We start from the raw sequence: 53106 nt of genomic DNA, 5'->3' as shown, positions 1-53106 counted from the left end.
GTTCACAGTTCACAGTTCACAGTTCACAGTTCACAGTTCACAGTTCACAGTTCACAGTTCACAGTTCACAGTTCACAACAATTTTATAGCTTCTACTGTTCCTTTATTACATTTTATCTAGTCTGTTAAAAAATATCTAGTCATTATTATTCCTAATCCTATAATAATCGTTATATATACATAAATCAAAAATAATTCAGCTTTTCCCATTACAAAACTTACATCTTGAATGTCGTCTCCCAAGATCCTGTAACTGTCAGTAATGTCTGCACCATCTGATTTATACATTGAAGTAGATATAAGGAATTTGTTATCTCTAACTTGCGACATTGATTTCTCTAGGAGCCCTTCCAATTCTTTTGTCTCATAAATTTCTAAAAATTGTTGGTTTTTTACTTCAATTTTCAAAGATTCTATTATTCTATCCTCTGAAAGACTATCATTACTTGAATAGGTAGCAAAGTCCAATCCATAGTACTTAATATCATCAGAAAGATTATAAGCACTAATAGCAGTATATTGTTTATCTTTAATCTCAATGGGATAAAACTGTACGACAGAAGAATATTCAGAAGACTCAACATTTGCTTCAACTATTCTATATTTTTGATTAAAGCCTTTTAGAAACTTAGCAATTCCATTTATATTTCCATAGGTTTGATCCTTAAATGATACCAAAAGTACACCATCGACTTCTTTAGTCTCCAAGGCGTATGCATCTATGTCATTATCATCAAAAGCCATAAATTCTGTGATAGCACTGGACAAGTCAGCTTTATCTGAAGAATATTTATATTCCATATCATATATAATATAAGATAAAAGCAATGATAAAATCACACATAATGCCGCTGCTAGTAACCTAGTTCTTTTTACTTTTTTCAAAAACTTAAGCTCTATTACTGGCGCCTTCACAGTTTCTATAATTTCTGTATTCATATTGTTATATATGTTTTGACAATCCACACAATTATTTAAATGATTTTCAATAGCTTGATTTGTATCATTACTAGTGAGCTTTTCGATATAACTAGGAAGTAAATCCTGAACAATACTACATTCTAATTCTTTTTTCATCTCTATTCCTCCTCCACTAATTTTTGTTTAGCACGGTAAAAAGTAACACGCGCCCAAGTCTCATTTCTTTTTAATATTTCACCGATTTCTCTAAAACTTAACTCTCCCGTGAGTCTTAAATACATAACTTCTCGCGACTTTTCATCTAGTTTTTGAATTTTTTGATACAATGCAATTTTAGAGTCACTTTCCAAAATCGTCTGTTCAACATTTTCTCTTGCTGGTAGATTATCTGAAATCTCATTCATTGAATCCGATGCATGTCTATTTCTTTTCTTAAATTCTTTATACCATAGGTGCTTTGCAATCTGACAAAGCCAAACGGATACTTTACAATCCCCTCGGAAGTTCTTATATGTTTTCAAAGCTTGATAAAAAGTCTCCTGAGTCAACTCTTCCGATAAATCTGCATCATGAGTCATGCAGAACAAATACTTGAATACTGTTTGAAAATGGTCATTATAAAGCTTTTCTATATCCCGCACTCACTCTCTCACCTCCTACTAATAAGTACTGAAAAAATACTATTCGTTACAAAAAACGAGAAGTTTTTTTAATTTCCTCAAAAGTACAATTTATTCTTATATATCCCTAATCAAATATAAACAAATTATCAATGCTTAATATTTAAAATTAAAATATTATACCCTATGCAAAATTTCCTTCAAAACATTTGGTATATTAGCCTTACTCTTAGTGATAAAATCCACTCTTAAAACACATTTCTAGTGTAATATTAAAAATATTTAAAGTCAAAAAGGCACTAACTAAATTTATATTAGTTATGTGCCTTTTTATTATAAATAGTATTTTCACAACGTATTCTTACCACTAACTCTACATGTGTTGTATAAACAACCATAACCTACTGCATCTCACCGACTTCGTTAAGATTGTACGGAGTAGCCTGATAAACATAATAATTCAACCAATTAGCAAAAATAAGGTTTGCCCCACTCTTCCATCTAACTATTGGTTTTTGCTCTGGATCATTATTCTTAAAATAATTTTTCGGTATTTCTATATCAAGTCCCCTATTATAATCTCTAAGATATTCATACTTCAAAGTGTCCTCATCATACTCTGAATGCCCCGTAACGAATATTTGCTTTCCATCTTGTGCTATAACAATATAAGGTCCTGCTTCATCCGATACTGCTAACAATTCTAAATCAGGATGACTAAGAATATCTTTAGAATCTATTCCTGTATGCCTTGAATGTGGTGCATAGAACTCATCATCAAAACCTCTCATCAATTCACATTTTCCATTCTTCACTTCATGTTTAAATACACCAAACATTTTTTTAGGAAGAAGATGCTTATCAACACCATAATGATAGTATAATCCTGCTTGAGCTCCCCAACAAATATGAAGTGTTGATGTTACATTTTTCTTTGAATAATCCATTATTTCTTTTAATTCTTCCCAGTAATCCACATCTTCAAAATCCATTTTTTCAACAGGAGCTCCAGTAATAATCATACCATCAAATTTTTCATTTTTAATTTCATCAAAAGTACTATAAAACATCTTTAAATGTTCATAGGATGTATTCATTGATTTATGTGTCTTGGTATTTATAAGTACCATTTCAATTTGTAATGGAGTGTTACCTATCAATCTAACTAATTGTGTTTCAGTATCAATTTTTGTAGGCATTAAGTTTAATATTAATATTCTTAAAGGTCTTATATCTTGATGAATAGCCCTTTCATAATCCATTACAAATATATTTTCTTTTCTTAAGGTATCTATAGCCGGTAATTTTTTAGGTACTACAATTGACATATATCCAATCCTTTCTAAATATTATTTAACGCTTGATCAAGGTCAAGAATTATATCATCTATATCTTCTATACCAACAGATACCCTAATCATATCAGGTAAAACTCCCGCTGCTATTTGTTGTTCTTCACTTAATTGTCTATGTGTTGTACTTGCTGGATGAAGCACTGAAGTTCTAGCATCTCCAAGATGTACAACCAATGCTGCTATTTTAAGATTTTTTGTGAATGTCTTTGCAGCTTCAACTCCACCTTTAATACCGAAAGACAAAATTCCACTACCACCAAGTGGCAAGTATTTTTTAGCAAGATCATAACTATTATGACCTTCTAACAATGGATAGCTAACCCAATTTACATTAGGGTGCTTTTCTAAAAATTCAGCAACCTTAAGAGCATTAGAGCTATGTCTTTCCATTCTTAAATGAAGTGTTTCTGTTCCTAAATGCATTAAAAATGCATTAAATGGACTTAAACAACATCCTAAATCTCTTAATAATTGAACTCTTGCCTTAGTTATATAAGCGGCTTCTTTAAAAGTCTCCACATATTTAACTCCATGATAGCTCTCATCTGGTTCTGTTAATTCTGGATACTTACCATTATCCCAATTAAAGTTTCCCCCATCTACTATTATTCCACCTAAAGATGTAGCATGACCGTCAATATATTTAGTAGCAGAGTGAATAACTATATTTGCGCCATATTTAAATGGATTGCATAGAATTGGTGTTGCAAGTGTGTTATCTACAACGAATGGTACATCCATTTCTTTTGCTAGTTTGCTAAACTTATCAAAATCTAATATATTCAGACCAGGATTACCTATAGTTTCACCAAATAGAAGTCTAGTATTATCTTTAAAGGCTTTTTTAAGTTCCTCGTAATCTGTATCTGGGTTAACAAATGTTACATCTATACCTAATTTTTTAAGTGTAAACCCTAATAAATTTAATGTTCCACCATATATTGTAGAAGCTGCAACAATATGCTGCCCTGCACTACAAATATTAAGAACAGCAAGTAAACTAGCTGATTGACCTGCTGATACTGCAAGTGCACCAACTCCACCTTCAAGCATATTTATCTTATCTTCAAGAGCTCCTACAGTAGGATTACTAATTCTTGAATACATATGTCCCTCTGCCTTTAAGTCAAATAAATCTGCAACTTCATCAGGATCATTATATTTGTAAGTAGTACTCTGATATAATGGCAGTACTCTTGGTTCACCTGATTTAGGTCTGTAATTTCCTTGTATACATATAGTCCCTTTTTTAAAATCCTTTTGCATTATAAATGCCCCCTTTTTTTGTTGTTTCTTATTTGTGATTATTGTTTGTGTATAAAGTTTGCTTGTATTAATAGTTTTGTTTCATATTAATGTGAAGTTTGCAGAGTGCAGAGTGCAGTTAAAACCTTTAAAGATAATGTTCAATTTGAAGTATCCCATTATTTATAATTATATCCATATATCTAAGATTTCTTTAATTAATTTAAGATTTTCAGAAGAATGAAGAAAATCATCCATCACCGAACTCTGCACATTGCACTCTGCACACTTTACTTAGAACAAAAATTAAAAACATAATTAAAACTTTAATATTAAAATATTTTAAAACAAATAAAATTAAAGCTGCTTCTTAGATAAGAAGCAGCTTAGTAATCATGGATATTTTTTGATAAAAAATATATTCCACGTTTCTATTTCTGTTCTTATCTATCAGAAAATTAATTCTGCAGGATTTGACACCGTGCATCGAATGAGATGCTGGTTGTCGGGTTTCATTGGGCCAGTCCCTCCACCACTCTTGATAAGTTAGGATATTATTTGCTTTTTTGATTAGTTTATATTCTACAACTATAATTAAATTTTTGCAAGCACTTTTTTATATAGTTTTAAATTTAACTATTCTTTTTCGTAAGGCCAATTCTCTATTCCACCTAAATTGTAAATATTTTTATATCCAAGTTTATATAGCATTTTTGTAGCTTTCTTGCTCCTCTTACCTTTTTGACAATACACAATAATTTTAGTTCCTTTATCTTGAATAACTTCATTTGCTTTTTGATTAATTGAATCTATAGGCAAATTCACCGCATTAGTTATATGTTCTTTTTCGTACTCTTCTTCAGATCTAACATCTAACAATATAACGGTTGAATCTTCTTCCATCGCCTTTTTTGCCTCTTCTGCACTAATTTCAAAGCAACCATTACTTTGAAATATTTCCGTAACATCACCACTAGTATCACTATGTTTATTTTTATCTGGTTGATTCGTTTGTGCAAATACTGTACTTACATTTAACAATAATGCCATAGCTAATAAACATAAAACATTCTTAAATCTTTTATTCATAAATATTCCTCCTCATAAGTATAAAGTTTTCAAAAACTTATTTTATTTTATTCAAGCAATATTTATTCTACGCAAAAGTATTGTAATTATTCTTATTAATGATTATTTACTCTGAAATTACAATTTTAAAAATAGGCTATGTTTTAGAATATTGTTGATATTCATATTATTGTTTTTGAGATAAAGTTATTTACTTTACTAATAATGTGAAGAGTGAAATGTGAATTGTGAAGTTTTTGAAACATAGTTACAAAAAAGATAAAAGCGACAGATAGCCTCTGCCGCTTTTATAAATTAATCATTTTTAATTAATTTTGAATTCTCTAAAACTTTTAACAAAGGATATCCTAACACATAGCATGCAATTAGCTCCCCAAAAGCAACCCATAAAATTGTTGGAATTAATGGAAAATTAGCAACATAATGTAGCATAGTTCCAACTATTAATCCATTAACAATAATTGGTGGTATCGGAGCTAAAGCTTTACTCTTCATTTTTGATGTAATTACCGCTGCAATAAGTGTAGCAAGTGTACCAAAAATAATATCTGCAAGTCCATATCCTCCTACAATATTTGCTAGTAAACATCCTACAGCTAGTCCAGGAATAGCTGCCGGCATAAAGAACGGTAATACCGTCAATGCCTCTGAAACTCTAACTTGAAGTGGCCCATAACTAATGGGTGCTAGTACAATTGTTAACACCGCATAGATTGCGGCTATTAGCGACGCTTGCACCAAAAATCTAACACTTTTATTCATTTTTTTCTACCTCCGTAGTTTTATTTATAGTCAGGATATTGCGAACTGACTCCAATGATTTTAGCATATTTATTGCTATAAATCAAATAATATTCATTATTTTGATTTTGGTAATTTTTTAAATAACCACTTCACTACATTAAGCGTTTTCTTTATTCCATACCCATTGCATTTAATTTAACTCATTTATTAATAAATAGTTATTTTTTATTGTAAAACAATAATTTTGTATTGATTTTCATCTATTGGAATGTTAATATTTAATTAATCAATTTTATTCTAAATTACATTATTTAAAAGGAGATTAATTATGGATAATGCAAAAGGTAATGCAAAAATTATTGAATCAGAAACCAATCAAAAGAAGAAAAAACTAACTTACTGGCAATCGCGTGAAAGGTTTTTATATGAATCTAATAGAGAGAAAGATTTCATCAATGAAAATATTCCTACATATAAAAAAATGATTTCTCTATTACTAATACTTATACTATCAACAATCTTTGATATTTTCTTCATTGGTAACTCAATGGGAATTTCAGTTTTTATTTATGAATTACTAATTATTTCTGTATTTTTTTATATCCCTAAAAAAAAGTTGAAATTTAATTTCAATCTAGGCTGGTATCTTATGCTAGTAAGTTTGTTGTTATCTTTAAGGTATTCAATATTTTCAAACCCTATTTTTCATGCTATCAATGTAATAATCATTCCTATACTATTAATACTTTCTTTGTTATTAATTTTTTACGATGAAAACAAAGAAAACATTACCAATTATTTTGATGCTTTTTTTCAGCAAATACTTCCGAGATCTTTCGATGGATTTAATAAACCATTTCAATTTCTTCATGAATTTATAAAAGTTTCTGAAAAAAAAGAATCTAAAAATGAAATAAATAAAAATATATTAAAGGGAATTATAATTTCTATACCTATAGTTTTTGTACTAGTTCTATTGCTATCAAGTGCCGATAAAATGTTCCAATATTATCTTTTAAATGCTTTTAGTTTTGGCAATTGGGATCCATCAACTGCTATTGGTCATTTTATTTTTATATTAATATTTTTCTTTTATCTTTTCGGCTTTATATGGAGTTTTAATTATCCTTTTAAGAATTTTTCATATAAGCAAAAGGAAAAAACTCAATTAGATGGCACTATTGTTGTAACCTTACTAATTATTATTGATTTACTTTACGCTTTATTCTGTATAATTCAAACTAAATATCTATATGTAAACAAGAATAAAGTTTTGCCAGAGGGAATTTCCTATTCAAGTTATGCTCGAGAAGGTTTTTTTCAATTAGTAGCAGTTACAATAATCAACCTACTGATAATTCTAATTATTATTAAAATAACTAGATACAAAAGTAATAAGCTAGAGCTCTTTACAAAAATACTAATGAATATAACTTTAATATTCACATTAATGATGCTGTATGCTTCACATTATAAGTTATCACTATATGAAAATGAGTACGGACTTACCTATCTTCGCTTTTTTGTCCACTATTCAATACTTGGGATATTATTATTAATATTAATATTTTCAATAGGATTATGGATTAAAAAAATAAACTTAAAAAAATACAGTATAGTTCTACTTATGACAATGTACTTGCTTATAAATTTCTTCAATGTAGATAAATTTATAGCCAAAAGTAACTTCCAAAGATACGAAAAATCAACTAAGATTGATGCTTCCTATATTTGTCAACTAAGTCCCGATGCTTTTTCATACATTTATTCTAATAAAGATAATTTTAATTATGAGTTAGATATTAGAAACAACATAGAATATTACCTTGGCAATTGCAAAACATATGCAGAAACTACCGACAAATGGTATGAATTTAATTATAATAAGCATATTATTGAGAAAACAATACAATAGATACAATTCACAATGCACAATGCACAATGCACAATTATGGATGATTTTCTTCCCTTTGGTCAGAAAATCTTAATTTAAATATAAAAGCTTATAATACATCATGTAGCTAATATATAATATGTTAAAAAACAAGTATATTTTCAAGGGGTGAATAGATATGGAGCAAAAACAGAAAAAGCATCTAGTAACAATATTCATTATTATGGCTATTATTATTGGTGGAGTAGCTTACACTATTAACTGGGCATTTTTTGATATACAAAGAATTGATGGACAAGATTATCTTAAGGAATCTACTTCACCAAATGGAGCATATACCGTAACCTCTTATTTAAATAATGGTGGAGCAACAACTGGTTATGCAGTTTTATGTACATTAAAGAATAATAACAATGGTAAAATCAAAAATATTTATTGGCAATATCATTGTGAAGAAGCCAATATTCAATGGTTAGATGATGAGATTATAAAAATAAACGGTGTGGAATTAAATGTTAATAAAGAAATCTACGATTATAGAAGAGAATAAATATAATGTATAAAGGACTGATTACATGAAATCAATAACAACTTTATATGATTTGATAAAAAAAATAAGTTTGATATTGGGTTGTTTATTTTTAATTAGTCCACTATTCATATACTATTTAATACACGGAAATCAGGAACGATATGTAAGAATTATAAATGGGTCTCCCCCTTTTGATAAATTTGGTGGAGGTCCCTTTCAACTATATATGTATTTAGGCTTGCTTATAATAAGCATTATATTTTTTATAATTTATTATATTATGAACAAATTAAAATCTTAGGAGATTACTAAAATGAAAAACAAATACCTTATAAGTCTTTTAGCTATATTAATATTTTTGCTCAGTGGCTGTGAAAATTATAAGTACCCACCAGGTAGAGATACTCGTGACTATTGGGGATGCGATGCTGAATATCAAATAATTTACGAAGGTCTATGTAATAATAAAGATGATAGTATAATAGAACCTGTAATTCATAAATACTATACAAGTGGCTATTATGTATATATTACTGGTTCAAAAGGATATACCATTCTAAACTGGAAAACTGGTGAAATAAAACAAAATTTTGATTTGAACCTCTTTACTGACGGAGAAAAAGAAATATTTAGCAATAATTCTGCAACAATAATAACTGAAGAAGAGTATTTAGAATTTAAATTAGATAATTTTACTAATAAAAATGGATTTCAATTTACTGAAATAGTTATATGTTTAGGTTACTCACCTGAAGATACTAAAACAAAAGATTTCTTATTAACTAATAAAGATGAGATAATCAACAAAACAATTTATGAATGGTTTGATAATAATTATGATGCAACAAAACTTGATGATACCCCTGAATATCTCCAAGGACAATTAGCCGATTATTTAATGATAGAAATACCCGATATAAGTATCCAAAAAACAATTATGAGATACGGTATTAGTTGGTCATAATAATTCCCCCTTTTATTGGTAATATTTTTCTTATTAGTATATAATATTTTATAATAAATGAGTTTTCTTTTAAAAGTTATTTGTATGAGGAAAATTTGTTTTTATGAAATATTCTTTTGTTTATTGTAAAAATTACAAATTACAATGTTATTTTAAAATATAACCTATAAATAAAGAAAAAGGAGTTTGATTATTAATGATTAACATTAAAATTTCTGAAGAATTAAAAAATGTATGCCCTCAAATGGCCTTAGGATGCATTCAAGCAAAAGTTACAGTTCAACCTGGAAATGATGCTTTATGGGAAGAAATAAATAACTATTGTGAAATAGTTAAGAAAGAAATACCTATAGACAAACTTGCTTATTGTCCTCAAATAAAGGATGGAAGAGAAATATATAAGAAACTAGGAAAAGCCCCTAGTAAATATAGAATTTCATCTGAAGCACTTGTAAGAAGAGTCCTTCAAAACAAGGGCGTTTACAAAGTTAATAATGTAGTAGATGTAAATAATCTTATTTCTATGAAGTCTTTATATTCTCTAGGTTCTTATGATATAGATAAAATAAAAGGATCAATTGTACTCGGTATTGGTAAGGAAGGTGCTTCCTACAAGGGAATCGGAAAAGGTATTATCAATGTTGAAAACATTCCTGTTTTTTCTGATGATGCAGGTTTATTTGGAAGCCCAACAAGTGATTCCGAAGTAGCTATGATTAGAAATGAAACTAAAAATATAGTAATGAACATAATTTCCTTCAGTGGAACTTCTGAGCTAAATAAGTATATGGAAATGGCAAAAGAAAAGTTAGAAAAGTATGCTTATGCAGAAGAAGTGGAGTTTCTTATTGTTGAGTAATTCTTTAGAATGCACAATCTACAATTAAAGATGATTTTGATGCGCAAAATTATCTTTAATTTATGTTTAAAACATAGGAGGTGAACTATGGAGCTTACAATTATTGCATTTTTATTGATTATTATATCATTACTTATTACAACTGTTTCTTCATTGAAAAATGAAATTACTAAAATGAACTTAACAATAAATAAAATAGCAAAAGAAGTAGGTGTAACTAATCCTTCTATAGACTTTGATAATGTAAATATTGAAGTTCTAGAATTAATAAGAGAAGGTAAAAAAATAAAAGCCATAAAAAAATACAGAGAACTCACAGGTATTGGTCTTAAAGAAGCTAAAGAATATATTGATAATTTATCTGAAAATCAGATTAACTTATAATCAAAATTTCCAGTAATATTGTAATAGAAAGATTATTAATTACACAAAACTATCTAGAGCCCCGTCTTCTGATGTGGTTTATTATTTCTAATATAAAAAGGGATTTTTTAGCTCCGCTAAAAAATCCCTTCCTTAATTGTGCATTGTGCATTGTGCATTAATATTTTATTATTTGTGCATTGTGCATTGTGCATTGTGCATTGTGCATTGTGCATTGTGCATTGTGCATTAATATTTTATTATTTAAGCATTGTCACATCCATATGAGGATACGGAATATTAATCCCTTCTTTATCAAAAGCAATCTTAACTTCTTCCATCATATAGAAGTGAACTTCCCAATAATCTTCTGTTTTGCACCAAACTCTTGTTGTAAAATTAATTGAACTATCTCCATGTTCAGATAGTCTTACAAAGGGAGCTGGCTCGTCCATTATTTTTTCATTTCTTGAAATTACTTCATTAATTACTTCTTTTACTTTTTTAATATCCGCCTCATATCCAACTCCAAAAGTAAAATCTACTCTTCTTGTATCATTAGCATTATAATTGACACAGCTTCCATTTGATAATGGACCATTTGGAATTACTATTCTTTTGTTATCTACAGTGTTAAGTATTGTGTAAAATATTGATATATCTTGCACTGTACCAGTATACCCTTGTGCCTCTATAAAATCACCAACCTTGAAAGGTTTTAATAATAATATAAGAACTCCACCTGCAAAATTTGACAAACTTCCCTGTAGCGCTAACCCAACTGCTAATCCAGCACTCCCTATTAAAGCAACAAATGAAGTTGTTGGAATTCCTACCATTGTAACTAATGATATAATCAAAAATATTTTCAAAGTCACATTAGTAATAGTAATTAAATACTTAAATAAAGTTTCATCAATATCCACTTTACCCAAGCTTTTTCTCATTAAATTCGTTATCATTTTAATAACTTTAAAACCTATAAACAAAATTACTAAAGCTACTAACACATTCAATGCATTTGCATAAATCAATCCTAAAATATTATCAATATATTGATTCATATTGAACCTCCTCTAAATTATTTATCCGCTAGTTTATATATCTCTAGTTTCTATTATAAAATAATACTTTATATTAGTAAAGAACTTATATTATCTCCCATTTCCACAAATAAATCTTTATTTTAAAGAACTATTAATTTTATTTACTATTATTAAGTGGAACTTGGAATTCTACAAAAATATAAAAAATAAAACTTGACACTAGCCCCTTATTACTGTACTATGTCATTAGTACAGTAATGGTAATGTTATGCATGATTTTTCTACTATCTACATTGAAAATTTTGTAATATTTATGTAATAATTACACAAAAAAAACTGTGCTATAATTAATTGTTCTTAAATTATACTATTAAGGAGGTACATATGAATTTTTTTAAAAAATTATCCTTTTTTGCAATTATATTTCTAATGATTTTTTCTTTTAATGCATTTGCAATGGATGGTCTATCTATGTCAATTGCAAGTACCGCAACGGGACAACTTCCTATAACATCGAATATGGATTCTAATATTGAATCTGCATCATCAACAGCACCAAATTTTAAAATTTATATCGATAAAGTATCTACTGATCCTGAAAATATTAATCCAGGTAGTGAATTTAAAATTAAAATCACTTTAAAAAACATTGGGAGTAAAGACTTAGAAAACGTAGTACTAAAAATGGATTCTGTTGAAGGAAAAAATATTCTTGAAGGTTTTTCTCCTATAAATACAACAAATGAAATCCTATATGGTGATATTAAAAAAGGCGAATCTACAGAAAAAGAAATATCGTTTCTTGCAGCACCAAATGTCAATGTTGGGCTTTACAATTTAAATGTTAAATTATTCTACAAGGAAAAATATGGAGATGAATATGAAGAATCTAGATTAATAGGTGTACTTATAAAAAATAATTCTTCTCTTTCTGTAACAAATTTCACAACAAATACTGGTTTTACAGAAGAAGATTCTTCTGATGATACTGATTTTTCCGAATGGAATAGAGGCTTAAATGTGGAATTTGTTAATTCAGGAAAAGGCGAATTAAGAAATTTAATGTTCACAGTAAAAACTGATAATTATGAATACACAAAATATTATGGTTCATTAGAACAAGGCGAAGAAGATTACATAGATTTAGAATTATCATATCCTGAAGAAATATCAGGTGCGCTAACAATAAGCTATGAAGATGAACTAGGTAATACAGATGAAATAGAGAAAACTTTTACTTTAGACGCATTATCACAGGAAATCACTGCTGCCCCCGAAGAGAACAAAGGTATACTAGGTAAAATAGGTTCTTTCTTCAAATCTTTATTTGGGCTAAACTAGTGGAATGAGGTACTAATATGGCATTAATTAATGTAGATAACATATGGAAAATCTATAAAATGGGTAAGCTGAAAGTTACAGTGTTAAAGAATATCTCTTTCGAAATCAATAAAGGAGAATTTATTGCTATCGTTGGAGAATCTGGTTCGGGTAAATCTACACTTTTAAGTATTATAGGTGGTCTTATGCCTCCAAATAAAGGTCAAATAACTATTGAAGATAACAAAATTGTTGGCTTAAGTGAAAATAAACTTGCACTTTTCAGACGCAAGCACATAGGTTATGTATTTCAATCCTATAACCTTTTACCTCAACTAACGGCTGTTGAAAATGTAGAAATGCCTCTAATTTTTAGTGGTGTACCTAAGAAAGAAAGAAGAAAAATTGCCCTAGAAATGATTGAAAAGGTAGGTTTAAAGGATAGAGCAAATCACAAACCTTCTGAGCTCTCTGGAGGACAACAGCAAAGAGTATCTATTGCAAGAGCCTTAGTTAACGACCCTGCAATAGTTCTAGCAGATGAACCAACGGGTAATCTTGATAGTAAAACTAGCAAAGAAATAATGGATATAATGTACAAGTTAAATAAAGAAACTGATAAAACCTTTGTTATTGTTACTCACTCTTCTAATGTTACAGAATACGCAGATAGAGTAATCAATATGGTAGATGGCGAAATTGTATCAAAATAATAATAGGAGGTGTACCCCTTGAAAAAAATATTAACCATCCTCGTTGCAGTAATTTTATTCTCCGGAATAACATATATATCAACTTCTGCAAAAGGCTATAAACTAATTATTGAAGGAGTTTCAATAGAACCCGCTTCAATTCAACCCGGTGAACAGTTTGAATTGACATTAAAATTAAAGAACAACTCTGATAGAGATCTTGAAAACATCTCAATACTCTTAAATAATATAGAGGGAAAAGAGACCCTAACAGGATTTTCTCCTGTAGGAACTTCAAATGAACTTTATGTTGGTACAATAAAAAAGGGAGAAACAATCGATAAATCAATTAGCTTAATTTCTGACCCTAATTTATCTGTAGGTACATATAATCTTGTTTTGAATTCTTTCTACAAAGAAAAAAATAGATCTACACTTCATCAAGAAAGCAGTACTATTGGATTATTACTTCAAAACAAATCTCGCTTTATTATCACAAATATAGAAACACCAAAAACAGATGAAGAATTTAACGAAGAAATTTCTGATCAAATTGAGGTAGGCTTTGTTAATGCTGGTAGAGACACTATTTATAATTTAAAATTTAAGTTAACAACAGAAAATGGAACTTTAGAACAATTTTATGGAGAGCTTGGACCTGAAGAAGAAGATACTATTGAATTTGAAAACGAACAAACTCTAAATGAAAATACTGAAGAAACTGAAGAAACTATAGATACTAAAGAAATTCACGGTAAATTAGAAATCACATTTACCAATTGGTTAAATAAAGAAGAAAAAATCCTTAAAGAATTTTAGGTGATAAAAATGAATTTTAAAGATATGTTAGAAATAATTTGGAACAATATGTGGCGAAGAAGAGCTCGAACTATATTTACAATGATTGGTGTTATAATTGGTAGTATTGCAATTTTTGTAATTGTTTCTATTGGAAATGGATTCGAACAATATTTAACCAGTGAGCTTTCATCTATAGGTGATATCAATACCATCACTATTTACTCTTATTCCGACCCCGATAGATCAAATTCAACTGCAACAGAAATGAATTTTGCTTTAAATGGTGCTTCAGAAATGGACCCATTAAATGAAAAACACATAAAAGCTCTTGAAAAATATTCATTTGTTAAACATGTAAACCCAATACTTAACTCCACCGTTTCCATTGAATATAAAGATTATGTAAGTGACTATCAATCTATTTTAGGTGTCAATGTTAAAAACATGGAAAATAGCTTTGTTAGTTTAGGCAGACTACCTTCTGCTGGTAAAAACGAAATTCTATTGGGAAAATATATTGCTCAAACAATTATTGACCCTGAAAATCCAATGGATGTTAACGATAAAGATTTAGAAAAACTCCTTAGAAAAAAAATCAAAATTAAAGTACCAGATCAACAATCACAAAACTCTAATATAATCCTTGATCAAGACAATGACGATGAAAGCCAAACTACATATTTTAATTATAATTTTAAAATTGTAGGAATTTCTACAGATAATTATACTTATAGTTACACCACTACTGTACCTGTAGATATACTAGAAGATATAATCGTAAAAAGCTCAGGTAATAGTAAATATATAAAAGAAAGTGGTTATTCATCTATAGATCTAGTTGTTAAAGAAGAGAGTAGTGATGAAGCAGAAGAAACTTTGAGAGATTCGGGATACATGTTTCAATCTTTCAAAGAAATACAAGAAGGCATAAGCAAAACATTAAATGGTGTTAAATTAATTCTCGGAGCACTAGGAGGTATTTCCTTACTTGTAGCTGCTTTTGGAATTGTAAACACTATGAATATGGCTATTTATGAAAGAAAAAAAGAAATTGGTGTCATGAAAGTTATAGGAGCCAGTATCGGTAATATTAAAACAATCTTTCTAGGTGAAGCCAGTGCTATAGGCTTCCTTGGTGGGCTAATTGGATTATTAATTGGTTATCTAATCAATACAATAATCAATGCAGTAATTAGCGCAAAGCTAGCTTCGAGCGGCTCAGATGAAAACATTAAAATCGCCGTAGTAAGTGTTAGTCTTGTGGCTTTTGTAATGATATTTTCTACTTTAATAGGATTTTTATCAGGATTATATCCCGCTAACAAAGCTGCAAAAATCGATGTAATTAGTGCTATAAAAAATGAATAGGAGGCTATTATGGACGAAAATAAGAAAAATGAAGAAATTGAAAAAGAATTATTTGACGAATATGACGAATTTGAAGAAGATGAAAAATTAAGTTTAGGTGAAAAATTGAAGTGTTTTTTTATAAACCCTACAAGATTATTTAGACCATATATTTCAAACCCCAAATTTGCTATCAATCTTATTATTTTAGGGGCTATTAGTGTTGTTTTCTCCTTAATACAGGCAAATTTACAAAAACCATATACTGATGAAGTATTACGGAACTCATTACAAGGAGCAGACCCTGCCACAATGGCGCAATTAGAGAAAATGACTGGAATTTTTCAATCACCACTACTACAAGCTCCATTAAAATTAGTAGGTTTTATTATTGGAGTATTCTTTATGGCTCTAGTATATTTTTTAATAGTTAAACTATTTAGAGGAAAAGGAACTTATTCACAAATGGTTTCTGTATATTTACAAGCAACTTATGCTACAGCTATAGGTTACATTGTAAAAATAATATTTATGTTAATAAGTGGAGAACCAACAGGATTAAGTCTTATTCAAAATCCTAGTGTGCAAACAGCTTTAATTAATTATATCGACATATTTAAATTGTGGTATCTATTCTTATTAGGTCTTGGAATATCTGTAGTTTTTAAAATATCAAAAATAAAAAGTTACGGTATACTAATTGTGTTATTCTTAATAGGTTTATTTATTTCAATATCACCTTACTTACTAACATCAACAATAGGCTAATTCAGTATAATATTTAAATTTAAAATGGGCAGCACTCTTTTATAGTGTACTGCCCATTTTAAAATATTATATAATAATTTCTTAATTATTTATCCTCAAAATCCTTTATCTCATGATGTAAATTCTCATTTTTCAAATCATCCACTATAGATATAAAGGCTTCTACAATAATTGCGTCAAATTGCTTTCCTTTTTCAGACTTAATTATTGCAATTGCTTTTTCAACTGTCATGCCTTTTCTGTACACCCTATCAGAAGTAATAGCATCAAAAGTATCTGCAACAGCAAGTATTCTTCCTCCAACAGGTATTTCATTTCCTAAGAGTCCCACTGGGTAACCTTTTCCATCGAATCTTTCATGATGACTAATTACTATTTCTTTTAAATCTTTAAAAGCTTCATAATCTCCAAGAATATTTGCCGCAATACTAGGATGCTTTTTAATTTCATTGTACTCTTCCTCACTAAGACTACCAGGTTTATTTAATATGTCTTCATTAACTCCTATTTTACCAATATCATGAAGGAGAGCCGCTTGTTTTAACTTTTCTATATATAACTCATCCATATTCATTTTTTTTGCAATCATCATCGAATACTCTGCAACCCTTACAGAATGGCCTTTAGTATAAGGATCCTTAGCTTCTAATGATGAAGTTAATACATTAATAGTAGTCAAAGTACTCTCTTCTAAATAATTAATTCTACCCTCAACTTCATCTACAAGTTTATTAATCATTTTACTTGTCCTATCAAATTCAATATATCCAGACATAGGAATTCTTTTATGATAATTTCCTTGTGAGATATCATACAGACTACTGGAAATATTTAAAGTTAGTTCTTTCATTTTTCGTATTAATTTCGAAAATACTAATACTATAACAATTAAAGATAATAATACTATAACTATGGTTAATGGTACTATTTTTTTTATAAAACTAAATTTTTTATCATTCTGTGATTTTAGTATAATTTCTGCAATTAATTCATTCTTATTATTTAATATTTTTTTCTCCATAATTACATTTTGATTATCAATATTCTCTAATTCTTCTTCTAATGTATAAAACTCTATTAAATAATCTTGCAAAAATGGATATTTACCAGTTGCTAACAAATCAAAATGTGATATTTTTTTACCAATGCCAATAACTCCAATCTTAGAATTTGTATTTGATTCTAATAAAATTGGGTTGGTAACAATAATATATACATCATCATTAATTTTTTCAAAACTCGAGCTATTTGAACTATCACCAAAAGATGTGGCAATAAAATTATTTTTTTTGAGTTCATTAGCTATATCTAATTTACTATAATATATTTCAAAATCTACATTATCTTTTTTTATATAAATAAAATCAGCTATATCTTTAAAATGGTTATCTAAATCTCTAAGTATTATATTTTTATCCTCATCACAAAGGTTATTATACATATTATAGGATGTAGAATAATTTAATAAAATATCTTGTAAATTATTATTCATTAAGTTGAAACTATGGTCTATATTTTTTTCATATGATTGCCCTATCAAGCTATTTATTTCTTTTTCTTTTTCCTTAGAAATATAAAATATAAGAAAACTAATTGAGCAAATACTAACTAATATTACAGCGGTTGTTGTCAAAATAACTTTATTAGTTATTTTCATAATAATCACCTACATATCTAATTATTCTATTGAACAAACTCATTATACCATATTTTTTCAAAATATTCTTTGCCTTACTATAACTTTATTGTTTTAAAATAATTTTTGATTATATAATTTAAATATATTAAATTTATTTTAAGAATTTTATTAAATCTAATTTACTCTAGGTAATCTCCTTTTACTAATAATTTTTTTATATACATAATTATATTTAAAAAAGGTTATACTATTTTTGTAAAGGATTGAATATTGTTGAGCTAAGAGTGATATATGATTTATTATATAAGTTGTATATCATTCGAACAAAGATATACTTGAGATCTATGGTTGAGGTTTCATTTATGTCGGCGATAAGATTTGCATATGTTTTTAAGAGTTGTATAAGTGCCCAACTGTATTTATACTATTTCAATAGATGTATGTTAGTCGAGTCAAGATTGTAATATGTTCCGCAGGTTTTAAATGCTTCTTAAAATTAGCATTTAAAATTGGGTGGGGTATTGTGTCGAGAGATATTATATTTCTTCTAAGGGATGTATTGCAATCGGGCAAAGATTAATATAGGTTACGTAATGCTTTTTCATAGTCGAAAGATTGTGTCTAGGTGTGTAGTTATTTGTATTGGTCGGAGTTAAAATAATTTTCAGTTCTTAAATCCTTATAGGAGCAAAAAAAGGTAGGCTAGAACCCTACCTTTTCCAATTAAATTCTATCTTCTAAGTCAATATCGTCGATGTCACTTTTACTAATTGATATATTATCAAAGCTAGGAATTAGTGTATTTGTTTCCATATCCACTAAATTATTCTTATTATTTTCTATTTTATTCATTTCCATAACCTTATCATTCTTCTTTACTTTGCTTGTTCTAACTTCTACATCTAAATCCATCATATACCTAATATCTAATAATGTTTCATCAATATCTCTCTGCCCTTCAAAAATAAGTCCTTTCAAAATCAGATCTTTTATTCTAGCACTTCTATCACCTTCAATATATTTAGATAATTCATTATTCACAATCCTATCCTTTTTACGCTTAGTTCCTATATAAAGAGATATCTGCATCATACACACTCCTTTCAGATGTTTTTTTACATTTTAATTTGCTTTTCTTTTCCATTTTCTAATGCCTTGTTTATATAAACCTGAAGGATTATTTGTACGACTTAAAAACATTGCCTTTTTATATTCCTGTTCTAAATAAGGTCTTAGTGCAGCTGAACCTCCACCTGTAAATATTAAATTATCTATAAAAGGAAAAGCATCCCCCCAAATAGTTTGGATTTCTAATATTATTCTACTAGCAAGAGTTCTGTAAGCTTTTTTAATTACAGGAGTTAAATCATATCCCTTAATTTGTCCTGCAGCAACTATATGTGGCATTTGTCCATCAGCAACTTGAAGATGAAGTTCTCTCTCTAAATAATCCTTAATCCAATTATACGCAGTATACATTCCACTATTTTTTGTATCACAAAAATCTGATAACGGTTCAAGAGTATCTACTAAATATAAATTATGTGTTTTCCCACCAATATCAGAAATAGCATTTACTTTCCTTGCTAAATCTTTATTTGTAATATCTCCCTTACTATTTAATATTAAATCACATAGAGTTCCATGCGGTTGTGCTTTTACTATTAAATCTTCAACTTTGATTATCTTATTCTCAAAATCTTTATCCTGATGCAATTTTAGTGCAATTTCATGTTGTCTTACAACTTTTGCCCTCATTTTATCTACTCTTTCTCTATCCAAACTAGCCTTTACTGGTAATCCCATCACTAACTTAACACGACTCATTGGTGTTTTTGCCATTAAGCTAAGATGTGTTTTCAATAATACATCAAAAGAAGTATCATTATGCTTGTCCAACGCTCCATTCCATTGAAGTGACCTATCTTGCTTTACAGCACACTCTCCAACCAAGTATTTTGTACCATTTACTTCAGCCTCTATTCGAGTAAGAGAACTCTTTTCTGGCTCCTTGAGATCACTGTCCTTATCATAAAATGGTCTCCAAGAGGTTACATAAGATGGTGTGATAAACATATCTGAATCCTCTGACTTCGATTTTGTATCAGCATATCCATCATCAATGACCTGTACATTAAAATTATCTACAACTGGGTTTTTAGTAGTGTTCATCAAAAATTCCTCCTCATACTATAAACATAAATATAATGCAATATATTATATTTCTTTTTAACATTTTATTACATTATATTATAATTTACAATTTATGTAAAGTAATATTTTACAAAATAAAAAAATACATTGGTTTCCCAATGTATTTTTTATTTTAAAACAAAAGTGCAATTTGCAGAGTCCAGAGTGCAGTTAAAAACTTGAAACCTTAGAAATTAACATCTTTAATCTTTTTATTATTTAAAGATTTTGCTCCGCAAAATCATCCTCAATTGTGCATTATGCATTGTGCATTGCTTTAAAATTATACATTTATCATAATATATTTATGCTTCACTTTTTTTATTATCTCTTGTAATATAAACACCATATAATACAATAATTCCGCCAAATATCTGGCCTATTCTAAAGGTTTCTCCTAAAATAAAGTATCCACTAATTATAGAAATAACTGGTTGTAAGTTTGTAAATAATGAAGTTTTTGAACTACCTATTCTATTGACAGCCCATACCCATATAACATTACCTACGAACATAGCAAAAATTCCTGATCCTACTATACTAAGCCAAGCTATTAATGGCAACCCACTCCAATCTATATTACTAATTTCTTTTAAAGAGGCGAAAGAGTAAAATATAGTAGTGAATAAAATTACCATAAAAATAACTTGATAATTTGAATATTTCTTTACTAATGTTTTTGAGAAAACTGTATAAATAGCGTAAGCAAGTTGCGATATAGAAATTATCACTATACCTAGTGCATCGTTTTTAGAAATAGATAAATTAGCACCTGAAGCTAGTACTATTAATACCACTCCTAAAATAGATAAAAATATACCCAGCACAATTTTCTTGTTTATCTTTTCGATTTTAAAAATGTAGTTTATTATTATTACATAAACCGGTAAAGTCGCCATAATAATAGAAGTATTCCCTGCTGTAGTTTTACTCACTCCCCAAATCAAAAATATTTGAAATAAGAAGAATCCAAATAAAGTAATAAGAAATATTTTGCCTATATCTCTCATTTCCATTCTCTTATACCTTTTGGATATAATGAGTATTATAATCGAAACTAGTAAAGCAACAAGCATTCTTATAAAATTATAGCTAATATTAGACATATATATAAGCCCAATTTTCATTATTGTTGGATTTATTCCCCAAATAAAAGCAGCAAAAAGTAGTCCCATATACACAAGAATCATATCTTTTTTATTCATAAACACTCCTTAAAATACTTATTCTTATCGTAATATTATACTATTCATTTTATTTAATTTCTTTCTTAGATATTGAAGTCTTAACAGTTACACCATTTATATTTCCTAATTTTCCTGTCAAACTGTTTATCTCATCCATAGTCCCTGTAACGATTATTGATATTACAGATACCCCTTCGTCTTCAAAAGGTATGCCCATTCTGCCTTTTACAATGCCTTTAAAATTAGCAATTATGTCATTAAATTTTTGCTGTGTTTCTATAGGATGCTCTAATACTGCTCCTAATACTGCTATTTTTTTCAATGTTTACACCAACTTTCATGCTACTATTTAAATTCTTCTTTTAATGACTTTGCCCTTCCAATAGTTCCACCTAATCTATTCCATACATAATTATGATCATCTACACCTTCTGAAAAATCATCTTCTTTCCACCTATTGAGTATGCTTAATAACCTCTCTTTATCATCATAATCACTAGCAGTAATTTCAATAATAAGTGTATTACATTTTTCATCTGTTATAGTATCCTTGCCCCATATTTTGCCATCCTCAGCTATAATGAGAGTATTTGCCATCCTATGAATATCTTCATATAACAACTTTTCTTCTCTAATTGTAATATTTTTTTCCTCTAAATAATTAGTAGCAGTTTCCTTATCAAGAGTATTTTCATCGCTGTTTTCTAACACTTCATTGTATTCTTTATTCGAAGTCTTCACAGTTTGTGGTCCTATTACTTTTAAATATCCAATATATGCAGCAACACATATAATGGCTACACATAGTATTGCTATTATATTATTTTTCCTTCTCATATTAACCCTCCATCTTCTAATGTTTACCAATTTATTCTTCTTATCAATTAGATTATAAATTATATCTAATTAACAATTGTATATTTTAATCATTATTAACAATTTGTTAAAATTTGAATTTTAAATAAGTTAAATTGTAAACAAGAGATATTGCGAGATATATAACGATTTAAGGAGCTGAATTCAAATTATACCCTAAAATAGTCCATCACTGTAAGAGTTAGTCTTAATTCTGTATTGCAGTTATTTATATCATATTATATAATTTAATCATAACTTGAAAAGTAGTTATATCTACTGTTTAATATAACTACGTTCACTACATATGTATTGTTAAGTCAATCCCCTAAGTTGGCATATAAACAAACATAAAAGGAGGTGTTAACAAATTTCCCCACACCAAAAAAGGAAACTTCAACAGTTTCCTTTTTTTAACTAAATTTTAGATAAAAATAAACTTTTTTTAAACTTTATATAACTTTATCAAGATGTAATAAATATCACTTATAACACAAATATTCTACTAATACTAAGCAATATCAACCTATCTCAATTTGAAAACCTTTAACTAAACTCCCCCTTGAATATTTAACAATTTATGAACTTTGAATATAGTATGAACAATTGCTATAATTTTTATAATATAGTTCGAGTAATTCACAAAAGATGATTTACAAGTACCGGGGGGCGCATATAATGTGTAAATTTTTTGTATCATTCGGAATAGTTTTTTTAATAATTTCATTATTAATCGCAGAAAAAGTTTGGTTTGCACCAGCAATAGGAATTTTTGTATTACTTTTAATAGTTTATACTGTATTAATAAACAAACCAAATAAAAGACTGCATTAAACCAATGCACAATGCACAGTTAACAATACACAATTAAGGATGATTTTCTTCCTATCGTAAGAAAATCTTCAATTAATAAAAAAAGAGAAATACTTTAGCTTCGCTAAAATATTTCATCCTTAATTGTACATTGTACATTGTGCATTGTGCATTAGTTTTAATATAGTTTTCCCCTAACATCCATATCCCATTTATACCCCATTCCTCTTACTGTAACAATATACTTAGGGTCTTGAGGGTCGTCCTCAATTTTGCTTCTTAACCTTCTAATATAAACAGATAAGGTATTATCATCTACAAAATATCCATTAATATCCCACAATCCTTCCAAAATATAATCTCTACCCAAAACCTGTAATGGTTGTTTCATAAAAGTAATCAATAATTTATATTCCTGTCCAGTTAAAAATAACTCTTTTTTATTCTTAACTATTTTATTTTGAGATGTATTTACCACTAAATCACCTGAAGTAATGATTCCAACACTCAAATCTTCTTTAGAATATCGCCTCAGTACTGCTCTTACTCTAGATATTAATTCTCTTATCCTAAAAGGCTTGGTTATATAGCCATCTGCTCCCATGTCTAACTCTGTTACTATATTTATCTCTTCATCTTTTGCCGTTAAAAAGATTATGGGAACTCCTGATTTTTTTCTAATATCCATACTCATATCATAGCCCTTTCCATCTGGTAAACTTAAATCTAAAAGAATAAGATCAAATTCTTTCTCACGAAACAATTTTCTTGCTTTTTCTAAAGTGCTCGCAACTATAATATTAAACCCTTCACCTTTTAATGTATATTCAACTCCATAAGCTAATGTGGAATCATCCTCAACTAATAATATTCTTCTCATTACCATATCCTCCATATATATAAACTAACATAATCATTATCATATAATTTAAAAACTAATTCTATTTAATTTATGTTAAAAATTCTCTAATTTAATTTTATCACAATTTTCATAAATATGTAATCGTAAACATATCCAAAATATACAAGCATTATTTGTATTTTACGACCTAATTATCATTATATGCACCTTTGATAAATAATGTGAAAACTATATATTCTTAATTTAAAACATAATATAAACTAAGTTATTTACCAATAAAAAAAGGACGATTATCTCGTCCTTAAGTATATCCTTTAATCTATAAATTCAATCTATATCCAACTCCCCAAATAGTGTCAATGTACTCTGGTTTAGAAGGATCCTTCTCTATTTTTTCTCTTATTTTTCTTATATGAACTGTAACTGTTGTTATGTCCCCAAAAGAATCTAATCCCCATATTTTTTCAAATATTTCTTCTTTACTAAACACTTTATTCGGATGCATCGCTAAAAGTATTAATATATCATACTCTTTAGAAGTAAGTATAATATCTTTTTCATTAACAGATATTATTCGTGATTCTTGGTCAATCTTAAGCCCTCTTATCTGGATAAATTCTCCCATTTTTTTATTTAATCCTGTCAACCGTTCATATCTTGCTATATTTGATTTTACTCTAGCAACTAATTCATTAGGACTAAATGGTTTAGTAATATAATCATCTGCACCAAGACCCAATCCTCTTATCTTATCTATATCTTCTTTTTTAGCTGTTACCATTAAAACAGGGGTTTCCTTTTGTGCTCTAATTTCTTTAATTATTTCAAATCCATTCATTTCAGGCAACATAATATCTAGAATAATCAAATCATAATCAACCGAAAGTGCTTCATTTAAGCCTTTTTTCCCATTCTGCTCTATTTTAACTACAAATTCACTTATTTCCAAATAATCTCTTTGAAGTTCAGCAATACTAATATCATCTTCAACTATAAGAATTTTCTTCACAAAATCACATCCATCTTATTAATTCTCTTTTTAAAACTACCCTATGTTAACATTAGTATCATATTTTTTTAATGTGAATAAAATTTCAGTACCGATATTTTGCTGACTCTCAGCCCATATTTCACCTGTATGATACTCAACAATCCCTTTTGAAATAGCTAAACCTAATCCTGAGGCACCTGTATTTATATTTCTAGACGTATCTTCTCTATAAAATCTTTCAAAAATATAAGGTAGCGCTTCTTTAGAAATTCCACGACCATTATCTTTAATTTTAACAATAATATATTCTTCCTTATCTTCTACTGATAATTCAATTAAAGGACTTTTGTCTAAATCAACATTTTTAACAGAATTTGATACAATATTAGTTATAACTCTTTTAATTTGCTGCCCATCAGCGTAAACAAATATTTTACCTTTAGGCTTAGTATACACAAACTGGATATTTTTCTTTAATAAATCAAATCCAAGTTCTTCTGTACAATCCTCTAAATAATCTGTAAAATCCAATTTACATAAATTAAAATCCACCTTTTTCAAATCCAATTTTGAAAATAAAAATAAATCATTTATCAAATTATCCATATGGTCTGCTTTAGCTATTATAGTATCTATATACTTATCCATTTTTTCTGGTGAATCAGCAATACCATCCTTTATACCTTGTATATACCCTTTAATTGATGTTATTGGAGTTCTTAAATCATGAGAAATATTTGAAATTAACTCTTTCCGATTTTCTTCATATTGCTTCTGGGCACTAAGTGATTCTTTAAGTTTAATTCTCATTTCTTCAAAAGAGTTTGAAAGTTCTGTAATTTCATTATTGCTTTTTTTGCATTTAATACCTATTTCAAAATCCAAATTACCATTTTTTATTTCTTCTGATGCATCTTTCAATTTATTCAAAGGAGTAACTATACTCTTTGAAACAAAATATGTTAATACTACCTGCGTTAATATCAAAATGGAAATGGCAATGATAATAACTGAAAGCATTATTTTATTAACGCTACTCATAAAATATGTTGTATCCATTAAAATACAAATTGTTCCTTTTGAAGAATCTCTAAAATAAAAATCATAACTTACCAAGTTCATTAATTCGGATGATCCCCATTCTGAATTCTCCAAAAGTATAACATGGGAATAATCTTCTATTATAGTTTTATACTCATCTTTTTTTAAAAATTCTGTAGAATATACATTCTCATTCCCCTTAAAAATAACCACTCCACCATTTATTTTAGTTAACTCTTCTTCTAATTCCCCTACAAATTCTTGATTTGATAAGTCAGTATCTATACTTATCAGTTTTAAATTGGTCTTATGATTAACAACTTCAAGTGTATTATAAATATCATGTACAACCACACCGTTGTACCTTCCTGAATAATTAGTATTATAATTAGATATATATACCATTCTGAACAAATAAATAATTAACGAAATTAATATCATGGGGACTATTACCATTGCTATATGTGAATAAGTTAATCTCTTCTTTATATTCATAAGCACCTCTTTAATTCAATGCACAATGCACAATTTACAATGCACAATTGTGGATGATTTTCTTCTCTTCGTTCAGAAAATCTTTTAATTAATTGAAACATAATCAAACCATAATTTAAACAATAACAATAAATAATAAGAATTTATTATTTATTGTTTTGTTTATTTATTGTTTATTTATTGTTTTATAAGATATAAGAATTTTTTTAGCTCCGCTAAAAAAATCCCTCCTTAATTGTGCATTGTGCATTATGCATTGTGCATTGCTCTACTCATATCTAAGTGCATCTATTGGTTTTAATTTAGCTGCTTTTCTTGCTGGGTAAATCCCAAAGAATATGCCTATCGATGAAGAAAATAAAATCGTCAATAAAATTGAAGTCGCTGAGAATTCTGGAACTACATCCATAAAACCACCTGCTATACTAGCTAGTGAAACACCCAGAATTATTCCAATTATGCCACCAATCATAGTTAATATAGCTGACTCTGTTAAAAATTGCATTAGAATATTTCCTGTTGTTGCACCAATTGCTTTTCTAATTCCAATTTCTCTTGTTCTTTCTGTAACAGAAACGAGCATTATATTCATAACTCCTATTCCACCAACTAGTAAAGAAATACCAGCTACAGCACTTATAAATGTAGTGAAAATTCCAAGTACACTATTAATCTGTTCTAACATTGCAAATACATTTTGCATCTCATATAATTCCTGCCCTTCATTTCTATGCCTGCTTTCTAGCAAAGAAACTATACTATTTCCTACTCCTTCTGCTTCATCTTGCGTTTCTGCAATAACTCTAATGTTTGAAATTTCTATACTCTTACCAGTTAAAGTTTCAAAAGAAGTATATGGCATATAAGCAATTACATATTCATCTTGAGGTGGTCCAAAATTAGTAACTGATTCTGTAATCCCTATAATTTTAATTAGTTTTGTATTCTCACCAATTTTAACTTTAATTGTTTCACCTACTGCATTCGTATACCCAAATAAGTTTTCTGCTGAAGTCTCATCAATTATTGTAACTAACTTACCACTGTTTACCTCATCTAGATTATAAAATCTTCCATACACCATTTCTAAAGCATTTGCCTCATCATAAAAATCATTACCACCTGAAATACTTATACTGAAGCTTTTAGTATCTGTTATAACTCTTCCTCCTGTGGACAAGCTTGGTGATAAATATTTTACTCCTGTAATATTTTTATTTATTGATTCTATATCTTCATCAGTAATGTAATCACTACCTGAAGCTACTTTCCCATCTACACTAACTACTACAGCCGAAGCCCCTATTTTTTCAAATTCTCCAGTAATAGAATTTGTTCCACCAGACCCTAAAGCTAAAATAGCTATAACTGAACTAATTCCTATTATAATACCTAACATTGTAAGAAAGGACCTCATTTTATTAGCTAATATACTATCAAAAGCCATTTTCAAACTTTCGAAAAAATTCATTAAATCACCTATTTTCTATAAAATATTAAAAGTTATTCCTATTGCGTAATAACTAATCTATCTTTAACTTCTTTATCTCCAACTAATTTTCCATCTAAAAATCTTACAATTCTTTTTGTATACTTTGCAACATCAGGCTCATGTGTTACCATAACTATAGTTTTACCCTCATCATTAAGCTTTTGAAATATATCGATAATATCCAGTGTAGATTTACTATCTAAGTTACCTGTTGGTTCATCAGCCATTATAACATTTGGATCATTAACTATTGCCCTTGCTATTGCAACTCTTTGTTTTTGGCCACCTGATATCTCATTGGATTTATGATGGACTCTATCACTAAGTCCTACTTTTTCTAAAGCTACTAAAGCTCTTTGTTTTCTTTCTTTTAATGATACTCCTGCATATATCATTGGCAATTCGACATTTTCTAGTATTGTCATTCTAGGCAAAAGATTAAAAGATTGAAATACAAAACCAATTTCTTTGTTTCTTACAAATGCCAATTCATTTTCAGTTAAATTGGATACATCTTTACCATTTAAAAAATAAGTACCAGAATCTAGTCTATCAAGACATCCTAAAATGTTCATAAGTGTTGATTTCCCTGAACCTGACGGACCCATTATAGATGTGAATTCACCCTGTTCTATTTTAAGTGAAACATCATTTAATGCCATAAAGTCAATTTCTCCAGTTATATATCTTTTTATTATGTTTTTAACTTCTATCATTTATACCATTCCTCCTGCTAAGCCATTCTTTTCATCACAGAATTTAGTTACTCATTCCTCTTCTTGTTGAAAATAAACCACCTGTTTTTTCGATACTCTCTGAGCCGTTCAAAACAATTGTCCCATCTAAAATTTCACTTGAAGGATTAAGTATAACTTCTTCTCCTAATTCTAATCCACTTATAATTTCTACGTAAGAATCTGATTGAAGCCCTTTTTCAATAACTTTTTTAACAGCTTTACTATCTTGAACAACAAATACAAATTCTTCTCCTGTTTCATCCTTCTTTATACTTTCCACTGGAATATATAAAACATCCTTTTCTGATTGTAATAGAATATCTACATCTGCTTCAAAATTAATTTTTAACGCTGAATTTTCACTACTGACTTTTACTTCCACTAATAAATTACCTGTCATATCATCTGCCTTAGGGGCAATATATGAAACTTCTCCTTCATATTCTTTATCTCCATCATAGATTGTGGCTAAATTCCCAAGTGCTACATTTCCAGCTTCATATTTATCAATATATAAAACAATTTTCAAATCATTTAAATCTGTAATTTCAACTAATCCGCCACCAGCTGCCTGAACATTATTAGTGCTTATTCCTTCTTCTGCATTTACAGCTGTTATAGTACCTGCTTTTTCAGCAACAATTTTCTCCTCAATTTCTACTGATTTCGCTTGGTCCAAATTAATTTGTGCAGATTCAACTGTATTTTCAGCTTGCTTTATACTAGTGTCTTTAACATACACTATAGTATCTATTTTCTGTTCTAAAGTACTAATTTCAGCTTCTGCTTTTGTTTTTTCTGAGTTCAAAGCTGTTAATTGACTTTGTAATGTAGTATTTTGTGTTGCTGAAGTTTGTCCTTGGCTTGCCTCTGTATTTTCTACTTCAGCTGAATTTTGATCTTGAATTAATGCCTCTGTATCTTCTATCTCTTTATTCAACGATTCAATTTCTGATTCTAAATCATCAATTTGTGAATTATAATCAGCCTTTTTAGCGTCAGCATCTGTATTTTGATTTTGAAGACTCTGTAAACTTAGTTTTGCATTATCCAATTGAATTTCTAATAATCTTACAGAGTTACTGTTATCTTCCACATCAAATGTTACTAAAACTTGTCCTTCTTCTACTAAATCTCCCACTTTTACATTTACTGTTTCTATAGTAGATATACCTTTAGCATTATAGCTTTTAGTATACTCTGATTGGATTGTTCCTACAGAAGAAAGCAAGTCATCCACATCACCTTGCTCTACGTTAGCTGTATTAACAGATATTCCTTGTGGCGTAGAATTTCCACCTACAACTCTTAAAGCAATCAGAGCGACTGCAATTATTAATACACTTACAATTATAATTCTTTTTTTTGAGAATTTTTTCATATCCCTTACACTCCTTATTTTAATATCATTTATTTCTCTTTTGATTTAAATAATACAATAATGCATTAATTATGTCCCATTAGATATTATTCTACACTATAAAGATTAAATTCATTACAAGAAAGTCTTAAAAATCTATTAAATTATTAATGTACTCTAAAGGAATAGCTTAAATCCATTTTCTTTAAGCCACTTTTTCTTTATATCATAGTCCGGCATTATATGTTGTACCAAACTCCAAAAGTCTTTAGAATGATTCATATGGATAAGATGACATAATTCATGTACAACAACATAGTCTATTACATCTACAGGGGCCATTATTAGCCTCCAATTAAATAAAACATTTCCTGTGCTTGTACAACTACCCCACCTTTTCTTTTGTTCTTTTGATTTTACTTTTATAGGTCTTACTCCAACTATATTTTGGTAATGAGCAACTCTATTATTTATAACTCTACTAGCTTCTATTTTAAACCATCTTATCAATTCCAATTTTATTATATCTTCGTTTGTTGTAGTAATTTCTATATTTTTTCTAATTATTATATTTTCGCAGTTATTTTTCTTATTAATCAAAATTATATCTATACAGTCACTATTTTTACTCTCATTTAGTGAAAGAGAATATTCTTTTCCTAGGTAATAAAAAATACTACCCTTTTTAAATTGTTTTTTTTCGTTTTTATAATCAATTTCCTTAAAATAATTCAACTTTTTTAATATCCAAGAATGTTTTCCTTGCAATATATCCATTATTTGATTTTCATCTAGAAATAAAGGTGCAATAACTATCACTTCATTTGGAGGTTTGATCTTTATTTCCATAGTTTTTCTTTTTCTATAAATTAATTCTGCTTTAATTTCTGTGTGGTCCTTTTTTATAGTAATAATCTTATTTTTTTTCATATTAATCTCCTGTTTTTTCTATAATCTATATATACTCATATAACATCTATAACAATTTTTTAATATTAAGATTATGTTTTAAATAGGTGTTGATATGAATTAATTAAACAGCATAAATATCAACAATATTCTAAAATATAGCTTAATTTATAAATAACCTAAATTTCACAACAAACTCTTCAATAATCATTTTATCATTTGTATAACAATATACAAATGGCTTTTAATCAAAAATATAACCCACTAATTTAATAGTGAGTTATATTTCTGGCATCCCTTTTGGTTTTTTCTTCATATTTGTATCTACTTCCAATGTTATTGGGTTTGCTTTTTTAGGATTGTTTTTCTTGTTATCGTCAATTGCTTTTTTATTATGTTTTTGTTTCATAAAAACTCCCCTTTCAGACTTAGAATACCCTTTTATTCATTTTCTATTCAAATCTATTTTTATCATTTAAATATTCTTCATCAGTAAATATATCTATAAACTGTTTTACATTGAACGATTTGTAAATAGATCATATTTACATAAAACCCGATATCATATATGGCGTTATATTAAACTCTTCAAATAAAATAAGCCATATGGCTTATTTTATAAGTATTTTTTTATTTCTTCTACTTTATCAAGTTTTTCCCAAGATAAATCTACATCTGTTCTTCCAAAATGTCCATAAGCTGCAGTCTTTCTATATATTGGTCTTCTCAATTCTAACTCTGCGATTATAGCACCTGGTCTTAAATCAAATACTTTTTCTACTATTTCTACTATTTTATCTTCTGCATATTTTGATGTACCAAAAGTGTCTACAGTTATTGATACTGGTTTAGCTACACCTATCGCATAAGCTAACTGTATTTCTAGCTTATCAGCAACACCAGCAGCAACTAAATTTTTAGCTACCCATCTAGCAGCATAAGCAGCTGACCTATCAACTTTTGTACAGTCTTTTCCTGAAAAAGCTCCACCACCATGTCTTCCCATACCACCATAAGTATCAACAATTATTTTTCTACCAGTTAAACCAGAATCCCCTTGTGGTCCACCAATTACAAATCTTCCCGTAGGATTGATAAAATAATTAGTATTTTCATCTAATAATTCTTCTGGAACAATCTCTTTAACAACATAATTTATTAAATCTTCTCGAATAGTTTCTTGTGTTACGTTTGCATCATGCTGTGTAGAAATTACTATAGTTTCTATCCTTGCAACTTTATCTCCGTCATATTCAACTGTAACCTGTGTTTTACCATCAGGTCTCAAATAGCTTAAAGTCCCATTTTTTCTTACTTCAGTTAATCTTCTTGCTAATTTGTGAGCCATGCTTATAGGTAATGGCATATATTCTTCAGTTTCATTGGTAGCATAACCAAACATCATCCCTTGGTCTCCTGCACCTACTGCTTCAGTATTATCTTTTTTGCCTTCTTTTGATTCTAATGCTTCATTAACTCCCATAGCGATATCCCCTGATTGCTCATCAATAGAAGTAATTACTGAACAAGTATCAGCATCAAATCCGTATTTAGCTCTTGTATATCCAATTTCTTTTATAGTATTCCTTACAACTTTAGGAATATCAACATAACAATCAGTTGATATTTCTCCCATAACTAATACCATACCTGTTGTTACAGCAGTTTCACATGCTACTCTACCATTTGGGTCTTTTTCCATTATTGCATCTAGTATTGAATCTGATATTTGATCACAGATTTTATCTGGGTGCCCTTCTGTAACTGATTCTGATGTGAATAATTTTTTCATAAAATTTCCCCCTCCAATAATAAAACCTCTCCACAAAAGTGAAGAGGTTATTTTCATAAACGACTCACTCATCTTGCAGCTTTAGCTGCTGGAATTAGCACCTTGCACTTTTGTACAGGTTGCTGGGTTTCATAGGGCCACGTCCCTCCACCTCTCTTGATAAGTAGAACTATATTTAATTTATTTAAAATCAATGTTATATTACCACACTGAAAAAACACTGTCAATAAATTATATCTATAATTTATTCTTTGTTAATAAACTGTATAATAAAATTTAATCTTTACGCTACAATATTTATATAACAGCTACGGTATTGTGTAAACTCTATATAAAAAGAGTATTACAACTTGTAATACTCTTTTGGTGGAGGAAGACGGATTCGAACCATCGAAGCGAAACGCAACAGATTTACAGTCTGCCCCCTTTGGCCACTCGGGAACTCCTCCAAAATATATTAAATTGTACATGGTGGGCACAACAGGGCTCGAACCTGTGACCCCCTGCTTGTAAGGCAGGTGCTCTCCCAGCTGAGCTATGCGCCCATGGTAAATGGTGGAGGAAGACGGATTCGAACCATCGAAGCGAAACGCAACAGATTTACAGTCTGCCCCCTTTGGCCACTCGGGAACTCCTCCACACATGGTGCTGGTACTAGGAATTGAACCCAGAACCTACTGATTACAAGTCAGTTGCTCTACCAATTGAGCTATACCAGCGCATTTATTTTTATGTTTTATATTGTTTTACCGACGAGTTATAGTATACCTAGATATTCTTTTTATTTCAAACTCCATTTAGGACCATTTTATCCAACTAAACTTCATTTTACTACAAATATATCTTAATTACTCTTTTATTCATAGGGTAATACTTTTTAAAAAATTGCTCTTTATTTTAAAATTAATAACAATCTTTTAAATTCACTTAAAAACACATAATAACTATATGTATACTATATAGAAAAAGCCATTAATTTTAATCCTTTTTCTCTACTGCATCAACGTCTATATACTCATCAATTACATCCTCCATTTTTTTAAAATCCTCATTTGTCAATCTCTTCTCTGCTAACTTAAGAGCACACGACACCCCTTCTTCTCTATCATCCATATACAAATAATTTTTTATTTTAACATAATCAATTGGTGAAAATTTAGTTCCTAAAAACAACAATGTTTTCTTCTCATTTAATGTTAATTCATCAAGAATTTTATCTGCATCAACTTTAAAAACTGATACATCTTTTTCATTTAATATGTAAATTTCATCAATATTTTCATTTTTTTGACTTGTATTTTTTTCATTTTGGATGATACCAATATCATCTTTTTCATTGCAATTTGCATTATTTGCATTATTTGAATTATTTGAATTATTTAGATTCTCAATTATTTTTTTTTCCTCATTATTGTTTTTCATATCGATACATGCTTTAGTAACATCCTCATCATTATTACAATTTTCTTTTACCTCTTCTATATTATCTTTAATAGTGGTATTATTTATTACTTGTGAATCTTGATATTCTCTTACTTCAATTTTTTCTCTATCAATTATTTCAGCACACTCTTGTTTCCCATTTAAATTATAATCATGGGTCATTAAAATTACTGATATAATTGTACATAATATTATAATAATCGATAAGTATCCTTTTTTCATAATAATCACCTCTATTTGTAATTATTTCCACTAAATTTGATTTTATACAAACCTTATAAAATCAAATTTTCTAGCATATAAATTAATGAGGAGGTGCATATTTGGATAAACTTAAAGTTAATTATTTTGAAGACTTATCTTACTATAAATTATCTTATTTTATTAAAGATTATATTGATACCAATACAGTAATTATTTGCATAGGAACAGATCGCTGCATAGGAGATTGCTTAGGTCCAGCTGTAGGTTCTATGTTAGTACAAAAGAATTTTCCTTTAAAAGTATACGGAACTATCAATTCTCCAATCCATGCATTAAATATAGATAAAAAACTAAAAGAAATAAAAAAAGAAAATCCAGCTTCTAAAATTATAGGAATAGATGCTTGCTTAGGAAATAAAAAAAATATAGGCGAGATACAAGCGAGAAATTATCCAATCCACCCTGGAAAAGGTGTAGGCAAAGTATTACCCGCTGTTGGTGATTATTCAATTATCGGAATAGTTGATTCTAGTGATAATAATGAACTTTTTACAAATAGGAATATCAGATTAAATCTAATATTAGATATGGCAAAAGTAATCTGTGATGCATTTTTACATTCTTATTATTTATTTAAATTCAGATAAAAAAGCTACGCAGAATCACTTCACTAGGAAATTTTATGTTTTACAAATACAACTACTAAATCTAAGTATTTCCATAAATGCTGTTACTAAGTTCTTCCACTCCTACACCATTTTTTTATTGTATAGGAAAGAGAAAAAACTTTCCTATACAATAAAAAGATCCTTCCAGGATCCTTTTATTCAAAGCTAAAACCTTTGTCTATAGATGTTGTATCTATTTTATCAATATAATTCAACACTTCTCCTGTTCCTAATGCAACACATGAAACTGCTTCATTCGCTACATATACAGGCACATTTGTAATTTTCTGAATTAGTTTGTCTAAACCATTGAGTAAAGATCCCCCACCTGTCATAATAATTCCATTATTAGAAATATCTGCAGCTAGCTCTGGTGGAGTTCTTTCGAGTACTGAATGTGCACATTCTGCTATAGCATGAACTACTTCATATAATCCTTCTTTTATTTCTTCAGAAGATACTGTAATATTTTTAGGTAATCCAGTAATTAAGTCTCTCCCCCTAACTTCCATAGTAGGGTTCCCTTCTCTTTCAAACGCAGTAGCTATATTAATTTTCAAATTTTCTGCAGTTCTCTCACCAATAAGTAACTTGTGCTTTTTCCTAATGAACCTAATTATTGCTTCATCAAACTTATCACCAGCTACTTTAATAGAGTTTCTTACAACCATGCCTCCTAATGATATAACGGCAATATCAGTTGTTCCTCCACCAATATCAATTATCATTTTCCCAACAGCTTTAGTAATATCTAATCCTGCACCAATAGCTGCTGCGATAGGTTCTTCAATTAATGAAACTTTTTTTGCACCTGCATTAATAGCTGCGTCTTTTACTGCTCTTTGTTCAACTTCTGTAGCTTTACAAGGAACGCAAACAACAACTCTTGATGCTTTAAGATTTCTTTTACCAACCGCGGTACGCAGAAAATACTTAAGCATTTTCTCTGTAATGTCATAATCTGATATTACACCGTCTCTCAATGGACGTATCGATACAATATTTCCTGGTGTTCTTCCTATCATTTTTCTAGCTTCTTCACCTACAGCTAGTACCTCATTGGTATTCGTCTCAATTGCAACAACTGAAGGTTCTTTAAGCACTATCCCTTTTCCTTTAATATAAACTAATACAGTAGCTGTTCCTAAATCAATACCCACATCCGTATTCCTATTCCACAACATCCAATAACCCACTCCTGCTCTTTAGTTTTAAAATACCCACATTAATTATTATATACATATAATTCTTTAATTTCTATATATTCATAAAAAAAAATAGTTTTTTTATATAATTTTTAACCATCTATTGTCTTATATTTCATTTTTGTTGCTTTTCCACCTCGTATATGTCTTTCAGCTTTATTTAAATCTAAAACAATTTTAGCTTCTGTTGCTATTTGAGGGTTTATTTTTGGTAATCTTTCAGTCATATCTTTATGAATTGTACTTTTACTAACACCAAATACTTTTGCTGTTTTTCGTATTGTTGCTTTTGATTCAATTATATATTTAGCAACCTCTAAAACTCTTTCTTCAATGTAGTCCTTCAACTTTCTGCCTCCTTAACTACTATATTAATATTTATGCATTTTTTACTCAATCAAGTACTAATATTAAGTCATTTCCATAAAGGAAATGACTTAATATTATTTACCCATTCCTAATATTTTAAATATTGTAATGGATCCAAACTTGAATATTGAATATCCTCATCTAAACCCTTCATGACTTCAAAATGCAAAAAGTTATTACCATAATCTTCACATGCACCTCTTACAGTAGTTCCTCCTATTTTACCTACTACATCACCTTGCTTTATTTTATCTCCTATATTTAAAGTAATTTCTTTATTTAGATTGCTATATACTGTTCTTAAATCACTTTGAGGATGATATAGCACAACTTTCACACCATCCTGAGTATCTTGAGAAATTTCTTGAACCTCACCATCTATTACTGCAACAACATCTGTATCCAAATCAGCTACTATATCTATTCCAAAATTTGGTCTACTTGTTTCAGTAGTATTCCAAAAAACAGGAACCTCTGAATATGCTCTTGCAAGTGTGCCAACTACTGGATTAATAAAGCTTTGTGCATTGTTTGAAGTAACAGCAACAGTTTTATTTTCTTCTGTAGCAACCTCATCAGTAGTTTGTTCTTGTGAAGTATCAATTTTAGTCTCTTCTTTACCATCGTCACTTACCGCTTCTTCAACTTGTTCTAAATCATTATTTACTAATTCCTCTCCATTCTTCTTTACTTCTAGTGCCCCATCTATAATAGATTTATCATTTAACACAGTATCTTTTCCAAAGGAATCACTAGCTGTATCAATTTCACTATTAATTGCACTATCAATAGCCTCTTCGGTAGTTCTGCTTCTAGATGTCACTGCTGCAAAAGTAGCTACTATACATAGGCACACAAAAAGAATTACATAAAAACCTTCTTTCTTGATAAAATTTGTTTTTTTGTTATTTTTATCTTTAAAGTCCATAAAAACACCTCCTACTTGTAGTTTGTCCGGTATACATTAAAAAATACATTATTTTGTAAAAAACTTTTCCTTATTTTTCTACAAAATACTACATTTCCCGATACAAATTGAAATTCATAATGTTCAACACTGAAATACTGTATAAAGCATTTGCGAGCACGGCAATATTTTTAACTTAAAATCACTTTCAAGCTGTTTTTAAATATATCTTTCAATAAAACCTTCCTTTAAGTGAGTCAATTATCCATAATTTACATTTATCTTTGCTAAAAATAAACACTAATTAATACATAATTCATAAAACTCAGCAAAAACAAAAAGACTCTCCAACTATATCTCGGAAAATCTTTTTTAACTAATAAATTCTTTTTTCTGTATTTTTTATGTATTTTTTATATCTATTTTTTTATACATTGATTTTATATTTTAAATATGAATTGTCTCATCTAACTATACCTATTTCTACTCCTGTATAGTAGTATTTTAAAATCTGATCATATGTCATACCCTCTTCTGCCCTTGCATCAGCGCCCCATTGACTCATTCCTACACCATGTCCATATCCTTTAGTTATTATTTTAACTTCATCCGTCAAGAATTCAAACTCAAAACAAGAAGAATTCAAATTGAATATATTTCTAATTTCAATACCTGTCATAGTTACATTTCCTATTTGTACTGTTTTTATATATCCCGATTCACTCCTGCTGGTAATCCTAATTTGTGATGATAAATTCTTTGTGTTCACGCCAGTATTAGCCACATTATTATTTATCCTTACTACTACATCAGCATTATTAAACAAATACTCATTTTCATATTTAGGAGAACCTTCTTCTCCTGGACTTTCAACACTTTTTAAATATGGAATTTCTTTATTAAATACGTCTATTGAATCTTGAGTATTTCCTGCAGAAGTTGAAAAATAAAATGGTGATAACACTAATTGACCTTCATAGGCTAACACTTGTCCTGATGTTTCTTCTACCGCTTTTGTGATTTTACTCCAATATTCTTCACCTTTACTCTCTGGCCAATACTTAAGCCTTGTCTCCTTATTCATATAAACTTGGCAATTAACATCATCAGTTACATTAGCACCTTTTTTACAAGCCTTCGGGTTACTATTTCCTCCAAATTCTTCAATATGAGCAACAACATAAGTTCTAGCAGCAACAGCCTGTGCTTTAAGTGCTTCGAATTCAAATTCTGCTGGCATTTCTGCTGCTACAACACCTTTAACATAATCTTCAAGACCCAATTTAATTACTTTATTATTTTCAACCAACAAAACATCCACTGAAATGTTATTTGATTGTTGATTCACTTGAATTCCTTTTTCTTCACTATTATTTTGATTAATTTCATTTTGATTAATTTCGTTTTGATTAATTTCATTTTGATTAGTATTAATTTCGAATTCGCTATTATCATTTTGAATAACTATTTTTGAAAAAAACACCATAAAGGCAATAATAAATAAAACAGTTCCCAATAATCTCTTCAAAATATTACACCCCATTCTTTTACCTATTCGTTAAAATGTACTATTATATTTTATTAATTAGATTAAAAATTTATTACACTATAGTATTTGAAAAACACCCAATAATGCAAAAAAGATCCTCATCAAAACGAGAGGCCACTAAAAAAAGTATTCTTTTTCAGTGGCCTCTCAAAACGACGAGGATCTTTTAATTTATTAAAGATTTTCTAACCTTTGAGAAGAAAATCCTCCTTAATTGTAGTTGCCAATTACATTTTACTATGCACTCATTGTGCATTCCCTTTTAAAAAGGTTCTAACTACACTCTACACTCTGCAAATTGCACTCTATATTTTAAAAATAACTATTCTCTTTTCATAAAACCGCCTAATTTATTAATCTTATTCTCAATATTATAGTAGCCCCTATCTATATGAAATATATCCGTTATCTCAGTAACTCCCTCTGCAGCCAATCCTGCAATGACCAGAGCTGCTCCTGCCCTAAGATCAGTAGCTACCACTTTAGAACCCGATAAATTTTTTACTCCTTCTACAACTGCTGTACGACCATCAATTTTGATTTGTGCACCCATTCTCTTAAGCTCAGAAACATGCATAAATCTATTTTCAAAAATTGTCTCTGTAATTATACTATTTCCACAAGTTGTACATAACAGAGCCATTATTTGTGCCTGCATATCGGTAGGAAATCCAGGATATGGCATTGTCTTAATATCTACTGATTTCAATTCACCTGTTGCATCTATAACTATATTCGTATCATTCTTTTCTATAGCAACACCTATCTCTTCTAATTTTGCTATAATTGGTTTCAAGTGTTGTGAATTAATATCATTTATTATTACCTTACCATGAGTTATAGCTGTAGCCGCCATAAATGTCCCCGCTTCTATCCTATCTGGAATAGGTCTATGTTTTATCCCCTTAAGTTCCCTTACTCCCTTAATTAATATAGTATTTGTACCTGCTCCATTAATATTTGCACCCATACCATTCAAAAATTTTGCCAAATCTACAATTTCAGGTTCAGTAGCTGCATTTTCTAATGTTGTAATGCCTTCTGCTAAAACTGCTGCCATCATAATATTCTCTGTTGCCCCTACAGAAGGGAAATCTAAATAAATCTTATTCCCTATAAGTTTTTTTGCAGTTGCTTCAACATATCCATGACCAATATCTATGTTTGCACCTAATTTTTTAAATCCTTTCAAGTGAAGATCTATAGGCCTAGTACCTATGTTACAACCTCCTGGAAGAGCTATCTTAAACCTACCAAATCTAGCTATCATAGGCCCCATTATTAAAAACGACGCTCTCATAAGCCGTACTAAATTAGCATCTGGTTCTATATTTGTTACATTAGATGTATCTATCTTTATTATTTGATTTTCTTTATCTATTATTATATTTGAGCCTATAGATTTTAATACCTCACAAATAACAAAAACATCTTGCAAAAATGGTGCTTTTTCAATTGTGCACCTATCTGCCGATAATATTGAAGCTGCAATTAATGGAAGCACTGCATTTTTAGCTGAACTAATTTCTACTTGCCCATTTAACTTATAACCACCCTGAATAATAAATTTCTCCATTTTTATCCTCCATTTTAATTTCTATTAATAGCTTCTATTTATTTCAGGAGTACCAATAATTAAGTAATTCCCTGAAGAATAATTGCACACTGCAAAATTAAAATCCTTTATAATTCCATTGTTTAATTTTCCAGAATACATATGTGTATTAGCTGTTGTACTAAATCCATTACTTAACTCAATTGTATTAACATCAGATGCCCCAATACTATTAATTTCACTTATCACTTGATTATTCACTTTTTCTAAATTTTTTCCCTCATTTAATTTACATTGCACATACAAACTATAATTTATTTTACTCTGAAAATTTTCATTCAAGTACAACAAAACTTTTTCCTTTAATTTTAATAACTCATAATCTTTATTTTTAAATATTCTCATAACATAATAATACTGATTACCATCATATTTTTTTTGTATTTCACCATTACCATTATCTCCATAAACTTTAATGTAAACTTCATCAGCTTTACTTATAGATTCACTAGCACTATTAACTAATTCACTTTTCAATAAATTCATTAGTTTTTCTTCTTCAAAATTTTCTATTGTTACTATAGTTACTTCAATACCATACTCAATAACTTTACAATCAACTTCTGATAATATATTGTTTATGAGATCATTATTCTTTTTAGCATATGAAATATGATAATTACCAAATAAAAAAATAACTAAAAAGATAAACATGGTAATACTTTTATTTTTACCCATAAATTAACACCATCCTCTTTTTTAATTCTTAACAAAACTGGTGATAATTATTCAGTAAATATATTATTAATATATAGTTTAATGAGTAAATTTGTGAATATATGATTAAGAAAGACTTTTTCTCTATAAAAAAAGATATCTAATCATAATGATTAAATATCTTTTTTTATATCCTTTGTTTTAATTCTAATTAAAGACCTAAGTAATGCATTTCTAGCCCTACCTATATCGACCTTCTCATCTTTCGAAGCAAGTCTTTTTTGAGCCCTTTCTTTGGCCCTTTCAGCTCTTTCCAAGTCAATATCCTCTGGATATTCACAAGCTTCATAAAGCATCAACACCGTTTCTCTGTCAACTTTTAGTAATCCTGTTGACGAGAAAAACTTGACTACACTTCCATCTTCATTTTCTATTTGTGAAATAGTTGGTTCTAAAGCCGCTGTAATAGGTTCTCTATTTGGTAAAATACCAATTTTCCCATTAATTGTTTTAGTGATTATACTAATTACTTTTCCTGAAAAAAATTCTTTTTCTTTTGTCAATATAGTAAGATCAATATTCTTATTCATCAATACCATTCCCCATTACAAAGATTTTGCTTTTTCTACAGCTTCCTCTATTGTTCCTACAAAAAGAAAGGCTGACTCTGGAATATCATCATACATTCCTTCAATTATCCCTTTAAACCCTTTAATAGTTTCTTTAACGGGTACAAACTTTCCTTCTATACCAGTAAACTGCTCCGCTACCGTAAAAGGTTGAGACAAAAACCTTTGTACCTTTCTAGCTCTAGAAACTAACAACCTATCTTCATCCGCTAATTCTTCTATCCCTAAAATAGCTATAATATCTTGAAGTTCTTTATACCGTTCAAGAATATGCTTTATTTTAGTTGCTATTTCATAATGTTCTTCACCAACTATGTTTTCATCAAGTATAGTTGAATTTGATTCTAGTGGGTCAACTGACGGATATATTCCAAGTTCTGCAATACTTCTAGATAAAACAGTCGTAGCATCTAAATGTGAAAATGTAGCTGCTGGAGCGGGGTCAGTTAAATCATCTGCTGGTACATATACTGCTTGAACTGAAGTTATTGACCCACTAGTAGTAGAAGTAATTCTTTCTTGCAAAGCTCCCATTTCTGTTGCTAATGTAGGCTGATACCCTACTGCAGAAGGTATTCTACCTAATAGGGCAGAAACCTCAGAACCTGCTTGTGTAAATCTAAAAATATTATCTATGAACAGCAATACATCCTGCCCTTTATCTCTAAAATATTCAGCCATCGTAAGTCCTGTAAGAGCTACTCTCATTCTCGCTCCTGGTGGTTCGTTCATTTGCCCAAAAACTAAAGCAGTTTTATTTATTACTCCAGATTCTTTCATTTCGTAGTATAAATCGTTACCTTCTCTGGTTCTCTCTCCTACTCCTGTAAATACTGATAATCCACCATATTCTTTAGCAATGTTGTTTATCAACTCTTGAATTAAAACCGTCTTACCTACTCCAGCTCCACCAAACAAACCTATTTTACCACCTTTTTTATATGGAGCAATTAGGTCTATTACTTTAATTCCTGTTTCGAACATCTCTGGCTCTACAGATTGCTCAGTAAAGCTTGGAGCTGATCTGTGAATAGGATAAATCTCTTCTGGAATAATCTCATCTTCTTTATCAATTGTTTTTCCCAAAACATTGAATAATCTTCCTAGTGTATTATTGCCTACGGGCACAGATATTGGATTTCCAGTATCACGAGCTTCCATACCTCTTTTTATACCTTCTGTAGATTCCATTGCAATACTTCTTACTATGTCATCCCCAATATGCTGTTCTACTTCAGTAACTAAAATCTTATCTCCAATTTTAATTTCTATAGCATTTAAAATATTTGGAAGATCATCAGAATCAAATCTAATATCTATAACAGGCCCAATAATTTGAACTACTTTCCCTGTATTTCTATCCATATTACACCCCTATTTCTGAGCTTCTGCTCCTCCTATTATTTCCGATATTTCTTCTGTTATTACATTTTGCCTAACTCTATTAAATTTTGTTTGAAGTTCATCTAATAAGTCTTTTGCACTTCTACTTGCACCATCCATAGCATACAGTCTAGCACCTTGCTCACTAGCTTTACTATTCAATAGCATATTAAGTATCGTTCCTTTTAAATAAGTATCCATAATATGCGTAAGCAATTCTTTTTTACTAGGTTCAAATTCCCTAGCCTCAAGAGTATTTTTACTTTCATTACCCCGAGGAAGAGGTAATATTTTTTCAATAATTGTCTCATGAGTAACTGATGTTATATATTTTGTGTATACACCATAAACTTCACTAACTAAAGAATTATCGTACACTTCTTTTATCTTAGATACAATCATTTCAGCTTCATTATCCCCCGGCGTATCAGAAACCTCAATAAATTCAGCTAGAGTCTCTATATTAGTTCCTCTAAAATATTTATGCCCCTTCTCACCTATTGTAATCAAAACGGCATTGCTTGCATTTTCTCCAATTTCTCCAATAATCTTTCCGATAACATTATTATTAAAAGAGCCACATAATCCCATATCTGAAGTAAATACAACATATAATTTTCTTTCACATTTCTTATCCGTACAATAATTGCTTTCCTCAAATTCATCATCAATTGCTAAATCTAAAACAACTTCTTTTAATTTGCTATAATATCTTTCATTGCTTATCAATTGCCCATTTATCTTTTTCAATTTAGAATTAGCAACTAAATTCATAGCTTTTGTTATTTTCCCTGTGTTCTTTATAGATTTAATTCTTCTTTTAATGGCAACCAGATTTGATTCTGACATAATTCACCTCCTGGCGCTCTATTTAGCATCTATAAATATTTTTTTGAATTCTTCTATTGCTGCTTCCAATTCTTTTTTTATTTCATCATCAAGTTTTTGTTTTTCTTTTATTTTCTTTTCTATATCCCTATGATGTGTATCTATAAAATCAAAAAAGTCGCTTTCAAATTGTTCTATTTTCGGTACCTCTACATCCTTTAAATAATTATTAACGCCAGCATAAAGTATTATAACTTGTTTTTCAACGGAAAGAGGGCTGTATTGATCTTGTCTTAATATTTCAACCAACCTTTTCCCTTTTTCTAATAATTCTTTAGCACTTTTATCTAAGTCTGAACCAAATTGAGCAAAAGCAGCCAGTTCCCTATATTGAGCAAGTTCAAGTCTCAACGTAGAAGAAACTTGCTTCATAGCTTTTATTTGTGCTTTACCACCTACACGAGATACAGAAATACCAGCATTTACAGCGGGTTTTTGATCTGCATTAAACAATTCTGTTTCTAAGAAAATCTGCCCATCAGTAATTGATATAACATTTGTAGGGATATAAGCTGTTACATCTCCAGCAAGTGTCTCTATAATTGGAAGTGCTGTAAGTGAACCTCCTCCTAATTCATCAGATAATTTTGCTGCCCTTTCAAGTAATCTTGAATGAAGATAAAATACATCTCCTGGATATGCCTCCCTACCTGGTGGTCTCCTTAATAATAATGACATTGTCCTATAGGCTACTGCATGTTTAGTTAAATCATCGTAAACAATCAAAACATCTTTGCCTTTATTCATAAAATATTCTCCCATACTGCAACCAGCATACGGAGCTATATATTGAAGCGGAGCAGAATCTGATGCAGTAGAAGTAATAACTATAGTATAATCCATTGCACCTTTTTCAGTTAGTATATTAACAATACGTGCTACAGTGGATTGTTTTTGACCAATAGCAACATAAATACAAATTACGTCTTTACCTTTTTGATTTATTATAGTGTCTATAGCAATTGCTGTCTTTCCTATTTGCCTATCACCAATAATTAACTCTCTTTGTCCTTTACCTATTGGAATCATAGAATCAATGGCTTTTATTCCTGTTTGAAGTGGTTCATCAACAGAATGTCTATCTATAACTCCTGGTGCTTGAACTTCAACGGGTCTCATTTGTCTAGTTTTAATAGGTCCTTTTCCATCTATTGCTTCACCTAACGAATTTACTACTCTACCTAAGAGTTCTTCACCAACAGGAACCTCCATAATTTTACCAGTACTTTTAACAACATCGCCTTCTCTAATTCCTTTTTCAGTACCAAGTAAAACGCAAGCTACATTATCTTGCTCTAAATTTAAAGCAAGTCCATATACTCCATTAGAAAATACTAACAGTTCCCCTTCCATACAATCTTGAAGTCCATATACCCTTGCAACTCCATCACCTATTTGTATGATAGTTCCTGAGTCTACTGTTCCCATTTTACTCTCATAACCTTCTATTTCTCTACGAATTATTGAAGTTATTTCCTCAGGATTTATATGCATCATAACACCTCTTTTCTCTATTTCAGTGTTTCCTTAAAACATTCTCTTTTATTTCATTAAACATAAATTTAACAGATTGATCAATTACATCATCACCTATTCTTAGATAAATACCAGCGACTATATCCTTATCAATAGCTTCTTTTAGAATTACTTTTTTACTATACTTTTTTTCCAAATTACAAATCAATATATTTTTCTGTCTCTCTAATAAAGGCACTGCAGTAACCACATTCGCAATTATGCTTCCATGCTTTTCCAAATATATTTTTTCATATTCTACATACTTTTGTTGAATAAAAAGCAATCTATTTTTTTTCAATAATAAGAGTAAAAAATTTAATAATCTATAATCAATCTTGTCTTCAAATATTTCTTTTAAAATTTTCTTTTTTGTAGTTGTTGGAAATTGAGGATGTTTCATCATTATTATAAATTCATGATTTGCATCCATTATTTCTATTATTTCTTTTAAATCTTTTTTAAATTCCTCTACTTTTCCAGCTTTTTCAGCAACCTCATAGAGAGCCATAGCATATCTTCTATCTAAGTATTCATACATAATTAATTACCAACCTCTGATATAAATTCATCAATTAATTTTCTATGATCTTCCTCTTCTAATTTTTTTTGAAGTACTTTTGAAGATAATAATATTGCCATATCAATTACTTTTTCCTGTATTTCCAATTCAAGCTTTTCTCTTTCTACTCCGAGTTCTCTACTCCCTCGCTCTATTATATTTTGAGACTCTGTTCTTGCATCAGTTATAATATCATGCGAAATTCTTTCAGCTTTTTCTTTATACTCTTCTAAAATTATTTTACCTTGATTTCTTGTATCTTTAACAAGTTCTTTATTCTTTTTATGTAATTCTTCAGCCTTTTCTTTTTCTATTTCTGCATACTCTAGCTTATTCTTTATCTTCTCATCTCTATCTTTAATTACTTTATCAACTCTGTCATAAAAATATTTCTTGAATATAAAGAAAAAAATCAAAAAATTAATCATTGTTATTACAGTTCTAGAAAAAACTATCTCTATCATTAAATAGTCCCCTTTCTAGGTATTGATTCTATTTTATAAATTTTTAATATTTTTATTAGTTCTAAAACAAAAATGCTTTTAACGCTAAAATAAGTCCTACCAAAAATCCTACGATTGCAGTACCTTCTGATAAAGCACCCCCAATAACCAACGCCTTGATTATATCTCCTGCTGATTCTGGTTGTCTTGCTATACTTTCTACAGCTTTAGAAGTTGCATTTCCTGTACCTATTCCTCCTCCTATTACTGATAAAGCAGCTACTCCTGCCCCTATTGCACACATTCCCGCTACAAAAGCTTCTGGTGTTAAATTCATAATAAATTCCTCCTTTTTTTATTTAACGATATTCATAATATTGTTAATGTTCTGACACAATTTTAATATTTATCATTGTGAGCATTACAAATATAACCATTTGTATGGTTCCATCAAATACATCAAAATATAATTGAAATGGAATAGGTATTATTAACTGAGCAATTGGACCTATTTCCCCTAATACAGAATAAATTAATTCCACAATAAATGTTGCCGCTAAAATATTTCCAAATAATCTGACACTTAAAGATACAGGTAGCATAACTCTTTCCATAATGTTAGTAGGCAAAAGTATGGGTAGTGGTTTTAAAAACCCACCGAAATAACCTAAAATCCCATTTTTCTTTATAGTGTATCCTTGTATCACTATAAAAGTAATCAAAGCCATACCTATAGTAACACTTAAATCCTTTGTAGGAGGTTCAAATCCAACTAGTCCTACTACATTCATTAGTAATAAAAAGAGTATTAAACTTCCCACAAACGGTGCAAAACTGACTTTATCTTTTCCCATATTATCTTCAACAAATCCATTAACAAATTCAACAAATATTTCCAAATAATGTTGTAACTTACTCGGTATCTCAGTTAAATTTCTAGTTGAATAAAATGAGAATAATAACAATATTAAAATAAATGCCCACTGTACTATTATTCCTTCTGTTATACCAATATCAAGTCCAAATATTTTAATAAAAAAAACTGGGATAGAGCCTTCCACATCCACATAATCACACCCTTAATTGAACATTATCATTATTAAAAATTATCCTTAGTAGCTAATTGAACATTATTATTTAAATATACCATAATCAAATTTTAAAATGCCTATTTAAAAATATAATACAAAACTAGTGACATGTAATGAACAAATATACCAGCCAAAAAGAAAAACACGGAATATGGTTCTTCAATAAAAAACCAAAACCCTATTAATGCAATAATAAAAATTCTTAAATAATAAAAAATAACTATAAGAAATCTATAATTAACTTTTTTCCATTGAAATAATCTCACTGTAACAAATTCATTTGAAATAAAACTTAATAAAGCTATTGCCATTCCTAATAAAGCATATATTGTATATCTCCGAAATAGACTATACGTAATTATTATTAGTATAATCCCTAAAAATATGTCGGTTTTATATTTTTCTTTAAATACGTACAGATACTTTTTATTCTCCATAATACCTCCAACGTATAATAAACTTAAACAATAACCTTACTGCCGTCAAATAATTATATATCATTAATTATTTAATTTAAAATTATTACTTTCATATTTTAAAGGTTATATATTTAAATTATGCTATATAAATTAATTCTACTCAAATGTTATACCATTTACTTTATATCTTATCATATACCTAGTTATATCTTCCATTTTCTTATTTGACTTTATGTTTTTAATTGACTAAGCAATAATGATTATTATGTAAACGCAAACAAAAACTACTGATAAAATAGTAGTTTTTTATATTTGAAGTTTTTTATAGTAAAAAACAAAAGGATTTTTACATAAAAACACACTATATAGAGTCAGATTGATAAATGTACCTCTATATAGTGTAGTTAAAGTTTAACTAAATTACAACAATCTCAGTTAGTATACTTTCAATATTAATACTAACCCTTTACAGAACCTGCCATTACCCCTTTAATAATATATTTCTGGCAAGCAGCATAGAAAATAATTATCGGAATAATTGCCAAAACTAGCATTGCCATCATTGCACCCCAATCAATAGATCCATATCCACCTTTTAAGTACTGAATTGCAATAGGGATTGTTTTGTATTTTCTTATATCTAACACTAAATATGGTAATAAATAATCATTCCAAACCCACATTGCTTCTAATATTGCCACTGTAATAGATGTAGGTTTTAAAATCGGAAAAATGACCTTAAAATACATTTGTATTGGATTACAACCGTCAATCATGGCAGCCTCTTCAATTTCAAGTGGAATACTTTTTATAAATCCACAAAACATAAATACAGCTAATCCTGCACCAAATCCAAGATAAATAAAAACAATACCAACAGGATTCCCTAAATGTAACATATTTGCAATCTTAGATAATGGAAACATTACCATTTGGAATGGTACAATCATAGAAAATAAACATAAGTAAAAGATTGTTTTTGAAATTGCACTATGTACTCTTGTAATATACCACGCCGTCATAGATGTAAATAATATAATCACCACCACAGTGCATACAGTAATGAATAATGAGTATCCAAAAGCAGAGAAAAAGTGTATCTTTTTTATTCCTTCTATATAGTTCTCTATTCCTACAAAAGATTTTTGTAACCCAGCAAGAAACGAATCCAAACCATCACTTAATTTATTTGGACCCATTTGAAACGGATATTTATTAACATATGCTTTACGTTTAAAGGAGTTAATTATTACAATCAAAATAGGTACTACATAAAATAAACTTACTAGAGATAGTAGCACGGTTATTATTCTATTACCGTTTTGCTTTTTTGTCATTATTGTTGTACCTCCTTTCGATTTGTAAGTTTATTCTGTCCTACAGCAATTGCAGCAACAATAACAAAGAACACAACTGCTTTTGCCTGACCTACGCCTTCCCAACCGGTTCTACTATAAAATGTATTGTAAATATTTAATGCTAACATTTCAGACATTTTTGCTGGTTCACCTGCTGTTAAAGCTAAGTTTTGATCAAATAATTTAAATCCATTAGTAAGTGTTAAGAATGTACAAATACTAATTGATGGCATTACCATTGGTATTGTTACATTTTTTATCATTTGCCATTTATTAGCTCCATCAATTTTTGCTGCTTCAATTAATTCATTTGGTATATTTTGAATTCCAGCAATATAAATTACCATCATATAACCTATTTGTTGCCAACAAAGCAAAATAACCAAGCCCCAAAAACCATAAGTTTCACTGTAAACTAAGGTTCTAGAGTAATTTGCTAATATACCACTAAATATTAATTGCCAAATATATCCTAGTACAATACCACCAATAAGATTTGGCATAAAAAATATAGTACGAAATACATTTGTTCCACGAATTTTTCTTGTTAAAAGCATTGCAATTAAAAACGAAAGTAAATTAATAGCAATTACTGTTACAACAGCAAATAATGCAGTATACCATAATGAGTGGAAAAATATTTTATCAGTGAAGATTCTGGTATAGTTTTCAAAACCAACAAATTTGGCATCAGTAATTGTGGTAAATTTGCAAAATGATAAATATACGCCCATAATAAAAGGAATAATAAAGCCAATAATAAATGCTATTAGTGTTGGTAATACAAAAAACGGGAAATATTTTTTTATTGATTTTTCCATATATCCATCCTCTTTTTTAGTCTTTGTATAAATAAGAGTGTGAATGTTACTACAATCACACTCTTTTTTATTATTTAATTATCTTTTGAACAGTGTTGTTACTTACACTATAATTTTAGAATAAAGTCTCTATTTTAAAAATTATAGTTTACAGAGTGCTGTTAGGGTGATACTTTAACCATAGTTAAACTATTGCTTAACAATCGTTTAACTATGGTTTAACTCTACTCTACATAATTATCTAAAATTAGTGTGTTGCATTATACTCTGTTACCCATCCATCAACAAATGCTTTAGTCACATCATCCCATGTTCCAGTTTCTGAAGCATATGCAGTTAATGCAGAACCTACACCGTTTTTCCATTCTTCAGAAGGCATTGTTGTAAATGTCCATGCTACAGCAGTCTTTCCATCTTCAATATACTTATTTGCTTCAGCTACAAAAGGATTAGATGTTACATATCCATCATCAAAAGTATCAAATGGTGTTACAAAGTTCATTTCATTTGCTAAAATGTCTCTTCCTTTATCACTTGTAATTACCCAATTAAGGAAATCTTCTGTTGCTTTTTGGTCTTCATCTGATACCTTGCTATTAATACACCAATAGTTCTCAGAACCAGTACATAATCCTTGGTCTTCTTCACCATCAGCTCCTATATATATTGGCATCATGCCTAAATCTTCATCTGATAATACTCCAGCATCAATAATTCCACTATATGCCCAAGTACCATTTTGATAGAAAACTGCATTTCCTAAAGCGAAATCTGCATTTGCTTCATCTCCAGTTTTTGTAGCAATCATAGTTGGTTCACAAGTTGAATCTGTAATATACAAATCCCAAATTTGTTTATACTCATCTAGATAACTTCCTTTTATTGCATCTGTTGAGCCAATTCCATCTTCTTTATATTCATAATAAATTGGTAAGTTTGCTAAGTGAGTCTTAAATCTCCAATCTGAAGATGAATCCATTCCAGCTGATGTAAATGCTCCTTGTAAATCATAATCAGCACCAGCTGCTGCGCTTACTTCATCTAATCTTGATTGAATATCATCTGCAACTTCTTTTAGTTTATCAAAATTATTAATTTCATCTATAGAAGCAACTTTTGCTCCATCCATTCCACAATATGCTTCTAAAACTGTTTTGTTGTAAATTATTCCATATGTCTCAATAACATATGCTATACCTGCAACTGAGTCACCATCGTTAAGAACAAAATCATCGCTTTTAACATGTTTGTAAACTTCACTCTCTGATAAATCCTTACAATAATCTTTGCATGAAGCTAATCCAACTGATCCATTCACTTGAAACAATGTAGGTGCTTCATCTTTTGCCATTTCTGATTTTAATGTTGCTTCATATGTGCCTGAAGCTGCTGTAACTACTGTAGTAGGTATACCAGTTTCTTCTTCATAAGCTTTTGCTATGTCTTGCCATTGCTCGTCTTGTTCTGGTTTGAAGTTTAAATAGTAAACGGAACCTTCAGCGGCAACCTCAGCATTTGAATTTGAATTTGCATTTGCCTCATTTGCACTACTACATCCTGCTAATGTAGTAAGTACTAATCCCATCGCCAACATTGTTGCTACTAATTTTCTTTTCATAAAATACCCCCTATAATATAACTTCTAAAGTTTAACTAAACAACTGTTGCGCAATTGTTTGCACTTTATGGCTTTATTATATCGCATTATAATTATCATGTCAATTATAATGTATGAAAAATTTTTCTTTTTTTTATTATAATCAAATTTTTCCCATCATACAAACGTTTGTATTAGTAGTTCTGCTCCTTTAAATAACTTTTTTTCATTATTTTTACTGTATTTAATTAGTTTTATACCCATTTTATAGGGTTTTAATATCCTGTTTTTTCTCCAAGAGAATCATCTTCTTCTATCCATTTTTCAACCTTTATACATCTATATGCATCTTTCGTATCTCTAATAACCACTTCTTCAATACCTGAATTTATTATCATTCTTTTACACATTGTACACGAGTTAGCATTTTTTACGAAATCATCTGTTTTCACTTCTTTACCTACAAGATACAATGTAGATCCTATCATGTCTTTTCTTGATGCACTTATAATAGCGTTTGCCTCTGAGTGTACTGAACGGCATAATTCATATTGAGTACCTCTAGGAACATTTAATTGCTCTCTTCTACAATATCCAAGATCGCAACAATTTTTTCTCCCCCTAGGAGCACCCGTATAACCACTTGAAATTATTTCATCATTTTTAACTATTATCGACCCATAATTTCGTCTTAAACATGTACCTCTTTCAAGTACTGTTTCTGCAATATCTAAATAATAATTGTGTTTATCTATTCTTTCCATATTCTATACCCCTTTTGTCACAGTTCACAGTTCACAGTTCACAGTTCACAGTTCACAGTTCACAGTTCACAGTTCACAGTTCACAGTTCACAGT

54 protein-coding genes, 4 tRNA genes and 2 riboswitches are annotated in these 53106 nt (G+C 29.2%); of the genes, 12 read left to right on the top strand and 46 right to left on the bottom strand.

All coding sequences use genetic code 11. The annotated features are described in order from the left end of the window. Positions 1-117 precede the first annotated feature (117 nt). The 6 genes from ACVHXK_RS12555 to ACVHXK_RS12530 form a co-directional block, all read right to left on the bottom strand. Positions 118-1077, bottom strand: coding sequence for a zf-HC2 domain-containing protein (locus ACVHXK_RS12555; protein ID WP_461206742.1), 960 nt, complete (start codon positions 1075-1077; stop codon positions 118-120). A 2-nt stretch (positions 1078-1079) separates the two neighbouring features. Beyond that, positions 1080-1562, bottom strand: coding sequence for an RNA polymerase sigma factor (locus ACVHXK_RS12550; protein ID WP_461206741.1), 483 nt, complete (start codon positions 1560-1562; stop codon positions 1080-1082). Positions 1563-1942: 380 nt separating this feature from the next. Further along, positions 1943-2869, bottom strand: a complete 927-nt coding sequence (gene metA, locus ACVHXK_RS12545) for a homoserine O-acetyltransferase MetA (protein ID WP_461206740.1) — start codon at positions 2867-2869, stop codon at positions 1943-1945. A 14-nt stretch (positions 2870-2883) separates the two neighbouring features. Then, positions 2884-4164 carry an O-acetylhomoserine aminocarboxypropyltransferase/cysteine synthase family protein gene (locus ACVHXK_RS12540; protein ID WP_461206745.1) on the bottom strand — a complete coding sequence of 427 codons (1281 nt, stop codon included), beginning with the start codon at positions 4162-4164 and terminating at the stop codon, positions 2884-2886. Between the two features lie 416 nt (positions 4165-4580). Further along, a riboswitch (SAM riboswitch) is annotated at positions 4581-4688 on the bottom strand. A gap of 88 nt (positions 4689-4776) precedes the next feature. Continuing rightward, positions 4777-5229 (bottom strand): rhodanese-like domain-containing protein, encoded by a 453-nt coding sequence (locus ACVHXK_RS12535; RefSeq protein ID WP_461206739.1) that lies wholly within the window; start codon positions 5227-5229, stop codon positions 4777-4779. Positions 5230-5523: 294 nt separating this feature from the next. Next, positions 5524-5991: a QueT transporter family protein gene (locus ACVHXK_RS12530; RefSeq protein ID WP_461206738.1), complete on the bottom strand. Its 468-nt coding sequence runs from the start codon at positions 5989-5991 to the stop codon at positions 5524-5526. Positions 5992-6301: 310 nt separating this feature from the next. Here ACVHXK_RS12530 and ACVHXK_RS12525 point away from each other — a divergent pair, with 310 nt between their 5' ends. The 5 genes from ACVHXK_RS12525 (at position 6302) to ACVHXK_RS12505 (ending at position 10606) form a co-directional block, all read left to right on the top strand. Next, entirely contained in the window at positions 6302-7888 is a 1587-nt protein-coding gene (locus ACVHXK_RS12525; RefSeq protein ID WP_461206737.1) for a DUF4153 domain-containing protein, read from the top strand. 157 nt (positions 7889-8045) lie between these two features. After that, positions 8046-8417: a DUF5412 family protein gene (locus ACVHXK_RS12520; protein ID WP_461206736.1), complete on the top strand. Its 372-nt coding sequence runs from the start codon at positions 8046-8048 to the stop codon at positions 8415-8417. A gap of 295 nt (positions 8418-8712) precedes the next feature. Then, positions 8713-9363 (top strand): hypothetical protein, encoded by a 651-nt coding sequence (locus tag ACVHXK_RS12515; protein WP_461206735.1) that lies wholly within the window; start codon positions 8713-8715, stop codon positions 9361-9363. Positions 9364-9559: 196 nt separating this feature from the next. Next, complete coding sequence (locus ACVHXK_RS12510; RefSeq protein WP_461206734.1) at positions 9560-10222, top strand: B3/B4 domain-containing protein; 663 nt, start codon at positions 9560-9562, stop codon at positions 10220-10222. Positions 10223-10309: 87 nt separating this feature from the next. After that, complete coding sequence (locus ACVHXK_RS12505; RefSeq protein ID WP_461206733.1) at positions 10310-10606, top strand: ribosomal protein L7/L12; 297 nt, start codon at positions 10310-10312, stop codon at positions 10604-10606. A 239-nt stretch (positions 10607-10845) separates the two neighbouring features. On the opposite strand, the gene ACVHXK_RS12500 is transcribed toward ACVHXK_RS12505, so the two are convergent. Next, positions 10846-11649: a mechanosensitive ion channel family protein gene (locus tag ACVHXK_RS12500; protein WP_461206732.1), complete on the bottom strand. Its 804-nt coding sequence runs from the start codon at positions 11647-11649 to the stop codon at positions 10846-10848. A 366-nt stretch (positions 11650-12015) separates the two neighbouring features. Here ACVHXK_RS12500 and ACVHXK_RS12495 point away from each other — a divergent pair, with 366 nt between their 5' ends. Genes ACVHXK_RS12495 through ACVHXK_RS12475 form a run of 5 tightly spaced genes read left to right on the top strand, consistent with a single transcriptional unit; the run spans position 12016 to position 16559 of the window. Next, positions 12016-12972, top strand: a complete 957-nt coding sequence (locus ACVHXK_RS12495; RefSeq protein ID WP_461206731.1) for a COG1361 family protein — start codon at positions 12016-12018, stop codon at positions 12970-12972. Between the two features lie 17 nt (positions 12973-12989). Further along, positions 12990-13664, top strand: coding sequence for an ABC transporter ATP-binding protein (locus ACVHXK_RS12490; protein ID WP_461206730.1), 675 nt, complete (start codon positions 12990-12992; stop codon positions 13662-13664). Positions 13665-13682: 18 nt separating this feature from the next. Then, on the top strand, positions 13683-14462 hold the full coding sequence (locus tag ACVHXK_RS12485; RefSeq protein ID WP_461206729.1) for a COG1361 family protein: 780 nt from the start codon (positions 13683-13685) through the stop codon (positions 14460-14462). A gap of 9 nt (positions 14463-14471) precedes the next feature. Next, complete coding sequence (locus ACVHXK_RS12480; protein WP_461206728.1) at positions 14472-15812, top strand: ABC transporter permease; 1341 nt, start codon at positions 14472-14474, stop codon at positions 15810-15812. A gap of 9 nt (positions 15813-15821) precedes the next feature. After that, positions 15822-16559, top strand: a complete 738-nt coding sequence (locus ACVHXK_RS12475) for a Yip1 family protein (RefSeq protein ID WP_461206727.1) — start codon at positions 15822-15824, stop codon at positions 16557-16559. An 85-nt stretch (positions 16560-16644) separates the two neighbouring features. On the opposite strand, the gene ACVHXK_RS12470 is transcribed toward ACVHXK_RS12475, so the two are convergent. The 6 genes from ACVHXK_RS12470 to ACVHXK_RS12445 form a co-directional block, all read right to left on the bottom strand. After that, on the bottom strand, positions 16645-18216 hold the full coding sequence (locus ACVHXK_RS12470; RefSeq protein ID WP_461206726.1) for an HD-GYP domain-containing protein: 1572 nt from the start codon (positions 18214-18216) through the stop codon (positions 16645-16647). Between the two features lie 705 nt (positions 18217-18921). Further along, positions 18922-19290, bottom strand: coding sequence for a hypothetical protein (locus ACVHXK_RS12465; protein WP_461206725.1), 369 nt, complete (start codon positions 19288-19290; stop codon positions 18922-18924). A gap of 30 nt (positions 19291-19320) precedes the next feature. After that, complete coding sequence (locus tag ACVHXK_RS12460; RefSeq protein ID WP_461206724.1) at positions 19321-20370, bottom strand: ParM/StbA family protein; 1050 nt, start codon at positions 20368-20370, stop codon at positions 19321-19323. Positions 20371-20696: 326 nt separating this feature from the next. Continuing rightward, positions 20697-21596: a DMT family transporter gene (locus ACVHXK_RS12455; protein WP_461206723.1), complete on the bottom strand. Its 900-nt coding sequence runs from the start codon at positions 21594-21596 to the stop codon at positions 20697-20699. A gap of 49 nt (positions 21597-21645) precedes the next feature. Beyond that, complete coding sequence (locus tag ACVHXK_RS12450) at positions 21646-21900, bottom strand: TM1266 family iron-only hydrogenase system putative regulator (protein ID WP_461206722.1); 255 nt, start codon at positions 21898-21900, stop codon at positions 21646-21648. 23 nt (positions 21901-21923) lie between these two features. Continuing rightward, positions 21924-22415: a DUF6241 domain-containing protein gene (locus ACVHXK_RS12445; RefSeq protein WP_461206721.1), complete on the bottom strand. Its 492-nt coding sequence runs from the start codon at positions 22413-22415 to the stop codon at positions 21924-21926. A gap of 696 nt (positions 22416-23111) precedes the next feature. Between ACVHXK_RS12445 and ACVHXK_RS12440 the strand changes: the two genes are divergently transcribed. Then, a complete protein-coding gene (locus tag ACVHXK_RS12440; RefSeq protein ID WP_461206720.1) occupies positions 23112-23267 on the top strand; it encodes a hypothetical protein in 156 nt (51 codons plus the stop codon). Between the two features lie 157 nt (positions 23268-23424). On the opposite strand, the gene ACVHXK_RS12435 is transcribed toward ACVHXK_RS12440, so the two are convergent. The 14 genes from ACVHXK_RS12435 to ACVHXK_RS12370 all read right to left on the bottom strand — a co-directional run bounded on the left by ACVHXK_RS12435 (position 23425) and on the right by ACVHXK_RS12370 (position 34590). After that, on the bottom strand, positions 23425-24126 hold the full coding sequence (locus tag ACVHXK_RS12435; RefSeq protein WP_461206719.1) for a response regulator transcription factor: 702 nt from the start codon (positions 24124-24126) through the stop codon (positions 23425-23427). Positions 24127-24427: 301 nt separating this feature from the next. Further along, positions 24428-25117 (bottom strand): response regulator transcription factor, encoded by a 690-nt coding sequence (locus tag ACVHXK_RS12430; RefSeq protein WP_461206718.1) that lies wholly within the window; start codon positions 25115-25117, stop codon positions 24428-24430. A gap of 36 nt (positions 25118-25153) precedes the next feature. Beyond that, complete coding sequence (locus ACVHXK_RS12425; RefSeq protein WP_461206717.1) at positions 25154-26635, bottom strand: HAMP domain-containing sensor histidine kinase; 1482 nt, start codon at positions 26633-26635, stop codon at positions 25154-25156. 268 nt (positions 26636-26903) lie between these two features. Next, the gene (locus ACVHXK_RS12420; RefSeq protein ID WP_461206716.1) at positions 26904-28106 is read right to left on the bottom strand and encodes an ABC transporter permease; all 1203 of its coding nucleotides are present in this window, start codon (positions 28104-28106) and stop codon (positions 26904-26906) included. Between the two features lie 38 nt (positions 28107-28144). Further along, on the bottom strand, positions 28145-28843 hold the full coding sequence (locus ACVHXK_RS12415; RefSeq protein WP_461206715.1) for an ABC transporter ATP-binding protein: 699 nt from the start codon (positions 28841-28843) through the stop codon (positions 28145-28147). A 43-nt stretch (positions 28844-28886) separates the two neighbouring features. Continuing rightward, positions 28887-30245, bottom strand: coding sequence for an efflux RND transporter periplasmic adaptor subunit (locus ACVHXK_RS12410; RefSeq protein WP_461206714.1), 1359 nt, complete (start codon positions 30243-30245; stop codon positions 28887-28889). A gap of 156 nt (positions 30246-30401) precedes the next feature. Beyond that, positions 30402-31154, bottom strand: coding sequence for a M48 family metallopeptidase (locus ACVHXK_RS12405; RefSeq protein ID WP_461206713.1), 753 nt, complete (start codon positions 31152-31154; stop codon positions 30402-30404). A gap of 259 nt (positions 31155-31413) precedes the next feature. Continuing rightward, on the bottom strand, positions 31414-31542 hold the full coding sequence (locus ACVHXK_RS12400; RefSeq protein WP_461206712.1) for a hypothetical protein: 129 nt from the start codon (positions 31540-31542) through the stop codon (positions 31414-31416). A gap of 207 nt (positions 31543-31749) precedes the next feature. Next, complete coding sequence (gene metK / locus ACVHXK_RS12395; protein WP_461206711.1) at positions 31750-32925, bottom strand: methionine adenosyltransferase; 1176 nt, start codon at positions 32923-32925, stop codon at positions 31750-31752. A gap of 65 nt (positions 32926-32990) precedes the next feature. Further along, positions 32991-33091, bottom strand: a riboswitch (SAM riboswitch). 198 nt (positions 33092-33289) lie between these two features. Beyond that, positions 33290-33374 (bottom strand) — tRNA-Tyr (locus ACVHXK_RS12390). Between the two features lie 20 nt (positions 33375-33394). Continuing rightward, positions 33395-33470: transfer RNA gene (locus tag ACVHXK_RS12385), tRNA-Val, on the bottom strand. Positions 33471-33478: 8 nt separating this feature from the next. Then, a tRNA-Tyr gene (locus ACVHXK_RS12380) sits at positions 33479-33563 on the bottom strand. Between the two features lie 5 nt (positions 33564-33568). Then, positions 33569-33644 (bottom strand) — tRNA-Thr (locus ACVHXK_RS12375). Between the two features lie 259 nt (positions 33645-33903). Beyond that, complete coding sequence (locus ACVHXK_RS12370; protein ID WP_461206710.1) at positions 33904-34590, bottom strand: hypothetical protein; 687 nt, start codon at positions 34588-34590, stop codon at positions 33904-33906. Between the two features lie 101 nt (positions 34591-34691). Here ACVHXK_RS12370 and yyaC point away from each other — a divergent pair, with 101 nt between their 5' ends. Continuing rightward, positions 34692-35219 (top strand): spore protease YyaC, encoded by a 528-nt coding sequence (gene yyaC / locus ACVHXK_RS12365; protein WP_461206709.1) that lies wholly within the window; start codon positions 34692-34694, stop codon positions 35217-35219. A gap of 176 nt (positions 35220-35395) precedes the next feature. Here yyaC and mreB read toward each other — a convergent pair whose 3' ends face one another. The 19 genes from mreB to ACVHXK_RS12270 form a co-directional block, all read right to left on the bottom strand. Beyond that, positions 35396-36424: a rod shape-determining protein MreB gene (gene mreB, locus ACVHXK_RS12360; RefSeq protein WP_461206708.1), complete on the bottom strand. Its 1029-nt coding sequence runs from the start codon at positions 36422-36424 to the stop codon at positions 35396-35398. A 113-nt stretch (positions 36425-36537) separates the two neighbouring features. Then, positions 36538-36792: a sporulation transcriptional regulator SpoIIID gene (gene spoIIID, locus ACVHXK_RS12355; protein ID WP_461206707.1), complete on the bottom strand. Its 255-nt coding sequence runs from the start codon at positions 36790-36792 to the stop codon at positions 36538-36540. Positions 36793-36902: 110 nt separating this feature from the next. Then, a complete protein-coding gene (locus ACVHXK_RS12350) occupies positions 36903-37742 on the bottom strand; it encodes a peptidoglycan DD-metalloendopeptidase family protein (RefSeq protein ID WP_461206706.1) in 840 nt (279 codons plus the stop codon). 442 nt (positions 37743-38184) lie between these two features. Further along, positions 38185-39249, bottom strand: a complete 1065-nt coding sequence (gene spoIID, locus ACVHXK_RS12345) for a stage II sporulation protein D (RefSeq protein ID WP_461206705.1) — start codon at positions 39247-39249, stop codon at positions 38185-38187. 343 nt (positions 39250-39592) lie between these two features. Further along, positions 39593-40846, bottom strand: coding sequence for a UDP-N-acetylglucosamine 1-carboxyvinyltransferase (murA, locus tag ACVHXK_RS12340; protein ID WP_461206704.1), 1254 nt, complete (start codon positions 40844-40846; stop codon positions 39593-39595). Positions 40847-40870: 24 nt separating this feature from the next. After that, positions 40871-41563 (bottom strand): hypothetical protein, encoded by a 693-nt coding sequence (locus ACVHXK_RS12335; protein WP_461206703.1) that lies wholly within the window; start codon positions 41561-41563, stop codon positions 40871-40873. A gap of 152 nt (positions 41564-41715) precedes the next feature. Next, a complete protein-coding gene (gene atpC, locus ACVHXK_RS12330; protein WP_461206702.1) occupies positions 41716-42132 on the bottom strand; it encodes an ATP synthase F1 subunit epsilon in 417 nt (138 codons plus the stop codon). Positions 42133-42147: 15 nt separating this feature from the next. Then, complete coding sequence (gene atpD / locus ACVHXK_RS12325; RefSeq protein WP_461206701.1) at positions 42148-43536, bottom strand: F0F1 ATP synthase subunit beta; 1389 nt, start codon at positions 43534-43536, stop codon at positions 42148-42150. 9 nt (positions 43537-43545) lie between these two features. Then, the gene (gene atpG, locus ACVHXK_RS12320) at positions 43546-44403 is read right to left on the bottom strand and encodes an ATP synthase F1 subunit gamma (protein WP_461206700.1); all 858 of its coding nucleotides are present in this window, start codon (positions 44401-44403) and stop codon (positions 43546-43548) included. Between the two features lie 18 nt (positions 44404-44421). After that, positions 44422-45936, bottom strand: coding sequence for a F0F1 ATP synthase subunit alpha (atpA, locus tag ACVHXK_RS12315; RefSeq protein WP_461206744.1), 1515 nt, complete (start codon positions 45934-45936; stop codon positions 44422-44424). A gap of 22 nt (positions 45937-45958) precedes the next feature. After that, on the bottom strand, positions 45959-46498 hold the full coding sequence (locus tag ACVHXK_RS12310; RefSeq protein WP_461206699.1) for a F0F1 ATP synthase subunit delta: 540 nt from the start codon (positions 46496-46498) through the stop codon (positions 45959-45961). Positions 46499-46500: 2 nt separating this feature from the next. Beyond that, entirely contained in the window at positions 46501-46983 is a 483-nt protein-coding gene (locus tag ACVHXK_RS12305) for a F0F1 ATP synthase subunit B (protein WP_461206698.1), read from the bottom strand. Positions 46984-47044: 61 nt separating this feature from the next. Next, positions 47045-47299 (bottom strand): ATP synthase F0 subunit C, encoded by a 255-nt coding sequence (gene atpE / locus ACVHXK_RS12300; RefSeq protein ID WP_461206697.1) that lies wholly within the window; start codon positions 47297-47299, stop codon positions 47045-47047. 43 nt (positions 47300-47342) lie between these two features. Further along, complete coding sequence (locus ACVHXK_RS12295) at positions 47343-48023, bottom strand: F0F1 ATP synthase subunit A (protein ID WP_461206743.1); 681 nt, start codon at positions 48021-48023, stop codon at positions 47343-47345. Positions 48024-48130: 107 nt separating this feature from the next. Then, complete coding sequence (locus tag ACVHXK_RS12290) at positions 48131-48490, bottom strand: hypothetical protein (RefSeq protein WP_461206696.1); 360 nt, start codon at positions 48488-48490, stop codon at positions 48131-48133. A gap of 440 nt (positions 48491-48930) precedes the next feature. Next, positions 48931-49809 (bottom strand): carbohydrate ABC transporter permease, encoded by an 879-nt coding sequence (locus ACVHXK_RS12285; RefSeq protein ID WP_461206695.1) that lies wholly within the window; start codon positions 49807-49809, stop codon positions 48931-48933. Further along, positions 49809-50651, bottom strand: a complete 843-nt coding sequence (locus ACVHXK_RS12280; RefSeq protein ID WP_461206694.1) for a carbohydrate ABC transporter permease — start codon at positions 50649-50651, stop codon at positions 49809-49811. Before ACVHXK_RS12280 ends, ACVHXK_RS12285 begins: the two co-directional genes overlap by 1 nt. A gap of 247 nt (positions 50652-50898) precedes the next feature. Next, the gene (locus tag ACVHXK_RS12275; protein WP_461206693.1) at positions 50899-52269 is read right to left on the bottom strand and encodes an ABC transporter substrate-binding protein; all 1371 of its coding nucleotides are present in this window, start codon (positions 52267-52269) and stop codon (positions 50899-50901) included. A 254-nt stretch (positions 52270-52523) separates the two neighbouring features. After that, positions 52524-53012 (bottom strand): deoxycytidylate deaminase, encoded by a 489-nt coding sequence (locus ACVHXK_RS12270; RefSeq protein ID WP_461206692.1) that lies wholly within the window; start codon positions 53010-53012, stop codon positions 52524-52526. Between the last annotated feature and the right edge of the window lie 94 nt (positions 53013-53106).

It is taken from the genome of Clostridium sp. DL1XJH146, from assembly GCF_054819755.1.
The sequence above is the reverse complement of the archived record's forward strand: the minus strand, read 5'-3'. Positions and strand labels throughout refer to the sequence as shown.

Coding starts and splice junctions, on each gene's coding strand:
- atpC (WP_461206702.1), bottom strand. CDS start 42,132: ATGAATAAGAATATTGATCTTACTATATTGACAAAAGAAAAAGAATTT.
- ACVHXK_RS12555 (WP_461206742.1), bottom strand. CDS start 1,077: ATGAAAAAAGAATTAGAATGTAGTATTGTTCAGGATTTACTTCCTAGT.
- ACVHXK_RS12410 (WP_461206714.1), bottom strand. CDS start 30,245: ATGAAAAAATTCTCAAAAAAAAGAATTATAATTGTAAGTGTATTAATA.
- ACVHXK_RS12435 (WP_461206719.1), bottom strand. CDS start 24,126: ATGAGAAGAATATTATTAGTTGAGGATGATTCCACATTAGCTTATGGA.
- metK (WP_461206711.1), bottom strand. CDS start 32,925: ATGAAAAAATTATTCACATCAGAATCAGTTACAGAAGGGCACCCAGAT.
- ACVHXK_RS12530 (WP_461206738.1), bottom strand. CDS start 5,991: ATGAATAAAAGTGTTAGATTTTTGGTGCAAGCGTCGCTAATAGCCGCA.
- ACVHXK_RS12505 (WP_461206733.1), top strand. CDS start 10,310: ATGGAGCTTACAATTATTGCATTTTTATTGATTATTATATCATTACTT.
- ACVHXK_RS12445 (WP_461206721.1), bottom strand. CDS start 22,415: ATGAGAAGGAAAAATAATATAATAGCAATACTATGTGTAGCCATTATA.
- ACVHXK_RS12285 (WP_461206695.1), bottom strand. CDS start 49,809: ATGACAAAAAAGCAAAACGGTAATAGAATAATAACCGTGCTACTATCT.
- ACVHXK_RS12465 (WP_461206725.1), bottom strand. CDS start 19,290: ATGATGCAGATATCTCTTTATATAGGAACTAAGCGTAAAAAGGATAGG.
- ACVHXK_RS12440 (WP_461206720.1), top strand. CDS start 23,112: ATGTGTAAATTTTTTGTATCATTCGGAATAGTTTTTTTAATAATTTCA.
- ACVHXK_RS12290 (WP_461206696.1), bottom strand. CDS start 48,490: ATGGAGAATAAAAAGTATCTGTACGTATTTAAAGAAAAATATAAAACC.
- ACVHXK_RS12500 (WP_461206732.1), bottom strand. CDS start 11,649: ATGAATCAATATATTGATAATATTTTAGGATTGATTTATGCAAATGCA.
- ACVHXK_RS12455 (WP_461206723.1), bottom strand. CDS start 21,596: ATGAATAAAAAAGATATGATTCTTGTGTATATGGGACTACTTTTTGCT.
- ACVHXK_RS12480 (WP_461206728.1), top strand. CDS start 14,472: ATGAATTTTAAAGATATGTTAGAAATAATTTGGAACAATATGTGGCGA.
- ACVHXK_RS12515 (WP_461206735.1), top strand. CDS start 8,713: ATGAAAAACAAATACCTTATAAGTCTTTTAGCTATATTAATATTTTTG.
- ACVHXK_RS12520 (WP_461206736.1), top strand. CDS start 8,046: ATGGAGCAAAAACAGAAAAAGCATCTAGTAACAATATTCATTATTATG.
- ACVHXK_RS12350 (WP_461206706.1), bottom strand. CDS start 37,742: ATGGACTTTAAAGATAAAAATAACAAAAAAACAAATTTTATCAAGAAA.
- ACVHXK_RS12305 (WP_461206698.1), bottom strand. CDS start 46,983: ATGATAGAGATAGTTTTTTCTAGAACTGTAATAACAATGATTAATTTT.
- ACVHXK_RS12420 (WP_461206716.1), bottom strand. CDS start 28,106: ATGAATTTTTTCGAAAGTTTGAAAATGGCTTTTGATAGTATATTAGCT.
- ACVHXK_RS12495 (WP_461206731.1), top strand. CDS start 12,016: ATGAATTTTTTTAAAAAATTATCCTTTTTTGCAATTATATTTCTAATG.
- ACVHXK_RS12490 (WP_461206730.1), top strand. CDS start 12,990: ATGGCATTAATTAATGTAGATAACATATGGAAAATCTATAAAATGGGT.
- ACVHXK_RS12510 (WP_461206734.1), top strand. CDS start 9,560: ATGATTAACATTAAAATTTCTGAAGAATTAAAAAATGTATGCCCTCAA.
- mreB (WP_461206708.1), bottom strand. CDS start 36,424: ATGTTGTGGAATAGGAATACGGATGTGGGTATTGATTTAGGAACAGCT.
- ACVHXK_RS12535 (WP_461206739.1), bottom strand. CDS start 5,229: ATGAATAAAAGATTTAAGAATGTTTTATGTTTATTAGCTATGGCATTA.
- ACVHXK_RS12310 (WP_461206699.1), bottom strand. CDS start 46,498: ATGTATGAATACTTAGATAGAAGATATGCTATGGCTCTCTATGAGGTT.
- ACVHXK_RS12460 (WP_461206724.1), bottom strand. CDS start 20,370: ATGAACACTACTAAAAACCCAGTTGTAGATAATTTTAATGTACAGGTC.
- ACVHXK_RS12275 (WP_461206693.1), bottom strand. CDS start 52,269: ATGAAAAGAAAATTAGTAGCAACAATGTTGGCGATGGGATTAGTACTT.
- ACVHXK_RS12270 (WP_461206692.1), bottom strand. CDS start 53,012: ATGGAAAGAATAGATAAACACAATTATTATTTAGATATTGCAGAAACA.
- ACVHXK_RS12425 (WP_461206717.1), bottom strand. CDS start 26,635: ATGAATATAAAGAAGAGATTAACTTATTCACATATAGCAATGGTAATA.
- ACVHXK_RS12370 (WP_461206710.1), bottom strand. CDS start 34,590: ATGAAAAAAGGATACTTATCGATTATTATAATATTATGTACAATTATA.
- ACVHXK_RS12470 (WP_461206726.1), bottom strand. CDS start 18,216: ATGAAAATAACTAATAAAGTTATTTTGACAACAACCGCTGTAATATTA.
- murA (WP_461206704.1), bottom strand. CDS start 40,846: ATGGAGAAATTTATTATTCAGGGTGGTTATAAGTTAAATGGGCAAGTA.
- atpG (WP_461206700.1), bottom strand. CDS start 44,403: ATGTCAGAATCAAATCTGGTTGCCATTAAAAGAAGAATTAAATCTATA.
- ACVHXK_RS12475 (WP_461206727.1), top strand. CDS start 15,822: ATGGACGAAAATAAGAAAAATGAAGAAATTGAAAAAGAATTATTTGAC.
- metA (WP_461206740.1), bottom strand. CDS start 2,869: ATGTCAATTGTAGTACCTAAAAAATTACCGGCTATAGATACCTTAAGA.
- ACVHXK_RS12280 (WP_461206694.1), bottom strand. CDS start 50,651: ATGGAAAAATCAATAAAAAAATATTTCCCGTTTTTTGTATTACCAACA.
- atpA (WP_461206744.1), bottom strand. CDS start 45,936: ATGCATATAAATCCTGAGGAAATAACTTCAATAATTCGTAGAGAAATA.
- atpD (WP_461206701.1), bottom strand. CDS start 43,536: ATGGATAGAAATACAGGGAAAGTAGTTCAAATTATTGGGCCTGTTATA.
- ACVHXK_RS12405 (WP_461206713.1), bottom strand. CDS start 31,154: ATGAAAAAAAATAAGATTATTACTATAAAAAAGGACCACACAGAAATT.
- ACVHXK_RS12335 (WP_461206703.1), bottom strand. CDS start 41,563: ATGGGTAAAAATAAAAGTATTACCATGTTTATCTTTTTAGTTATTTTT.
- ACVHXK_RS12415 (WP_461206715.1), bottom strand. CDS start 28,843: ATGATAGAAGTTAAAAACATAATAAAAAGATATATAACTGGAGAAATT.
- ACVHXK_RS12400 (WP_461206712.1), bottom strand. CDS start 31,542: ATGAAACAAAAACATAATAAAAAAGCAATTGACGATAACAAGAAAAAC.
- ACVHXK_RS12525 (WP_461206737.1), top strand. CDS start 6,302: ATGGATAATGCAAAAGGTAATGCAAAAATTATTGAATCAGAAACCAAT.
- atpE (WP_461206697.1), bottom strand. CDS start 47,299: ATGAATTTAACACCAGAAGCTTTTGTAGCGGGAATGTGTGCAATAGGG.